We start from the raw sequence: 57,671 nt of genomic DNA on the forward strand, positions 1-57,671 counted from the left end.
TCAAGCCCGTGCTCCCGGAGTTGTCTTGGGTAACGGTCTTTGAGACCGCTTCATGCGGGGCGAACTTTGATGGTGAACGCTATCGGATCTGGAAGGAATTCACGCTGGATAGTGCGGTGCGTTTCGCGCGCGCGCCAGCGAACTCGCCTCGGACGCGAATCCACGGTCATACCTACACGCTGCGCCTGCATCTCGACGCACCATTGGACAGAATAATGGGATGGACGCTGGATTTTGGCGACGTGAAGGAGATATTCAATCCGATCTTCAAGTCGATCGATCATCAACCGCTCCACGAACTGCCCGGTCTCTCCGACGGCGACCCCGCCAGCCTAACTCGATGGATTCTCGAGCGCGTTCGACCACAACTTCCATCCCTTTATCGAATCGATCTCCATGAGACGCCTGGCACGGGCTGCATGGTGGCGGAATCGATTGACGTCCCAGCCATGCCAGTCTGAGCATGACTTACTCAGTCAAGGAAATTTTTTATACCTTGCAGGGCGAAGGCTGCAGGACCGGTCGTCCGGCTGTCTTTTGTCGCTTTTCCGGCTGCAACCTCTGGAGTGGAAGAGAGGATGATCGATCCCAAGCGATCTGCAAATTTTGCGACACGGATTTCATCGGAGTGGACGGCACTCTGGGCGGAAAGTTCAGATCGGCAGACGCGCTTGCCGAGATGATTGCAGCGCAATGGCCAGCGGAGCGCGGCTACAAGTATGTTGTGCTTACGGGGGGCGAGCCGCTTTTACAAGTTGACACTCCATTGTTGGACGCACTACATGCACAGGGCTTTGAAGTGGCGGTGGAGACCAACGGATCGATTGCAGCGCCGCAGGGTATTGATTGGATATGTGTTAGCCCAAAGGCCGGGGCTCCATGGATACAAGTACACGGTAACGAATTAAAGCTTGCCTACCCGCAGGCGACTCTCTTGCCCGATTCAATCCCGGAGGTGCAGTTTGAGGCCTTCTTCCTCCAGCCCATCGATGGGATTAATCTTTCAGACAACACCCGCGCAGCGATTGAGTATTGCCAGCAGAATCCCAAGTGGTGTTTATCGCTTCAGACGCACAAAATCCTGAATATCAGATAGTCGTTGCTGGCGACGCGCAAAATCACACAGGTCTTGCTGCCTAAGAGCTTCCTACTGCCCTGACCTCAGCCGTTTCAGGATTTCGGGCGACGTTGGGTATCTACCATGAACCGTATAGTAGGCTTCTGGTAGTCATCTGCCTACTTGGCATCCTTGAGGATGTTTTGTACGCCAGCCAGGATTGCGTGTGGGGATGATGCTATGTCTGTTATCAGAACTTGAGTGGTTGTTGCCGAGGCCTTTCGCCCGGGTCTAGGCGCCGGCCCAGCAATGGTCTATAGGGAGGCTCCCTCAGGCGTCCTTTCCAATTGGTCACCCGGTGCTGCTTCTGGTAGCGGAGGTTTGGTGGGCGTCGAGTTAAAAGCCTTCTTTGCCCAATAACCGACAGGAGGGCGCGGTACCCGTAGCGCGGTGCAGACCCTGGGCATGTAACTCGACGACACCTTGTAACGCTCGGAGACTTTGAGCACGGGTTCTGCCAAACCTGTTCGTATAGTGCTTCCCGGCTCGATCCTCAAAAAGTCCGGCTAAATTGCGACTTCTGACCTTGACACTCGTCCAATTGGCTGTTGCCTGTCGGAAGGTCGACTGTTGTATTTGGTTGCCCCCTCGCGTCACGAGGAAATGGTGGCAATGATGGACGTTTTGTCATATAAATCAGACAGTCACAAGATTCCTAGTGTGCGTCAGAGGTGATCTAAGCAGTTCGAGGCCGCAAAGACTTAAAGGGGGCGCGGTGCGAGATTGGGATGACTAACACCACGGAAGTTGAGGGACTTCTCGGCTCTTTCGTCAGAGTAAAGAATTCGCCCTATCAAGAGGATGGGATCGGAAAGCTCATTCGGCTTGAGCCCGGGTATGGGGTTGTCGCCTATTTCGATGTGCCCGACGAAGTCGAGCCAACGGAGATTCGAGTCCCTCTTACAGTCATCAAAGAGGTAGCTCTGCCGCAACAGACCCGCGTTTTCTGGCTGGATGGACCCTCCGGTCATTGGCAGGTCGGACGTGTATTGGAGGGTGAAGGTTCCCAAGTCTTGGTCCAGTTTCCCAACGGTCGGCATGCGAATGTCCCACGGACGGAGTTGCAGGTCCGTTGGGGGCATCCCATTTCCGATCCTGTGGCCTTCCTAGCTCGTCGAGTAGTGGAGACCCCCCTCTTTGCAGAGGCTCGTTCGCTGTTCATGCAGGCGGTTATCGGGCAGCGAGCAGCGAGCCTCGGTATGGGAGCCGTACTTTCCTCGAACATCCAACTCGCCGACTACCAGTTCAATGTCATCCGGCGCGTCCTGCAGGATCCGGTGCAGCGATACCTATTGGCCGATGAAGTCGGTTTGGGGAAGACGATCGAAGCCGGGGTCCTTATTCGCCAATACATGCTGGACCAACCCCGGACTGCCAGGATTCTGATTATCGTTCCAGTTCCGCTCGTGGCGCAGTGGAGGCAGGAACTGGCAGACCGCTTCAATCTCGCGGCTTGGTTGGACGACTATCTCCTGGTCGTTGGGTCAGACGATCTGGACTTAGTCGAGAAATACCTCCCAACCACAGGCCTGCTCGTAGTAGACGAGGCACATCACCTGTCTCGGTTAGGCGCGGATGGTAGGAACGATCTCTACGACCGACTGCGGGCACATGCTCCAAAGGTGCCGCGACTTCTGCTGCTGTCAGCCACACCTGTGCTTTCTGATACCCCGGGATTCCTGAGGGTGCTCCACTTGCTCGATCCGGTCGTTTTCCCTCTAGACGATCTTTCAGGCTTCGAGAGACGCCTGCAATCTCGGCAGGTGGTTGCTGAGATCGCGGCAGCGCTGGTCCCGGAAAACCTGCTGTCGATGGAGGATGAGCTCGACCGACTACAGGGTGCGTTCCAAGACGACAATACACTGCACAACCTGATTGACGCACTGCGTCCCATCGTCCAGCGCTTGCCAGAAGAAGACGACGAAAGCTTTATCGAGTCCCTTGCGGCGCTACGATCCTATTTGACAGAAACTTACAAACTGCATCGCCGCATTCTGCGCAACCGTCGCAAGTCAGTGCCTTGGGCAACGCCAAGGCGCAGCGGCCTCGATATCGTGGAATACGACTGCACTCTCACGGGAGAGCGGCATCGTGTCCTGAACGACCTGCGGGTCCACCTGATCAACTTGGACGCTCCGCCTAGCCTGCTACAAGCGCTGTTCAGAATGGCGGTGCAAACCACCGTCTCGCATGACATGCCAGGCCTTCTGCAGGAGCACGGTATCAACGATGTCGATGCTCTCGCTATTGCCCGGCGCCTTGATGCGATCGTCAGGAAGGTACGCGCCGATGCAGCGCGTGTCTCGGTTCTCGTGCGCACCGTCACTCGACTCCTGAAGGCGCCGGGGCAGCAGGTTGTCGTTTTTTGCGACCAGGAGGTCGATGCCGACTTGGTGGCCACGGAACTCATCAAGGCGCTGCCGGGAGATGTTGTGCAGCGGCACAAGGTGGTAAGTCGAGATGAGGCTGATCTGAATGAAGAGGCATGGCGCGCATTCCTGCGAAATCCCTCTCGTTGTCGCGTCCTCGTATGTGACTTTCGTGCCGAAGAAGGCCTCAATCTTCACGGCGGTCGGAAGATCGCGCTGCATTACGACATGCCGCCGGCGCCGAACCGGATCGAGCAGCGCCTGGGGCGCTTGGATCGCTTCGGGGCTGGCGATGCTATCGGCTCGGTGGCGTTTGCCTGCCGTGATGACCAAGATGAAATGTACTGGCTCAAATGTCTGGACGAAGGCCTGGGAGTATTCAAGGAATCGATCGCCAGCCTGCAGTACCTACTGGAAGAAACGCTACGCGCCGCAAAGAGCGCATGGGCGGGAGAGGGCACAGAGGCTCTCCGGCGGTGGCGCGACCAGTTGGCCGGGCAAGACGGCTGGGTTGTCCGAGAGCGGCGCCGCATCGATCAGCAGGATGCCCTCGACGCACTCAGCGAGATGCAGGGCGGAGCCTTCGAGGAACTCGAAGCGGCTGACGATGATTGGAAAAGTTGGCGGGAGGCTTTCGACGGGTTCGCCGTTAAAGCACTTCAGTTTCAGAAGCGCCAGGAGCCTTGGGCCGACGCGTTGCCTCAGGGCGAGCAGGTCTTCCGTCTCGCCTACAGAAGGGAAGGCAAGTCCCAAACCTTAGTGACGCTTAGCTCTTTCGTCACGGAATTTCTTGGGACGATCGATAGGGATGCCCCCGAAAGTTCATGGCGAACCCCAACGACATTCCCCTACTCGTTCAGGCGCAATACGGCCCTCACTAGGACGGGTACGGCACGGAACGTCAGGCCGCTGCGTTTCGGGGATGCACTGGTCGAATCGCTTATGGCCTTCTGCGAATCCGACGACCGCGGCCGCGCCTTCGCCATGTGGCGCCACTTGCCGGGCTACGAAGCCGGCGATGCTTGCGGCGCGGATCTTTATTTCCGCTTCGACTTTCTCGTGGAAGCCGATATTTCCGCCGCAGGGCGCCACATGGAGGATGAGGCGTGCCTAGCACTAAGGCGGCGTGTCGACGGCCATTTTCCTCCTCGGTTCCATAGTGTCTGGGTCACCACAGATGGACAGTGCAGCACCGAAGCGCCGGAGGTCATGCGCTCGCCCTACAACAAGGCTGCGCCGAAGCCCGGTGAGGGCCGCGACTACAACCTAAATGCGGAGAGATGGGCCATGCTGGGTAGGCAGTCGCGCATCCCTTGGATTCTGGACTGGAGCAAGCACTGCGATGAAGCTCGCGCCAAGGCACTGAACTTTCTGGCGCGACTCGGAGAGGTCGAGAGCCGTATTGAGCAGGGCGTCAAAGGGCTGCGCGCGCAGCACAATGCCCGCGTCGCACAGTTGAGCGCGCGAGCGGCGCGCCTGACGGATGGGCTACGCGACGCGGAGTTGGTAGAACTTGAAGCCGAGAATGCGCTGAATCAAAAGCTGCTCGCCGCCGTGAGGGCTCCATCCTTTCGGCTGGATGTGGCGGGGGCCAGCTTCGTATCCCCCGAAACACCATTCATCATCAGAACGTGAGCGAAAACTTCGACTATCCGGCGCTGATATCCATCCTGTCCGAGTGGCCCCGTGAGGCCATTTCGGAGGGCAAGGCCGAGAATCCCCTCATGGAGCGCCTGCGGCAAATCCTGCTCGGGCTGCAACGTGGCGCAAAGGTGGGACGGCGCGATCTGCCGCCCTTGCTGCGGCAAGTACAACTCCTACGCGCGGCGCATTCCGGGCAAGTCTCGTGGGTTCGCGCACCGCTCGGTCTGAACTGGCCCTCGGCGTCCGACTGGCGGGACGCTCAGTTCGACGTCATCGATGAAGGCACGATGATCAGGGTCTGCGCGAGATGGCCGCGCCTGGCCTTCCTTGAAGGCCAGGAGGACCTGTTCGACGACTCGTTTCGCGGCCTGCAGGCGCGCAGCGACCATCGCGTCCCCGGCGATCCGTTGCTGCTGCGCAGTCTGGGATTGTCTACCTATACCGGCGAGGGTCAGCGAGAGGCGGTGCGCGCCCTGCTTCATCTGCCATCCTCTGACACGCTTATCGTTAACCTTCCCACAGGCAGTGGGAAAAGCATAATTGCGCAACTGCCACCACTACTCGAGCAGGAAGGAGCCATGACGCTCGCTATCGTGCCGACTGTGGCGCTGGCAATCGACCAGGCTACGCGCGTGAGCAAATTGCTTGCCGCGCGATTTCCTCATCGCGAACTGCCTCCGCTGGCCTATCACGGTGGCCTAACGCCAGAGGAGCGGCAGACTGTATGGCGGGCAATCAGTAGCGGCGCACAGCCCATCATCTTTACCTCGCCAGAGAACGCCGCAGGCTCCCTGAGGCGAGTGCTGGAAGACGCCGCAGCCGCAGGGCGTCTCGGCCATGTGGTCGTGGACGAGGCACACCTAGTCATCGGCTGGGGAAATGGCTTCCGGCCAGCCTTCCAACTCCTGCCGGCCCTAGTGCGAAGCTTCAAAGAGAAGGCTGGCTTGCGGTCCTTTCGCGTAGTGTTGGCATCCGCCACGCTTACCGCATCTACGACCGAGACGCTGCGCCAGCTTTTTGGCCCCCGAGAAAGGACCTATGTTGTCGCTGCTGTGCACCTGCGGCCGGAGCCACGGTATGCATTTCGGCGCTGTGACGGATCCCAGCCGCGGGCCGCACAGGTTCTTGAGGCTCTGCTTCTGGCTCCCCGCCCATTCATTCTTTATGTGACGCGGCCCGACGAAGCCGATTCCTGGATGCAGGCGCTGCGTGCCCAAGGGTATTCACGCGTGGACCAGTTCACGGGGCAGACTCCCCCGGGCCAGCGCGAAAAACTGCTGCAGGCTTGGTCCTTGAACGAGTTGGACGGCATGGTTGCCACCTCGGCCTTTGGCCTGGGCGTCGACAAGAGCGATGTGCGGACTGTGATCCATGCCACTCTCCCCGAGTCGTTGGATCGCTTCTATCAGGAGGTTGGACGCACAGGTCGCGACGGAAAGGCCAGTGCCAGCCTGTTGCTCTACACCGCCGAGGACATGGAGCAGGCGCGAGGCATGGCGGGTGAGACGCTTATCCGCGACGACTCCGGGTTCGAGCGCTGGACGCTGATGATCGACCACGCAGAGGCCGATTCTCGCCTAGAGAACACCTACTGGGTGGACCTTACTCGGTTACCGATCCACCTCCATATCGAATCCCGAGCGAACGTAGCCTGGAACGTCCGCACGCTGACCCTGATGGCGCGCGCGGGGATGATCCAGTTGGTGTCGCTGATGGGCGCATCCAACGATAACGGTGAAACGCCGACAGACACGGCGTCGGCTACGAGGGCGGCCGTGCGCATTCTGGATCATGGGCACCGCAACTCTGCCAACTTCGCGTTCCGCATGCGGGAGGCGCGCGATGAAATATGGCGCGCATCGGGCAGAGGTATCGACACCATGGAAGCGGTCGCCGGGATGCGGACGGAGGTATCCAAAGCCCTAGTGGACACGTACTCCTCTACAGGTGCGAACTGGTCGCCAGTGACCCAGTGCTGCGGCGGATGCCCATCCGATTGGAATCGTCGCGAAGAGAGCGCGCGGTATCGCTCTCCCAGGGCTATCAGGCTCGAACGGTTTGCCCCGAGAGGGATGACGCAGTTCCGGCGGCTAGGATTTGCCATGGCCAGCCCGCATCTGCTGGTCGTCGACATCCCCGGGGATAGTCGCTTCGATGACCACTGCAAGGCGATTGCAAGGATTCTGGCAAGCCAGTGGCGGCCTCATACCTGGGCACTGGAATCGAAATTTCACGAGGGTTTCGCCAGGCCCCTGTGTAAGATTCTCGAAGACATTCCGGGAGACACATCCTTCATTGATGTGCTATCGACGGAAAGGCCCCATGAGTGGCGGGGCAGCGAAGGAGAAGCGCGGGTTCTCTTCTTAGGCGCCGGGTGCGGCGTTTCCCTGCCGGACGACCTGTGGCTTTCTCGCTCCGAGTTGGATGTCCTGGTGATCCCATCCGACACAATTAATCCGCATCACCCGGGGCGCCGGTTCATTGACACGACGCGGCATGTCCACGCCTCTGATTTCCTGGAACGCATCACGCTATGAGCCTGCTCAATTTGACAAACGATGGATTGCCCAACGTCTTGGTCGTCCTGTACGCCGCCGTGGCGCGCTCTCGGTCGACGATGAGCCGCGACGAACTCCTGGAGAGCGTTTCGCCGGCGGGCGTGGTGGACGACGATGGAAAAATGGCCCGTCAGACACTGAATCGCTGGACCGAACTTGGTCTCTTTCGGGATGACGGATCGGCCATCTCACTCGCCCAGCCTCCCTCACGCGAGTGGCGCGACGAGCGGGAGTTTTTAGCCTCGGTCCGGAGCGCTGCCCGCCGATGCGCCCTTTCGGAGGCCAATAACGGCGATCTCTGGGCGCACGAGAATGCTAAGGCTGCCGACTTGACGAGGTCGCTGGCGTGGCTTCTGGCCCAGGACGTCTACCGCACAACATTCTCCTCGCTTGAGGATCTCGAGTTGAAGCAGATCGCCGATCCCGAGGCACGCCTCATGCGGAACGACACCCGGCGCAACGGTCTACAGGTCTGGGGCCATTTCCTTGGCTTCGTCCATCAACCGGGCGGCGGCGACATCGATCCGACGACCGCGGTTCGCGAGGTCCTGAACGACTGCATCCAGCCTGGCGAGGATATGCCGGCGGTAACCTTGATCGAGCGACTGGCGGAATCTCTGCCGGTGCTCGACGGCGGAGGGTGGCGGCGTGCCGTGGAGGCTCGTCTTTCGTCGCAGGCCCTGCCGACGATGGCGGAAGGACAGTTGTCGACTTCTCTGTCGAGAGCGCTCATCGGTCTGCTGCTGGAGGAAGAACTACGCTTCGAAAATCGTGCCGACGTTGGTAGCAGCATCGTCTTCACAGGCAGGGACGGATTGCGTTCGGACTACCGGTACAGTTGGGTAAGGCGCGCCAAACCCATCCTTGGGGGGAAGGGACGATGAGCCTCGACCAATACTGGCCATCGCTGGCAAACATAGACAGTTGCATTCGTACGGAAGCCGAGACGATTGATCCGGCTGTGCTCCTCGCTGTCCATGAGCCTGGCCCCCTCAGGCTCCGCTCTGCCCTCGGTGCGTCCGAGGAAGCGAAGACCGAGAAGGACCTGCTCGATGCCCTACTGCGGCCCGCTGACGATGGAAGCACGGTGGTGGTGGCCATCACGGGAGACTCGGGCGTCGGAAAATCGCACATGATCCGATGGCTGCATGCGCACTTGGAGCGGCATCCGCGACGTGAGCATCTGGTCGTGGTTCTCGTACCCAAGACGGCAAGCCTACGACAGGTCGTGGAATTGATACTCGAGCCGCTCGAGGTCGGTCGTTACCAGAAGCTAAAAGGAGAACTTTCGAAGGCTGTAGAGACTCTGGGGCTCAACGATGCCAGCGAGATGCTGGCCGCAGCTCTTGGGAACGAGTTGGAACGGAAGTATCGGGAGGGTATGCAATCCCTGCGAGAAAACCAGAACACTGCGGACCGGGTAGCCCGCGAGAGAGTTGATGCAGCTCGTGGATTGCGACATGTTCTAAGGGACCCCGGCGTCCGCGACAGGTGGTTCGGTGAGGTTCTCAAGCGGATCGTCAGGCAGGCGATTGAGGGAGGAAGCGAAGCCGACACGGGCAAGCTGCGTCGGTTTACGCCCGAGGACCTACAGGCTCCGGATGACTGGGCGGCAGATTCGGCCACGGAAGACGCCAGGCGATACCTGCAGCAATTGCAGGCGAACGATGGATCCCGCCGCCCCACAGCTGCAGCCGTGCTGCAGGATGTGCTGGATCCTGCTCTGCGCGGCGTGTTCCGCTTTTCCGAGGCTCTAGGGCAGCGCACCATCGAGGAAATTGTTTCTGATATTCGCCAGGAACTTCTGACCGAGGGCAAGGAACTGGTTCTGCTGATTGAGGACTTCGCCGCCCTAGCAGGAATACAGCAGCCCCTGCTGAATCTGATGATCGCCGAGAGCGATCACCAGGGGCGTCGCATCCGTGCCCCGCTGCGCACCGCGCTGGCTGTGACCGATGGCTTCCTCCCGAGCCGGCAGACCATTCTGACCCGTGCGAAGCACGAATGGATCATTCCGAATACGGCGGCGTCGGAGGAGGAAATCGTCCTCCGTTACATCGATATGGCCGGGCGCTACCTCAATTCTGCGCGCTGGGGCGCACAAGCATTGCAGGAACAGTATGCCGAAGGGGCAAATTCCGGGCTGAATAGCTGGGTGAAGGCTTACAGGGAGCCTCTGTCAGCAGACGAGGCCGAGATGCTCGAGGCCTTTGGCAGGAGCCGTCATGGCCACTCTCTTTTCCCACTGTCTCGGGAGTCGATCGAGGCGTTGTGCCGGAAGGAGTTGCGGCAAGGAAACAGGCTCCTGTTCAAGCCCCGAGATTTCATCAACAGCGTTCTGCGCGACACGTTACAACTGCGTCCAGAGTACGTACGGCGGGCTTTCCCGCCATCCTCGTTTAAGAACGCCGTACCCGCAGCAGCAGTCGAGTACAGCCTGAGGGCGCAGGCCCTGTCCCAGTCGGTGAAGGACCGCATGGCGCCGGTGATTGTGTACTGGGCAGGCAACCCGCAGGATCTGTCCGGACCCGCCCGCGTTCCCAAAGGCATATTCCAGGCCTTTGGGCTGCCATGGCCCTACCAGGGCGAGCGCGTCGTATCCGCCCCGCTACCACCGGTCGCCCCCCCGTTGCGCGACAAGCCGGTGGTGGTTCAAGAAGGAACACAGGCTCCGGTCTCGCCAGTGCCGGAGGAGAAACCTGGCACGCCAGGCTTGCTTGAGCAGATCGAGGCTTGGGCGGGCGGTGAAAGACTCCCGCAGGTCCAGGCGAGGCAGATTCGTCAGTTGCTTGTCCTCGCGCTCAAAGATCGCTTCGATTGGAACGCCCACCATATGAGGGCAGCCTCGATCGAGATGGGGCAGATTTGGCTTCCATTCGTCGCCGCTGGCAATCCCACCGCTGACCCGAAGTTCATCGCGGGGGAGGAGACTCGTCCGCTATCGGCGACGCTGCGCGCCGGCGTCTTGGCGCTGGATCGCTGGTCTGCCAATGCTCGTAGCTGGGACTACCCGGGTTCTGAGGATGACTACGCGCCGGCGCAGCAACTGCTGGACCATCTGGAAAAGCAGGTCTCGATATGGTTTGCGAAACAGGCGCAACGACAGGCGGCCGTTGCCCTGCGGACCTTGCATCGCCGGGCCCTGATGTTGCGCCTGTCCAAGGCAGCAGAGCCGGCTTTGCCCCGGCTTGTCGACTACTGTGGCTCGCCCGAAACGGCCCCGCCGCAGCCCGAAGATGGAGATCAATCGCCGGCTGGCATGATCATGGCGGCAAGCGCGAGGGCGGCCAAGGCTCTCCCGGAACTCCGGCGTGTGCTCTTCGATTCTGTGGGATGCTTTCAGGGCACTGGTAGCCAACTCTTCGCAATCGATTCGTATCGACTGCGCCTGGCATGGAAGGCGGAAGAGGTACTGGACGATCCGCTGCAGATCAAGGCAGAACTGCAACTGGCCCGCGAAACGGCGAATGAACTCTGCGGCGCTCGGGCGCCGGCCCTGGTCAACCGCTATCGGATGGCGGTGGAAGCGATGGTGCCAAAGATCGCCAGCTTTATCGGGTCGGATGCCGAGGAGGGCATCGTCCAGTCGCTGCGAGATCTCGTAGGCAAAGGCCACAAGATGGGCGTTTTCCCAGGAGACTTTACATTGGCCAGGGCAAAGCGCGAACTGGATTTTCTCAGCGAGGACGCTGCCAAGGCGATCCTGCGTCGGGTTGCGGCGTTCACCCCGCCGACAGAGGACGCCTCGCTTCACAAGCGGCTCGCTTCCTGGGCGGAGTGGGACATTCCGGTACTGCGTAAGGTGCTGGAGGCACTGGGGTATCTGAACGACCTGCTGCAGGCCCTCGAACGTGCGGCCAAAGCGGAACTCAGGAACCTGGGAGGGGGCGACGTGGCGGCTGCCGTGGCGAAGCTGAAGTCCGACCTTGAGGTTCTCGCCAAGGAGGCCGGAACATGACGACTATGTTGCAGCGCGCCCAAGCCGTCGGCTCGATGCTGAGCGACTTGGAAAACGAACGCCGCAACATTCATGTGCGCGGCAAACTCGAGTTGAGGACCCAGGAGTGGAAGGTGCGGCGGGACAAGTTAGCCGCCGCACAGCTAAAAGCCGAGTGGGTTGAGTTTGCGCCCGAGCAGGCGCCTCCAATTGCGGAAAGCTGGAATCAACTACGCCGGAATGCTGGGGAAGCGCTGTCCCGGCTGGAATCCGGCGATGATGTATCGAAGCTAACCGAGGATCCTCTCTGGACCCGGCTCCTGGGGTCCGCCGAGAATGCGACCGGACTTTTGAATGCTGCCGTGAGCGAGGAGTGGCGCAGGTTCGTCGACGAACTGGGAGCCTTGGAATCCCCAGAAAAGCTCGAGGCTACTCTGCCGAAGACACCAGCGAATCGGCGCGTGCTCCAGGCCTATGCACCTGGGTACGCGGAGTTTAGAAAACTGGCCGGGCAGGAGATGCCTCGAAGCCCAGGCGACAAGGAGAGCTTGCGCCAAGCGATTTCGGGTAGCAGGGAAGTGCTTTCCGGTCTGGAGCGGAACGTACCCGAGGAGGTGGAAAATTTCTTCCGCGCGATCGATGCGGGTAGCGCAACTCTTTCGCTCATCACTCCCAGCCTGCTTCGTTGGCTCGAAGCCAACGGCCAACTCGACAATTATCAGGTCAGGGTGCCCACTCGATGACTCTTTCGACAGACTTGATGTTTGTCGAGAAGGGTCTCGACGCGCTGGAGCGAAAGGAAGTTCGAGTGCTCGTGTGGGGGCTGGTCGACTGTGCTCTTAGCGAGTCCGAGGTTGATGAGGCTCTCAATGCGGTTCTAAGCGATCCTGTGAACCAGCCTCTGCTTATGGCGGCGGACTGTAGCATTTCCACCGCCGGCGATCTGCGCGCGCGTCTGTTATCGCTCGCGCTGCTCATGGAAGTGCCCAGCAATGTTTTGCCGCGCCGGTTCCGCACGCGCATGGCCGAGGGCGTTCGGCTCTTTGCGAGGCTGCGGCAACTGTTTCCTGGCCGACACCAAGGCCGGGATGGCTGGATTGGCGCGCCTACGCTGGTGGCGGACTACCGACTGCTCTGGAGACCCAGGCGCTATCCCAAGCGGAACCTCTCGGTTTCAGCGGCTATGGAGAAGATCGGGCGCGTCGTACAGACTCCCGAACAGATGGCGGCCATCGAGCACTGGTTCGGTAAGGCTAAATCGAATTGGCAGCCGGCGAGGTTTCAGATCGATGCCACGGCACGGATACTGTCCGGCCTAGAGCAGCAGAGCCCACGCGGCACCCTGGTTTCGGCAGGTACCGGCAGTGGTAAGACACTGTCGTTCTACCTCCCAGCGCTGTCCTGGTTGGCGGTACAGAAGAAGACCCATCCCAGATCCAGGGGGGTGCGGATCCTGGCGCTCTATCCCCGGAACGAACTCCTGAAGGACCAACTCGGCGAGGTCTTCGACCAAGCGCGAAAGTTTGATGACTACCTGGGCCGCTCCGGGGTAGAGGCCATCAGTGTCGGCGTCTTCTTCGGTGGTACGCCGAGAACCCTGCGAAGCGCAGTTAGGGACTGGAAGTCGCCGAGGGGTGTCTGTCCTTTCTTTCGTTGCCCGCAATGCGATCGGGAGATGCGTCTACTGGGAGAGGATCGTGAAGCCCTCGCCTGTGTGGGTTGCAATGAGATCGTTGAAAGTAGCCAGTTGCGCTTCACCCGTGATTCCATGCAATCGGAGCCGCCGGACGTTCTGTTCACGACGGTCGAGATGCTCAATCAGCACCTGTCGAACTCCGAGGCGCGTCATCTGTTCGGTGTCGGCCCACGCGCGGCTTTTGTGCCACCGTTGATGTTACTGGACGAGGTCCACGTGTACTCCGGCACCTACGGCGCGCAGGTGGCGCACTTGCTAAGGCGCTGGTCCCATCTTACCCGGCGCCGCACCAGTTTCGTTGGACTTTCCGCAACCATAGCCGAAGGCGCGGAGTACATGTTGGCGCTGCGCGGCGATCCGGTCTCTCAAGCCTCGCTGCTGTCTACTTCGATCCAGGCGTTGATGCTGTCCTCCAGGCTCGCCGATCGGCGTCAGGACTTCCACAGGGATGAGAGACCGTTCGCGGGTTGGCGCGTCTTTGCCTTCACGGATCAATTGGACGCGACCAATCGGCTCTTCTACGACTTACGGGACGCGGAGGGCTTTACCCAGGGCGGATTCCCGGCCACCAACAAGCATCCCAACGGGGGACTGGCGCACATGCGTGCCCCGCTCGGCAGTCGGCGGCGATACGAGGGTGGGCAGGACTGGCGTATCGTAAGTGCCGTTGGCCATGATTTCTCGGCGAGACACTCGGTAAACCGCACCACGGCCTACGATGCGGGAGTGGACCATAACGCGCAGATCATTATTGCGACCGCCGCGTTAGAGGTGGGGTACGACGATCCGGCCGTCGGCGTTGTGCTGCAGCACAAGGCGCCGCGCGACATGGCGCAGTTCCTCCAGAGAAAGGGACGTGCAGGCCGCACCCGCCACATGCGGCCGTGGACGGTGATGGTTTTGTCCGACTACGGCCGCGACCGATTGGCCTACCAGGCCTATGAGCAGTTCTTCGATCCTGAGTTGCCCTCCCGCGAACTGCCTTTGGCAAATCGATACATCCGACGCATGCAGGCGGTCTATGCGCTGATCGACTACCTAGGCGTCAAGACCCAGATTGGGGAGCCACGCGGGTCGGTCTGGCGCGATCTCACCGGGAAGGGCTCTCCGGTCTTTGACGGTTGGGATAAGAACGTCAGGGGGAGCATTGAGAGACTGGCAAGGGAAGCGCAGTTTCCACTGCGGCCAGAAGAATGGAAAAGTCTTTCTAAGCGGGCCCGGGCGCTTGCGCCGGCGCAGTTAGCGCCCAGTCATAAAGACAGATGGGAGGCCTCATCCAGGGTCTCCACCTACCTGCGGCGGATCTACCTCCTAAAGTTGCTGGACAGCATGCTGAGCGGCGCTGAGGAGACCGAGGCCTTCATCGATTTCGTCGCAGCGTCCCTCTGCCTGTCACGGGAGGAGATGTTGCCGCTGCTTTGGGACCATCCCCGTCCCCTGTTGTTAGGGGTGGTCCCGACAGCATCGCGAAGGCTGAGGACGAATTGGAAGTCCCATGGCCAGGTGGGAGCGGACCAACTCGCCAAGCATCCGCTGCCGGAATTTGCGCCGGCGACGCTTTTCAGTGATCTGAGCTTGCCTGAAGTCGGACTGCTTGAGCCCGGTAAGTCCGAAACGTTCAGATACCTACCGGTGCTTCAAGCGCTGTCGGAGTTTGCTCCCGGTAAAGTTTCGCGGCGGCTGGACATCCCGTACTGGCTAGGGCCTTCGCAGGAGCGGCTGGCATCGATGCTCGACAATCCACAAGTGGAAGAGGTCGTGGATATCGATGACTGGTTTATGTTGGAGCCGCAGTTGCCGTTCCACTTCCTCGAAAACGGCAGCGTGCAGTCCTGCAGGACCTACCGTCCCATCCATATGAAGCTGTCGGCGACGCCGCAGCGGGCAGCAGGAAACCGGCCCGGGGTTTTGGACAAATCGAATGCGAGGCTCTGCTGGCATTCGCAGATATTCGGAGAGCAACCCGGCGCCGTGTTCCGTGCGCCGGGGGAGAAGGTGGGCATTGCCCAACTTGTGGACTCCGTTGCGGTCCACACCCACGCGAGCCAGTCCCCCGCCACCGTGCGGCGCTACGCCATCGGCTCCAGCGCCGAACTCAAGATTCACCGCGGCCAAATCCGGAGTGAGCATAGCGCGGCGTGGAGATTCCAGCACCAGGGCTCTCCTTGCGGCATCGGCTTTGAGATTGAGGTGGATGCTCTGTGCTTCCGCCTTCGACTGCCGACCTCACCGGGAGGTGATCTCCGAGATGCCGATCCCGTAGTCCAGCGCGCTGCGCGAACAGCGCGTTTCGCCTGGGAGGCGCAGCACGGCAAGGCCCTGCGTCCAGTGGAAGAGAACGCCTTCCTACGGGCCTGGATGGCACAGATCATCCAGGTCGCGGCTGTGAAGATTGCCGAGGAACGCCAGTGCCGGCTGGACGAAGCCTTCGATGCCATCCAAAAAGGGGGCGAGGCCGAATGTCTGTCCGACGTCCTCACCACCATCTTCCAGTCGCCGGAAACGGCGGAAAGCTGGGACGGCGACGACGACGCGCCGGCGGACGAGGAAACAGAGCCGCGACTGCGCAAGCACCTCACGGAGCGACTCGGGCGGGCGGAGATACTGACGGCGCTGCGCGACTTGGCGGCGAAGACGTTGATCGGCCCTTTCGACGCAGACTGGGATGAATGGGCCAGCCGCGCGACTGTCCACACATTGGGGGCGGCGTTACTTGAGGCGATACAGCAGGCTTGTCCCCAAATCAATTCAGAAGACCTGATCGTCGATGTCGATCCCGGCCCGCTGGATGGGGGCGCGCGCCGAGACGGGTTGGAACTTTGGATCTCTGAAGTGAACCCCGGAGGTAATGGGCTAATCGAGCAAATCGTGGCCGCTTTGGCCACCGATGTCGCCCAGTTCTACAGGCGCATTGAGGCAGCGTTGGGACCATCGGAGTTCGAGGTCATCGATGCCCAATTGACGGCTTTCCAGCGATGGATCGGAGGACAGTCGAGGGACGGGGAAGTGGAAGCCGTGGTCCAGTCCGTCCGTACTGCACAGTCCTCGCAAGAGGCCAAGGAGGCTCTTTCGACCCTGAGAAAGCGGCTCATTGAGCGTGGCCAGGCCGTCTTTCATGGCTACGTGGCGGCACTGAGCAGTCGCATGCTGAGGAACGGCACGCCATTCGCTCTCGATGAGTTGATGGCTGAACTGCTGCAGCGCTGGGATGCGATCGAGGAACGTCTCGGGGTGGAAGTCGATGCGCGGCTGATCTGCGCGCTCTTCAGCACCGACCCGCGGATCGATCAGGCATTCCAGGCGGCAGGATTCGAGTTACCCGAGGTGAACCGGGAGCCGTGGCGTTTCAGCGTACTGGGTAGCGTTGTCTGGGCCCGGGGACATGCACTGCGCGCTCACGCACTCCCGTTGGCGACCCGCTTCAGCGATACGCCCGCGGTCACCGAAAGGCTGTTGTTGCAGGGCGTTTTGACCCCCGCCGAGCCTGCCATTCTCGGCAGCGACGCTGATTGGCTTACACAACTTCACACCCGACTCATCGAGCGTGGACGCGCCACGCTATCGGTTGATCCCGGTTCCGACGCATTAAATGCCGCCATGGCAGCCATCGTCACGGTGCCAGTGCAACTCGAGTATCTCAACGTCTACTCCAAGCTTGTATCAACTATCCGCAGCGAGGGGAGAATCCACCTGCTTCTCGAACTGGAGGCAGCAATATGACGAGCTACAAGCGTGAGGTTTTCAAGAACGCCAGCGTCTCGCAATCAGCAGTCCGGGAGGTCCTAACCTTCCTCTTTGCGCAGGAACTGCTGGCGCCGAGCCGACATGTTTATTTTGTTGCCCCGTGGATCAGCAACATTGTGATCTTCGACAACCGGTTGGGACAATTCGATAGCATCAACCCAGAGTGGGGTAAGCGAGAGGTGAGGCTGGCCGAGGTAATGGTCGCGATGGCTGCGGCTGGAGCACAACTCCATGTCCATACCCGACCCGACAACCACAACAGGGTTTTCTGCTGGAAGTTGAAAGAAGCCATGAGCGATGCTGGTCTCGGTGATCGTCTGGCCTGGAAGGACGACGACCCCCACCTGCACACGAAGGGTCTGTTGACTGACCGGGTCGTGATCTTAGGCTCGATGAACTTGACCGAGAAGGGCGTTGGGATCAACGACGAGGCGATCACCGTGTCTTACGATCCTGAAGACGTGGCGAAATCACGGGTCCACTTCGATACCTACGAACATGGCTGAAAACACCGATCGCGAGGTCCGCAGCGCCCGAGCGGTAGCCTTCCAAGCGGACTTCTTCTCGTCACCGAACCTGATTCGACCAGAAGCCTACGGTGGCGCCCTGAACGACGCCCTGCGTTGGCAATTGAAGGGAAATGTGGACAGGCCGATGCTACTTCCGCTGCAGTTGGCCGCGGGAGAACCCGTCATATGGTACGCATGTGCGCACGGTCCCGTGATGTTGCGGGCTCTGCAGCACGAGGTCACAGCTTTCCTGGGCCCAAGCTTCGTCAAAATGGCTCCGTCTGACCGGGCCCCGGACGCGGCGGACGTCCACATGATTCCACTGGCCGAGAAAGCCGAGTTGCAGACCATCCGCTTTGTCTCGACGGGCTCCGACGACAAGCCCGTGCTCGCACGGTGGCACACCTATTGGCAGCTCATCGGCCGCCGGCCAGCGACTGCCATTCATCTTCCGCAAACCCTGGGCCAGGCGCGTGCGGCATTTGACCGAGCGCTGGCGGCGCGCAGCCAATCCGCCTCCGTCGCAGCCCTTGCTGCTCTCCGGGAGCGATTTGGCCTTTCCGCCGAGAATCGCCTGTACCTGGAGATTCGCCATGCCGCCGCGTTCGGGCGTTGGGAGGAGATTGCACGACACAGGCTGCTGCACTCGATTACGAATCTGCCATTACCAACGGAGACGTATGGCGACGTGATGGAGGCGGTCTATGAATCTGAAGTCCGATCTTACGAGCAAGCGCCGCAGGTTGACGACCTTCTAATTCGCTTCCGCGAAAGGATGCTGGATGTCTTAAAGCCGTTGTTCCGTACACGCCGGACATCGACACGCGGTTCGGTACTTAAAGCGTTCGTATTGCACGAATTAGCTCAGGATAGACCCCAAGCGAAGGTGTGCAAGCGGTTGTTGAAAGACCTGCCCAATGGTGCATTTGGCGGCTTGGATGCAGTTGTACGAGATCGCATCTCCAGCTTGGACGTTGCGGATGCGGCTTGGTTGGCGCAACAGGCTCTGGAGCTTGAGCAGTTCGACCGTGCCTATGAATTGCTTTGGTCCCAGCCGGACGATGCCTCAGTGCTGCAGGGATTGATTATCTGCGCTCGTGAGGCCGAAAACTCCGACAAGGCCTGCGCCGTCCTCGAACGCCTTGACGGCGCGCCGTCCGAAATCCGCACGGTTGTGGAGAGGGCGGCGCCCACTCGCCTCCAGCGCTTAAGGCTATTGGCTGCAAAACATGTGAGAGCGACGGCTTCGCTGGCCGACCGAATCCGCCGAGGCCAGGATGAGTCGGCCGAGGACTATATCGAGCGCTGGCGCGAATGGTCCCGTAGCAGCCTGGAAGAGGCGGACCTGTCCAATTCTGCCGACATGATTACTGTTGCCGGCTATCTTACGCACTTGGTGGTGGAGGAGCCCGACCTTTTCGAGAGCGTATGTCCGCTTTGGCACGAACTGTTCGTTGATCGCTTTGATCCTGACAGACGTTTGATTCCAGTCTACGTCGCCCTGCTGGAGGGGTTACGCGTTCGTGGAAGCTTCGCGGAGGCTGATCTCGAGTTGGTCAAGCAAACGCTGACAGCATTAATTTTGGCAGGTCCCGACGCCAAAACGTATGCGCGGGCAGTGGATGAGGTGCACGAAATATTTAAGGAGGAACGTTCGCCCTACGTAATGGGATGGATACTAGACGTTTGTGATGGTCTGGCGATTGCGCCAGCGCGCGATCCGGACTCGCGCTTGCGATTGCTTACCTCAGTTGTCCAGGCGGGGATCGAATACCGGAAACGAATGACGTCGATTCAGCACGGTCTCCTGAAGTTATTAGCCGGAGAGGCAAACTTATCGCTGCCGGAGGCTCCGAAAGAAGGATTGTCCACTGAGACTAGTTTGAGTGCAGATCCCCTCTCGGGCGGCATTTTGGCACTCTACAGCCTCGACGAGATGGCCACGCAACGTGCGGCCCTGTTGCTTCGCGAGCAACATCCGGAGCTTAGGATCGAAGTAAACGCTGACCATGTCTGTACTCCGCGTTTAAGGTCGTTGGCCCAGCGAGCGAGCGTGTTCGTTTTTGCTTGGAAGAGCAGCAAGCACGCTGCTTACGATTGCGTGAAGGCCTCAATTAAGTGCAAGGAAGCTTTAGTAATGGTTCCCGGTGCAGGGACGACAAGTCTCATCGTCGCTGCAACTCAACGAATGCAACAAGTCGACTAAATAGTAACTGGCGAGAACCCTGCTATTTCGGTCGCGCTATCTCAGTGTTTCTTGGCCGCCGCCTTAACCGCCTTAGCCTTTTTTACCTTCTTGGCTGCTTTAGGCTTCGGGGCGGCCGCCTCGTACTTCTGTCCCTTAAGTAAGGTAGGGTCGATAAGCGGGACATTGTCGTACCACGACTTTCCGTTTCTACTGTTCGAGACAATTACCTTTAATGCGTCGACCAGTTGCTGACGCCCGACCGCAGTGTCAAGTTCCTTTAATTTCCAGTCTGCAGTCCAAAATGCCTCCGGAATTCGATCTGTTGTGCGCTTAACTACGGCCTCAATTTCACCCTGATCGGTAAAGTCGGTTGGCGCACTGTCCTCAGATAGAAGCTTTGCATGCATGGTCTCGAGCACAAAAATAGTCAAAGCGAAGATGGAGACCTTTATAAGCAACCTGCTGTCGCCGGGATTCTTGAATTCACTCCAAAGAGAGCTGTACTCGTTACGAATCTTGGCCCAAATTGCCAGGAAAACTTCCAGTTCCAAGTCTTCAATTGCAAGAAGACTGGAGCGATCTCGCGTCTCCGCCATCGCGCCTTCGATTGCATTGGGAGCTATGAATCCGTTGGCGTTCGTAGGAATCTTTAGGAGTCCCTTGAAGGGCTCTACGCCATTTATAGCTTGAAGATCGTCATATTTCTGATCATTCATCGCAAGGGCGAGGCCTGCGCTTTCGATGAGTCGCTTGTTAAGTTTTTGCTTGTCGTAGCTAAGGTTCAGTGCCTTGATGTGGTCCTTCTTCACGCGTGATGCAGTGTTATTGATGACGACAAACTGAAAAGCACGCTCAGCGTCGGACTTATTTTTTTCTCCAAGGAATGCGACAACATTCAGATGGATGTCGCCAGAGTATTGCGCGGCCCCGAATGCTCGGTGTTGTCCATCAATGATCAGTCCTGGCTTCTCTTGTCCATTCTGCGAGATAGTAAGAGTCCCTTGTTCTCCAACTCCACTGGGGTCTTTTGCCCCGGTGAACTTTACGGCCGCTTCGTCTAGGGCGATCACAATGGACGTTGGGATCGTGTTTTTGGGATCCTTAAAGTATTTTCCGACCTTGCGTACCTTTAGTAGCTGTAACGGACGTTGAGCGCCCGTATGATTGTCGGGGGACAATCTATCGACATCCGCCCAATTGGTGATGTCGTCAGCTGACGCGTGGAATATGAGAAACGCTGGTGCACCTGCATTGTTATCTCGCTGCGAATAGCGAAGTGCGCTGTACTTGTATTGCGCAACGGCAGATTTTTTGCTCACAGTGGCACCTCAGTGTGGCGTAGCAGTTCAAAGTACAGATAGCGATGTTCATCATTGAGCTTCAGCGGCAAGGCGAGCGGGCTCGCCAACTGAGCTGCTTGCTTTAATGTCATTCGGGGGCCTTTTGTGAGCTTCCCGCTGGCTACGAGCATAAGTCGCGACATGGCGAGGGAAACCCGCAGGGTCCATCGAAGTTCTTTGCCAGTCTCTTTCTTGTGAGAAGAATGCGCTGCCTCGAATGTCCAGAGACATATATGTCCGCGCTCATTGTTGCAGTTTGCGCATGCAGACAGGAGATTCTCTTCCATTGTTTCTCCGCCAAGGGAAAGGGGCCAGAGATGGTCGGCTGAGAGCTTCAACGGCGCTCCCGTAGCCGGTGCTTCCCCGCAAAGGTAGCATTGCCTAGGCTCCTTCTGGGTCACGCTCTTCATGAGCCCGGCGGGGCGGCTTTTCTCATAGGCGATTGCCCCTGCGCGCTTTGCAACGGCGCAGAATTGTGCGTCGCCATACAGTTCGGCTGGGAGATCGAGTTCAGATCGAAGGGCCTGTCCCAACGCTTCCGGTTTCCGATGGCCCTCGTTCGCGGCAAACTCTTTGGCGCGACGGATGCATCGTTGAAATACTTCCATGCTCGCCGAGAGCCGAGCGTATTCCTTGAATCTTTCAGGGGAGACTAGGTATTCAAAGGTGCCGTCACCCTTATTTTCGACAATATCAATGTTGTGGCCGACTTGTTCGTGGAGCATCAGGAACATCTGCTCTCCTGGAGTCGTCGGCTTCCAAAGCATTTGGTCTTAAATTCTGTCTGAGTGAGATGGACGGTTTCGTGGCTTCGAATTGCAGCTGACCGAAAGGTTTTCCGGAGCGAGAGAGCGTCGCTTTAGGGTAGGTCTTGCTCACAGCAGTCATCTCGGGCCCGACCGTCCTTGCCGCCTTCCACGTTCTGCATGCTCGGTCGGTTAGACGGCAGTTCAGCCACCACGCTAGGCGTCGTCGATCTAAAAGTGACTCCCCCGCGGTGAAGAGGGCTCGATTGCCGGAGTTTGTGGTCGGGAAATCCCAAGATAGCTTATTGTGGTCCGGCCATTTTGGATGGCAAATCCAACTTTAGCCTGCGTTCCATGGGAAATCTCACTATTCCTGTTTTTCATCTGAAAATGGCCCAGAAAAATCTGGGCCATTTGCTTTCCCTACGTCCGACAGCAGTTGATCCTCAATCCCAGCTCAACGCCCCACCCGTCTGATACTCCGTCACGCGCGTCTCGAAGAAGTTCTTTTCCTTCTTGAGATCCAGCACCTCGCTCATCCACGGGAACGGGTTCTCCGTGGCGGTGGGGTAGAGCGGCTTGAGGCCGATCTGGCTGCAGCGGCGGTTGGCGATGAACTTCATGTACTCGTTGAACATGCTGGCGTTGAGGCCGAGCACGCCGCGGGGCATGGTGTCATGCGCGTAGCGGATTTCCAGCTCGGTCGCTTCGCGGATCATCTCCAGGGCTTCTGCCTGGAACTCGGCGGTCCAAAGGTGCGGGTTCTCGACCTTGATCTGGTTGATCACGTCGATGCCGAAGTTCATGTGCATGGCTTCGTCGCGCATGATGTACTGGATCTGCTCGGAGACGCCCACCATCTTGTTGCGGCGGCCGAAGCTGAGCAGCTGCACGAAGCCCACGTAGAAGAAGATGCCTTCAAACACCACGTAGAAGGCGATCATGTCGCGCAGGAAGCGCTGGTCGGTCTCCGGGGTGCCGGTGTGGAATTCCTGGTCGGCCAGGGACTGGGTGTACGGCAGGGCCCAGGCGGCCTTGTCGTGGATGCTGGGCACCTCACGGTACATGTTGAAGACCTCGGCCTCGTCCAGGCCCAGGCTCTCGATGCAGTACTGGTAGGCGTGGGTGTGGATCGCCTCTTCAAACGCCTGGCGCAGCAGGTACTGGCGGCACTCAGGATTCGTGAGGTGGCGGTACACGGCCAGCACAAGGTTGTTGGCCACCAGGGAGTCGGCGGTGCTGAAGAAGCCGAGCGAGCGCTTGATGATCATGCGCTCGTCTTCCGTCAGGCCGTTGGGATCCTGCCAGAGCGCGATGTCGGCGCTCATGTTGATCTCTTGCGGCATCCAGTGGTTGTTGCAGGCGTCCAGGTACTTCTTCCAGGCCCATTCGTACTTGAAGGGGACGAGCTGGTTGAGGTCGGCGCGGCAGTTGATGATCTTCTTGTCGTCCACCTGGATGCGGCGGGCGCCCATCTGCAGGTCTTCAAGACCGGTGGCGCCGGCTTCGACATGAGCCTGGGTGGTGGTCAGCTTGAAGTCGCCGGCGGCCGGAATCGGCGGCACCGGGCTGGGGTGCGTGTCGGCCACGGTGCCCATGACGATGGCGGCGTGGGCGGCGGAGCGCGGCGCCTGCGGGGCGGCGGGCTTCGGGGTGGGGATGGTCGGTTCGTCGTCCCAGGTCAGCATGATGGATTCGCTCCTTGAGTCTCCGGGTGCCTGGCCCGGGTGCGTGTTTATTCGTCGCGCGTGGCTGCGTTCTTTGGGCCGCTGGTGGCCTCTCCCCCGGGGGCTGCCGACGGCATGGCGGTGGCCACGCGGTTTTGACAGCGCCCGGAGGGGAAGATTGCTCCCGCTGGGGGGCGACGTCAAGTGAAAAATACTACAGCTTGTGGCTGTTTTGTGGGCGCGTGCCCATATCTAGTGGAGCCTGGGACGCTTATGCGCCGGTTATGAGCGGTTTGCTGACGGCTTATGCACAGCTTTTGGGCGGGGTTGTGCAATGTTGAGGCGGATTGGGCGGGTGGGGCGGGCAGGCTGCCCGGATGCGGTGCCGGATGGGGCGGGCGGGCCGTTGGTCGGGCTTTATAATGTTTAAGCTTTTGTCACAGGGCCGGCGGGCCTGGGGCGGAGCCCTTCATGCTTCGGCAGGCTCGGCACGAACGGCTGGCGGGGCGGGGTGGCCTGCCCGGGTTGCCCGGGTGGGGTGGGCGGTTTGTCGGGGCGCGGGGCTAGTCGGCGTCGGTGCTGTTGCCGGCATCCCCCCGGCCGGACTGGAAGAAGGGTCGGTGCGGGATGCTTCGGGCGGGGGCGCCGGGTTGCTGGCGGGGGTCGCGGGCTTCCCTGGCCTGGGCGGCCTGGGCCTGCCGCTGCTGCTGGTGGGGGCAGGGCTCGCGGGCGAGGGGATCGCTGCAGCAGTGGCATTCGCCGCAGATGAGGCGGCCGCAGGCGCAGCTTTCTTCCCGGCCGTAGACCAGGGGCCATTTGCCGCAGTCCACCAGGAGGTCCTGGAGCTTGCCGCCGCAATGGGCGAGCAGGGTGCGCCGCTGCCCGTCGGGGAAGATGCCGCTGAAGATGCCGTTGCCCAGCAGGGTGAACTGGCGGATGCCGACGAATGTCCCGGGTGGCAGGTGCTGGTCGAGGGCGGCGAGGGTCTTGAGCAGCGGGGCGATGACCTGGGCGGGGTCGGCGATGCCGGCGCCGTGGGCGAGGCTGGCCAGGGCTTGATGGCGCTCGGGGCGGGTGCCGACGCGGTCGCTGCGGACCGCTGGCCTGGGCGGGGCGGCGGGGTGGAAGAGGGTTTCCAGGCTTTGCGCGTCGGAGGCCTTGCCGGCGAGGCGGCGGCGCAGCCAGCTGTGCAGGATGAAGAGGTAGAGCCAGGGCAGGCGCGGCACGGGGGCGGGGCTGGTTTCGCTGGCGCGGGTGTGGCGCCACTGCCGGCGCAGCTCCTGCAGGAATTCCTGCTGCTGTTCGTCGAGTGGGCGGGCGCCTTCGGGCGGGGCCTGGTCCAGCAGGCTCCAGAGGACGGGCGGGAGATCGCGGCGCAGGCGCAGCTCAAGCCAGGAGGGATCGGCGGTGGCCAGCGCCTGGCGCAGGGCGTCGAGGGCCTGATTGCGGGGGCGGTAGTGGGCGTCGGGGTAGTCCCAGGCCCAGACGGGCATTTCGGTGAGGGCCTGGGGGGTGTGCAGGCGGATCTCGGAAATCTCGTGGAAGCGTCGGTTGAGGTTGTGCAGCTCCACGGCGCGGACCACGCCGAGCACGAACATGGGGACGGTGTCCGGTGTTTCGGATGCGAGGAAGACGGGACCCTTGCGGCGTGGCTGGGCGGTGAGGATGCCGTCCTCGAACCGGGTGTGGGGGCTGCTGACGCCGCAGAGGGTGACGGCGCGGCCGGCGGCGTCGGCCTTGAAGGCCTTGACCTTCCAGCGGCCGGAGCGCATGCCGCCGTTGACGGTGCGCCGGCAGTTCTTGACGTCCACGCCGTGCGCGCCGTTGATCTGCAGGTCCATCTGCGGCCAGCCGTTGTCTTCGCCGCTGAGCTGGCCGATGGAGATGTCGCGCACGTGGAGCCCGAGCGACCGGAAGTAGCGCAGGGCGCCTTTCTCGGCGGCGCGCGCGGTCTGCATCTGTGCGAGCACGGCACGCTGCGCGTCGGGGTTCTGTGCCGGGGTGCCGATCCACTGGCTGGCGAGGGCCTTGTCCTGTTCGTCCAGGGCGAGGAGGAGCTCGTTGGCGTCGAACTGCGCGTGGCGCGCGGTCCAGTCGGCGAGGGTTTGCAGGGCCTGGGTGGCGGCGGCGAAGACGGGGTGGCGGTGGGGCGCGAGCGCGTGGATCAGCGCGGCGGGGGCGTTGGCGAGGGCGGGCCAGTGGTCCCAGTCCGCCGGCCAGCTGGCGGGATCGCTGGATATGGCCTGTGCCAGCGTGTCCCAGGCGGAGTCGTCCGGATCGCTGTGCTGCTCGATGCGGCGCCGGGCCCAGGTGAGTTTTTCCGTGGCGCTGCCGTAGCGGCGCAGGCGCCGCGCCTGGTCGAGGATCGCGGGGCGTTGTGGTGGGAGCTTGCTCCAGAGTTCTTCGAGCCAGGCGGCTTCCGGCTCGAGAGCGGGCTGGCCGGGTGTGCCGCGCAGCAGGGCGAGCGCTGCCTCCGGGGCCTGCAGCAGTTGCTGCTGCATGATGCCGCGGCGCGCCGCGGCGGGCGCCAGGTGCAGCAGCGGGTGCAAGGCCGGCTCCTGCCACGCGTGGGCGGGCCACTGCGCCGCCAGTGATTGCAGCAGGGCGAGGTTGCCGAGTTGATCGGCGACCAGTACGAGGAGCAGTGGCAGCAGCGCCGGGCGCTCGGGCAGCAGGGCCTGCAGCCTGTGGAGCTCCGGCGATGCACGGTCTTGGCCTGCGCGCTCCCAGAGGCGCTGCGCGGCCAGGCTGTCGTTCAGCTCCAGCAGGCGGACCTCGGTGGCGGCGCGCTTGCCGTCTGCCTTGTCCACGACGCGCATGCGGACCAGCGCGCCTTCGGGTTGCGGCTGCTGAGCGCGGAGCGCGGCGATGCGGCTCTCGTTGAGGAAGACGGTGGTGCGCGGGTCACCGGTGAGCGGCTGCGCAAAGCCGAAGCCCTTGGCGTGCAACTGCTGCAGCAGGCCGATCTCCACGGTGGGAGCGGCGGGCCGGGGTGGACGCGGTGCGCCGTGGGTGTGTGAGGGGACGCTTTTCATGCACGGCGCTGGAGTAGGCTGTGATTGTATGGCAAGCCGGTGCCTGCTCTCAGGGTGGGCCGGTCCCCGTTCGACAGGCTCAGGGCGGACGGGGGCGTGGATGGATGAATTCTCAGCCGACCTTCATCCCGCTGAACGGCCGGCCACGGATGTGCGCCCCGGGGTAGGATCGGGCCGCGGAGTAGACGCCACGGATGGCAGAGGGTCGAGGGGCTGGCATCCTGCGTTGCTACAGGAGGGCTCGCGCCCCTCACCCCGGCCTTTTCCACGCAGGCGGGAGAGGGGGCAGATAGAACCACGAGGAGAATCCGGTGCAGGACAACCATTACGACGTGCTGATCATCGGCGCCGGCCTTTCGGGCATTGGCGCGGCTTGCCACCTGGCGCGGGAGCTGCCGCAGAAGCGGGTGGGCATCCTGGAACGGCGCCAGGCCATCGGCGGCACCTGGGATCTGTTCCGCTATCCGGGCATCCGCTCGGACACGGACATGCTGAGCTTCGGCTATGACTTCCGCCCCCGGAACAAGCTGCAGGTGATGGGCGACGGTCCGGCGATCCGCGGCTACGTCAACGAGACGGCGCGCGAATACGGCGTGGACAGGAAGGTGCGCTTCGGCGTGCAGACCACGCGCGCCGAATGGTCCAGTGCCGACGGCCTGTGGAAGATCACGGGCAGGGAGGAGGGCAGCGGGCGTCCGCTGACCTTCACCACCAAGGTCTTGCTGAGTTGCACCGGTTACTACAACTACGACCAGGGCTACCTGCCGCAGTTTGCCGGCTTGGAGAACTTCCGCGGGCAATGCATCCATCCGCAGCACTGGCCGGAGGGCCTGGACTACCGCGGCAAGCGGGTGGTGGTGATCGGCAGCGGCGCGACGGCGGTGACGCTGGTGCCGGCGATGGCGGCGGAAGCCGGGCACGTGACCATGCTGCAGCGCTCGCCGAGCTATATCTTCTCACTGCCGGCGCATGACACGCTCACCGAGATGCTGGTGAAGCTGCTGCCGGAGCGCTGGGCCTTCGGGATCGCGCGCAGGCGCAACATCTTCCTGCAACGCCTGATCTACAAGGCGGCGAAACGCTGGCCGGACAAGGTGCGCGGCTGGCTGCTGGATGGCGTGCGCAAGAACCTGGGGCCGGATGCGGACATGCGCCACTTCACGCCCAGCTACGAGCCCTGGGACGAGCGTCTCTGCGCGGTGCCGGATGCGGACCTGTTCAAGGCGATCCGCGCGGGCAAGGCGAGCGTGGTGACGGACCATATCGAGACCTTCACGGAGAAGGGCATCCGCCTGAAGTCCGGGCAGGAGCTGGAGGCGGACATCGTCATCACGGCCACGGGCCTGCAGATGCAGGTGGGTGGCGGCATGGAGTTCCTGATGGACGGCAAGCCCCTGCTGATCAACCAGCAGCTCACCTACAAGGGCGTGCTGGTGGAGGGGGTGCCGAACCTGGCCTGGATCTTCGGCTACACCAATGCGCCGTGGACGCTGAAGGCGGACATTGCGGCGGCCTATGTCTGCCGCCTGCTCAAGCACATGGAGGCGCAGGGCGTGGACGTGGTGACGCCGCAGGCGCCGGCCGGGCAGAAGCTGGACGAGTCCATCATGGGCGCGCTGCAGTCCGGCTATGTGCAGCGTGGCAACGGGGTGCTGCCGCGCCAGGGTCGCGATCTGCCCTGGCGCGTGCTGAACCACTATGAGCGTGACCGCGTGATGCTGCTGCAGGACCCGGTGGCGGACACCGCGCTGGCATTCCGCAAGATCGCGCCCGTGGCGCGTGCGGCCTGATACCCTTTTCATCCCCCTTTTCTGGAACTGCGTCCATGCCCTCCGTCGATTCTTCCTTCTACAGCCATGGCCTGCGTTGCGCGGGCACCCTGGAGTTGCCGGCGCGTGCCAAGCGGCCGCCGGTGATCGTGATGGCGCATGGCTTCGGCGCGATCCGCGCGGCGGGGCTCTACGAGTTCGCCAAGCGTTTCGTGAAGGCGGGCTATGCGGTGTTCCTGTTCGATTACCGCAGCTTCGGCGACAGCGAGGGTGAGCCGCGGCACTGGGTGAGCCCGCGCCGCCACCTGCAGGACTGGAGCGCGGCACTGGCGCATGTGCGCAAGCTGCCGCAGGTGGATTCCTCGCGTGTGATCCTGTGGGGCAGTTCGTTCTCGGGCGGGCATGTGCTGCAGACGGCGGCGGAGGACGGCAACGTGGCGGCGGTGATCGCGCAGGTGCCGCATGTGAGCGGGCTGGCGAGCGTGTCGAAGGTGCCGCTGTCGTCGCTGGTGAAGCTGTCGGTGGCGGCGCTGCGCGACGTGGCGGGGAGCCTGGTGGGCAAGCCGTACTACAGCCGGATCGTGGGCCGGCCTGGTGAGCTGGCGGCGATGAGCACGCCGGAGGCCTGGGATGGCTACATGGCGCTGTTCCCGGAGGGCGTGCGCTGGGAGAACAAGGTGCTGTCGCGCATCTTCCTGGAGTTGCCGCTGTACAGCCCGGGCCGCTACGCGAGCCGGGTGAAGGCGCCGACGCTGGTGGTGGCGGGGCGGCAGGATTCGGTGACGCCACCCAAGGCGGCGCAGCGTGCGGCGGCGAAATTGCCGAACGGGGAGTTCGAGCTGCTGGAGAGCAATCACTTCCAGCCGTACGTGGAGGAGATGTTCGAGAAGAACATCGGGCTGCAGTTGGGGTTCCTGAAGCGGAAGGTGCCGGCTGATTCGTCGCGCCTTGGCAATGCCTAAATGGCATTGCCTGCGACGGATCAGGGGCGGCCATGGAAGGCCGCCCGGGGGATCAATCAGGTAGCTGAGGTCTCGCCATGGATGGCGTCACCGTTGGTTGATGCGCTCCGTCTTTAGTAGCCCTTGCATGAGCCCCCTCACCCTCAGTCCCTCTCCCGCAAGGGGAGAGGGAGGAAAAGAAAAAGTTGACGCTTGCTGCATTGCAGTTGCGACTTGAACAGCAGGCATCTCTTGCCCTCTCGTGTGCATGAACACGCGCCACTGAACACACGCCGCGCGTGTCGCACTGCACATCTCTCGCGTTATCCCTTGATGCGATACGTGCTGTCCGTCGCGTCCTACAAAGCACGCAGTGCAGCAAAAATTCGCGAGTCGAACATGACGCTTGCTGCATTGCGGTATGTCGTTGATTCGCCGAAAGCTTGAGGCGTTGCGCGAGGCGACTACCCATCGGGTATAGAGAAAACTACCCATTCGTGTAGTGCGGCACTTTCGGCGCGAGCCGTACTTTGCTCTCCGTTGCAAGAAGGACTTCGCGCGCCGTGCTCGGTCGACGTGGGGCCTATGAACATAAGAACGAGGAGAGACATGGTGAACGACACCGACCACGGTGCCTGCGCCCCGGGACTTCACACCCCCACCTTCTGCCTGGCGTCTGACGCCGGCCGTAATCCGCACAACTAGAGACGGTGCCACCGGCGTTGGCCGGTGAGCCCGTCCGTGGAGCCTTCATGGACAACCTGCGCTACCGCATCGCCAAGGCTGTGATCCGTCACAGCCGGATCTCATGGGCGATCTTCATCGCGATCACGGTGTTCTTCGCCATCGGTATCAAGGACGTCGAGCTGAAGACCATCTTCTCGGACCTGCTGCCGAAGGACGATCCCTTCGTTCAGGTCTACAAGGACCACCCGAACTTCGGCAATCCGCTCACCGTCACCCTGATGGTCCAGCGCAAGAGTGGCGACATCTACAACCACGAGACCTTGCAGAAGGTCTGGGACCTGACGCGGGACATCGACCTGACGCCGGGCGTCGACCACGACCAGATCCTGTCGATCTCCACCGAAAAGGCCCGCTACGCCGAAGCCACCCCCTATGGCATCGACGTCAAGCCCCTGATGGAAGACCGGGTGCCCAAGACGGCCGAAGAGATCGCCGACTTCCGCGCTCGCGTGGACAAGAGCCCGGCGGCGCGCAACTTCCTGATCTCCGCCGACCAGTCCGCCACCCTGATCAACGCCACCTTCATCGAACAGCGCCTGGACTACGGCGTGGTGTTCAAGCACGTGCAGGACCTGGTGGAGAAGGCCCGTGACGCCGATCACGAGGTCTACATGGCCGGCCAGCCCGCCCTCACCGGCTGGGTCTACCAGTACCAGAAGCAGATGATCTGGATCGCCGCCATGACCATTGGCGCGCTGATCCTGTCGCTGGTGCTGTACATGCGCAACGTCGTGGGCGTCGTCACCCCCATCGTCACCAGCGCCGTGGCCGCCATCTGGGGTTTCGGCTTCGTCGGCTGGCTCAAGTCCCCGATCGAACCCCTGCTGATGGTCGTGCCGCTGCTGCTGGTGGCCCGATCCTTCTCCCACTGCGTCCAGTTCACCGAGCGCTATTACGAGATCTACGCCCACATCAAGGACCGCAAGAAGGCCGCCGAAATCACCATGAGCGTGATGATGGCACCGTCGGTCCTGGGCATCTTCACCGACATCGTCGGCATCTTCCTGATCGCCATCGCCCCCATCCCCGCGATGGAGCGCTTCGCTCTGTTCTGCGGCTTCTGGGCCATCTGGCTGATCCCCACCGGCGTCATCCTGATCTCCCTGCTGCTGGCCGCCCTGCCGCCGCCCAAGAACGTCGAGTCCATGGTCTCGCACGGCCAGTCCAGCGGCGTGCACAAGGCCTTCCAGTCCTCCCTGGGGGGCATTGCCAAGCTCACCCACGGCAAGGCCGCGCGCATGACCACGATCATCGTCGTGATCGGCAGCATCGCCGCGATCTACACCTCCTTGCAGATCAAGATCGGCAACCCCGTGGAGGGCAGCAACCTGCTCTGGCCGGTGTCCGAGTACAACCAGGCCGTCTCCAACATCAACAAGAACTTCCCCGGCGTGAACACCCTGGAGATCGTGTTCGAGGCCAAGGACCAGAAGAACCCCAATCGCACGATGCACCACGCCGACACCATGCTGACCATGCAGCGGGTGCAGGCCCTGATCGAGCGTGGCGACGCCCCGCCCCGGGCCACCCTGTCCTTCGCCGACTACCTGATGGAGGGCAACCGCCTGTTCAGCGGCGGCAACCCCAAGTGGCTGCCGCTGGACCCGGTCGACTCCGCCGTCAGCGCCGCCGCCGGCGCCGTCATGGTCGGCAGCAGCCCCAAGGCCTATTCCAACGTGGTGGACTTCGAGCAGCAGAACGGCACCGTCTCGCTCTGGTACAAGGACAACAAGCAGGCCACGGTGGACGCCGCACTGGCTTCTGCCAAGAAGGCGTTGGAAGAAGTGGGCGTGGACCACAAGACCTTCCTGGTCCGCCTGGGCACCGGCACCATCGCCCTGCAGCAGGCCATGAACGACGTGGTGCACCGCTACCACTGGCTGATCCTGGGCTGCCTCAACCTGGTGATCTTCATCGGCACCAGCCTGGCCTACCGCTCGCCGGTGGCCGGCATCATCCTGCTGATCCCGGTGAACCTGTCCAATTTCGTGATGAGCGCCGCGATGCACCTGATGGGCATCGGCCTGGACATCAACTCGCTGCTGGTGGCCTGCGTCGGTGTCGGTGTCGGTATCGACTATGGCATCTACCTGTTGTCCCGCATCTGCGAGGAATACCACGCGCAGAAGGGTGACTGGGGCCAGGCCAATGTGGCGGCACTGACCACCACCGGCAAGGCGATCATGTTCACCGCCTCGATCATGGTGATCGGCATCCTGCCCTGGTACTTCCTGTCGGGCCTGAAGTTCATGGCCGACATGGGCCTGCTGCTGGTGCTGATCATGCTCATCAACATGGTCCTGGCCCTGGTGGTGCTGCCGCTGATCGTCTGGCTGATCAAGCCCACCTTCGTCACCCGTGACGATCTGCTCGTCGGCGAGGGGGCGGACCTGTCGGCCTACACGCTGCAGGACGAGAAGAGCGGCCCGGCCCCGGCGGGTGCGCACGCATGAAATCCGCCGACATCACGATCCGATTGATCCCTTCCCTGGAGGCGGCGCCGCGGGCGGCCGCCGCCATCCACAGCATGCCGCGAGAACCGCGGCAGGCCATCCGTCAGCAGTAACGAGGAGACTTGAAGATGACTTTCCGCATCAAGAAATACGACTTCGACTACGGCCGCCGCATGCTGTTGCAGAAGTCCGCCGTGGGTGCCGCCGCCGGTGTGCTCGCGCCGCTGTGGCCGACCATCGCCGACTCCGCCGACAACACGGCCAAGGCGTATCCGGAAGAGCTGCTGCACATCGAGGCCTACACCAAGGGCAAGATCAAGCCGGGCGACGTGGTCACCAAGGACAACGTCGAGGCGGTGAAGGACCTGCTGGATCCTGTGGCCTACATGCACGTCAAGACCATGGGCCGCCGTATCCATATCGTGGAGTCCACCAAGGACGTCACCAAGCTGTATCCCGCGCCGTACCTGGCAGGCACGCTGCGCAACAAGGGCAAGGCCAAGATGGGCGCCGATGGCAACGTCTACGACCAGGCCGGCAATCCCTGGGGCGCGGGCATGCCGTTCCCGGATCCGAAGAACGGTGTGGAGGCCACCGCCAACCTGACGCTGAGCTGGGGCCGCCACGACTACTCGCAGTACGCGGTACGTGACTGGGATATCGCCCCGGATGGCAGCCTGGCCTACCAGTACGACTTCGTCTGGGCCGAGCTGAACACCACCGCCCGCAACGACGACAAGGTGTGGAACGGCAAGAAGGACCTGCTGCGCTACCAGTCGGTATGGTTCACGGCGCCCAACGATACGGCCGGCAGCTCCTTCCTCAACATCTGGAGCTACGACCAGCGCAAGTTCCCGGAATTGTACGGCTACCTGCCGGCCTTCCGCCGCGTGCGCCAGTTCCCCACCAACCAGCGCTTCGAGCCGCTGGTGCCGGGCATCACGCTGTTCCTGTCCGACGCCTGGGCGGCCGGCGATCCGATGGGTACCTGGGGCAACTACAAGATCGTGGAGCGCAAGCCGATGCTCGGCGCAATCGGCAGCCGCAACTTCATGGGTGGCCGTGGCGGTGCGATGAACAACTACGAGCGTCCGGTCCACGGCGGCCCCAAGGGCCAGACCTTCCATGACGTGTACATGGAACTGGTGCCGGAGTGCCTGGTGGTGGACGCGGAGCCCACGGGCTATCCGCGTGCGCCGGTCGGCAAGAAGCGCACCTGGATCGACGTCCGCAACGGTATGTACGTGGCCTACAACACCTACGACCGCCGTGGCGAGATCTGGAAGACCTTCGAGCCGCACTACGCGCAGTACTCGAACGAGAAGCTGACGATCAAGGACGACAGCGGCCAACCGGCGTGGTCGTGGGTCAGCGTGCTCAGCCACGACCTGCAGGCCAACCGCATGAGCCGCTTCGTGCAGGCGCGCGAGGTGACCGGCGGCTACAAGAGCGGCTACGACAACTCGATCATGAAGGGCGAGGACGTCTACAACAAGTACCTCACGGTGCAGGCGATCACGCGCCTGGGCACGGTCTGAGGAAGACATGAAGCGCGCGCTCTCCCTCGCCGCGATCCTGAAGCCTCTCGCCCGCTGGCGCGAGGACGTCAGGGCGAGGGTGGAGCGCGACGCTGCCTTCGAGGCCTGGTTGGTGAAGTCAGGCCTCCAATTCAATCAAACCCCTTCTGCCGAGCAGCAGGAGCGGGAACCCCGACAGGAAAGGTCATCGGCATGACTCGTCTCATTGCATTGGCCGCAGCCGGTCTGCTGGTTGCGGGCGCCGTTTCGGCTTCCGCGCCTCCGGCGGACGCGAAGAGCCCGCTGCAGCCGGTGCTGACCGGCACGGTCCACCAGGCGCTGTTCGCCATCGACTTCAGCGACACGCTGGGCGTGGCGGTGGGTGCGGGCGGCGAGGTGCAGGAGTCCAGCGACAAGGGCTCCAGCTGGAAGATGGTGCAGGCGCCGACGCAGCTGTCGCTGCTCGGGGTCGGCGTGGCCGGCGGCAAGGCGGTGGCCGTGGGCCAGAGTGGCCTTGTGGTGACGCGCGGTGCCGACGGCAAGTGGGCGGAAAGCAAGAGTGGCAGCAAGCAGCGCCTACTAGCGGTGGAGCTCAATGCGGCGGGCCGTGCGGTGGCGGTGGGCGCCTTCGGCACGGTGCTGCTGTCGGACGATGCCGGCCAGACCTGGCGGCCTGCGGCGCCGGTCTGGACCGAGCACGCTCCCGATGGCATGGAGCCGCACATGTACGCGGCGCACGTGGCGGCCGACGGCACGGTGACGATCGCCGGTGAGTTCGGCCTGATCCTGCGCAGCAGCGATGCCGGGGCTACCTGGACGAGCCTGCACAAGGGCGATGCTTCGCTGTTCGCGCTGCAGCTGCGCGAGGACGGCGTGGGCTACGCGGTGGGTCAGAGCGGGGCGATCCTGCGCAGTGCCGATGGCGGTGCCACCTGGGAGACGCGTCCTTCCGATACCGAAGCGCTGCTGCTGGGCGTGCATGCGACGACCGATGGCCGGGTCCTGGTGACGGGCATGCGCGACATGCTGGTCAGCCGTGACGGCGGCGAGAGCTTCAGCCACGTGCGGGGCGGTGGTGTGAACAGCCTGTGGTTCGTGGGAGTGGCGCAGGCTTCGGCCGGCGCACCGGTGCTGGCCGTGGGCCAGTCCGGACAGATCGTGAGCCTGCAGCCCTGATGAGGCGTCAAGTGGGGCTGCGGTGCCAACAGAACAGCGTCTGAGGAGAGAGAAAATGCGGAAGACGGGCGTGACGGGAGTGGTGGCGGGGATGAGCTTGCTGCTGGCGGCGCCGGCGCAAGCCAGCATCTTCGACGAGATGGGCTTCACCATCGGCGGCTTCATCCGCCCGGAGTTCAGCTACTCGACGAGCAGCAAGGACAACCCAGCCAACCAGCTGGGCAACTACTACAACGGCGTTTCGGTGCCGCGCCAGGCGTATTCTCCGCCGTCGCTGGTGCCGACGATCCTGGGCAACCTCGGCCTGCCGCCGCTGCTGCCCGGCCAGGTGGGCACCTGGACGACGCTGCCGCTGCCGCCGGTGCCACTGGTCTTCTCGGACACGGCCTCTCCGGGCCTGCGTGGCGTCAACAATGCCACCGGCGGCGGTACGCCGATGGAGCGCGTGGACAACGACATCAACTACGCCATCGTGCGCTCGGAAGTGGAGCTGGGCGTGCGCTTCACGCAGAACCTGAACCTGGTGGCGCGCCTGCGTGCCATCTGGGATCCGAAGCTGTATGACGAGTTCGACGCGGCCCGCTATCGCGACGTGCAGGGCGGCATCTCCGGCGGCGACCAGGCGCTGTACGGCGGCAAGCCGAACTACTTCCAGTATCGCGTGGAGGGGGACAGCAGCCCGAACCCGCTGGAATGGGCCGGTGACGACTACCTGATCTACTTCCCCACCCTGGTGCTGGAGTACAACAACGGCCCGCTGACGGCGCGCGTGGGCAACCAGCAGATCGCCTGGGGCCAGGCGCTGTTCTTCCGCGTGTTCGACGTGGTGGATGGCCTGGACCTGCGTCGCCACTCGGTGCTGGACTACGCGCAGGAAGAGTATTCCGACAAGCGCGTGCCGGCCCTGGGCGCACGCCTGGGCTACCAGCTCAACGAGGAGTTGCTGTTCGACGGCTACGTGCAGAAGTTCCAGCCGACGATCTACGGCAACCCGAACACGCAGTACAACGTCATTCCCTCGCAGTTCACGGTGCATGACCGCTACGTGGAAGGTGGATGGGACGACAAGCTCAGCTACGGCATGCGCGTGAAGGGCAACTACGGCCAGTGGGGCTTCCAGGCCATGGCGGTGCAGCGCTACAACCCGGATGGCGTGTTCCGCTGGACGGCGTCGAACCACAACAAGGACCTGCCGACCAACATGGGATCGCTGGGCGGCCTGGTGCATACCACGCTGGCACTGCAGGGCCTGGATTCGGGCGCGCTGCTGGCGCAGAGCGCCTTCGAGGCCTCGCCCGGCGGCGTGTACTCGGCGCAGGAGTGGTTCCGCTACGCCGGCTTTGCCCGCCTGAACGCGATGAGCGGCCTCAACGCCTCGATCACCGAGTTCCCGTCGACCACCGACCTGTTCGCCACGCCGGTGAGCACGGTGGAGCAGGCCTATAACGAGCTGAACACCTTCTTCATCGCCGGCGGCGGCAGCCTGCGTGGCCACATTGCCCGTGAGTACGCACAGGAAGAGGTGTTCGGCCTCGGCGCGAGCTACGTGACGGAGGGTGATCCTGGCAGCCTGCTGGACCAGTTGATCATCAACTTCGAGGTCAGCTATACGCCGGACCGCACCTTCACCAACACCTCGCTGAGCCGCAACTACATCACCGAGGATTCGGTGACCACGGCCCTGGTGCTGGAGAAGTACCACCGCTTCAGTCAGGCCTTCCCGGCGACCTACCTGGTATTCCAGCACATGTACCGCAGCGTGGATGACCTGTTCGGCCGCCACCTGTCGGGCTACGGCGGCACGGAGAACAAGGCGGCAGATGGTGTCAACGGCGCCCACTACTTCGCCTTTGCCTTCCAGCAGCCGTTCCCGCAGGACATCTACCGCATCGGCTTCGCCACGCTGTACGACCCGCGCGGCAGCATCCTGGTGCAGCCGGGCATCAAGTGGAAGCCGCGCGGTGCGCTGACGGTGGAGGCTTTCTACAGCTACATCGACGGTTCGCTGGGTGGCGCCAATCCGAACGACACGCTGCTGTCCACGGTGGATTATGCCGACGAGGTCACGGTGCGCCTGACGTATCAGTTCTGAGTCTGTTGCGGAATCCGCTGCCTCCCCACCTCCTCCTATGGGCAGCGAGGATGCCGACGGTGACGAGCCGTCGGCGATTTTTAAACCTGTAGTAGCGGAGAAGGAGAGAGATGAGGGTCATCCGTTACGACCGTGAATACAGCCGGCGCCAGTTCCTCGGGGGGCTGGCGCGCGGTGCCGCAACTGCCGGCGTGCTGATGCCGCTGTGGGATGCGGTGGCCAAGGACGGGGATGTGACCCGTGCCTATCCCGAGGAACTGCTGTCGATCGAGAACTGGTCCAAGGGCAAGTTGAAAGCAGGTGACGAGATCACCGCGGCCAACGTGGAGCTGGTCAAGGACCTGCTGGAGCCGATCAAGTATTACCAGGTGGCCAAGATGGGCCGGCGCCTGCGGATCGCACCTACCACTACCGACATCATGCGGCTGAGCCCCTGGGAATACCTGGAGGCCTCGCTGAAGAACCGTGGCCAGGCCCAGTTCGACAAGACGGGCAACGTGGTGACCGCGCAGGGCAAGCCCTGGATAGGGGGAAACCCCTTCCCCGACGCCAAGACCGGCCTGGAGCTGTTCGCCAGCCTGACGCTGAGCTGGGGGCGGCACGACGCCTCGATGTACGCGATCAAGGAATACGATATAGGCCTATCCGGCGAGATCGACTTCCGCTACGAACTGGGCTGGGCGGAGCTGTCGCCGGTGGCACGCGTCAGCCTGGAGCCGAAGCCGTACTGGACGGGCAAGGAAGACAAGCTGCGCTACCAGTCGGTGTTCTTCGTCAAGCCCGATGCGGTCAACGGCACCTCTTATCTCAACATCTGGCCCTATGACCAGAACCGCTTTCCGGAACTCTACGGCTATCTGCCGGAGTTCAAGCGCATCCGCCAGTTCCCCACCGATCAGCGCTTCGAGCCGCTGATCCCGGGTTCGACGCTGTATCTGTCGGACGCCTGGGCGGCGGGCGATCCGCTGCATACCTGGGGCAACTACAAGGTCGTGGGACGCGGGCCGCTGCTGGCCGGCGTGTCTGGCGGCTGGAGCGCGGCGCATCCCAACTGGGAGCACCGCACGCATGGCGGCCCCAAAGGGTTGAGCTTCTGGGACACCACGGTGGAACTGGTGCCGGAGGCCATCATCGTGGAGGCGGAGCCGGTGAAGTTCCCGCGCGCGCCGGTGAGCAAGAAGCGCGTGTGGTTCGATGCGCGAACCGGCCTGCCGGTGGGCATGGTGACCTACGACCGCCGCGGTGAGCCCTATCACTCCTTCGACGCGGCCTTCTCGCTGTACGAGGCGGGCGGCAAGTCGGTGATGGACGGCAAGCATCCGTACTGGTCCTGGAGCCACGTGCACGCCTTCAACATCCAGACCAGCCAGATGACGCGGCTGGAGCAGGTTCGTGAGATCGCTGGCGGGCATCGCAGCTCGGCCAATGATCCTGGCTTGTACGAGCGCTACCTCACCAATGCGGCGCTGATGAGATTGGGCAGGGCCTGATCGTGCGCCGCCTCGCCTCCCGCGATCTGCATGTCGCCGACGATATCCCCTCCTGCGGGATGGGCGCAGCGGAGAGCGAGAGGGAGAAGTGGGAGGCCTTCGCGCGCTACTACTCTTCAAAACTACCCGACAGGGTGGCGAGCACGGCCGGAGTGGCGAATAGGGTTGCAGACATCGCGATAGGTATCGCGCAAGCACCGGAAAAGAGTGCCGCGGAGGAGCCCACGACATGAGAAAAAACGCAACGACGCATCGCCGTCGCATGTGCATCCAGGAGAACGGTTCATGAACGCAGCAACTGAGGCGGACAGCCTCGTCCGCAGCCGCGGCGCGGCGAGCGCCGCGAAGGCGGGCAGCGGCAAGCTGATCAACATCGACAACGGCGGCACGCTCACCGATTTCTGCGTGATCGATGGCGGCAAGGTCTACCGTACCAAGAGCGTGACCACGCCCTACGACCTGTCGAAGTGCTTCTTCGACGGCCTGCGCAAGGCCAGCGCGGCGATCTACGGCCAGGAAGACCTGCTGCAGCTGCTGCTGAGCACGGATCACATCCGTTACTCCACGACGCAGGGCACCAATGCGCTGGTGGAGCGCAAGGGCCAGCGCCTGGGCCTGCTGCTCTGCGGCCTGGATGCGGCGACGCTGCAGACGGACGCGCAGCAGAAGGACGTGTTCGCCGGCCTGGTCGGCACACGCGTGGCGACGCTGGATGCCAAGGCCGATGAAGCGGCCCTGGAAGTGGCGGCGACGCAGGCCATCAACAAGCTGGCCTCCGAGGGCGCCAACCGCATCGTGATCGGCTTTGGTGGCGCGCAGCGGGAGGCCGGAGAAGTCCGGTTGAAGAAGATCCTGCTGAAGAAATTCCCGCCGCACCTGCTGGGCGCGATCCCGCTGCTGTACTCCCACGAGGTGGTGCAGGACGAGGATGACGCCCGCCGCGTCTGGACGGCGCTGTTCAACGCCTTCCTGCATCCGGCCATGGAGCGTTTCCTCTACAATGCCGAGCATCGCCTGCGCGAGTACAAGACCAAGAACCCGCTGCTGATCTTCCGCAACGACGGCGCCTCGGCGCGTATCTCTCGCACCGCCGCGGTCAAGACCTACTCCTCCGGCCCGCGTGGCGGTGCCGAAGGCGCCCGCGCCCTGGCAGCCCATTACGGCTTCGGCCGCCTGCTGGGCATGGATATCGGCGGTACCACCACCGACATCAGCCTGGTGGAGCAGGGCAATGTCACCACTGAGCGCCGTGGTCACATCGAGGGTGTCTCGACCTCGCTGCCGCTGTGCAAGGTGGTCAGCGCGGGTGTCGGCGGCTCCTCGATCATCTCGGTGGTGGACGGACGCATCAAGGTGGGCCCGGAGTCCGTCGGTGGCGCGCCGGGGCCGGCCTGCTTCGGCCTGGGCGGCACGCTGGCGACGATCACGGATGCCTTCCTGGTGCTGGGCCTGCTGGACCCGGCCAGCTTCTTCGGCGGCGAGCTGAAGATCGACGTGGAGCGCGCACGCGCCGCGATCGAGGCCAACGTGGCCAAGCCGCTGAATCTGAGCGTGGAGGCGGCTGCGGATGCGATGCAGCAGGCCTGGGCGCAGAAGGTGGCGGATTCGCTGAAGGCCTATACGAAAGTCACGCCGGATACCACGCTGGCGGCCTTCGGCGGTGCCGGCCCCTTCATTGCCTGCAAGGTGGCGGAGGCGGCGGGCATTTCGCAGATCATCATTCCGGGCCTGGCGGCGGTGTTCTCCGCCTTCGGCATCGGCTTCTCCGATATCGCGCACGAGTACGAGGCGCCGCTGGCCAGCGCCGATGCGGCTGGCCTGAAGGCCACGCGCGAACTGCTGCTGGAGCGTGCCCGCCGCGGCATGTTCGCAGAGGGCTTCGAGCTGGCGGACTGCCGCATCGAGACCTGGCTGCAGGCAGGTGACGAACTGGTTCCCGTGGAAGGCGACAAGCTGCCGGCGCTGCCCAAGGGCGTGCAGGCGGCGATGGTGCTGAAGGCGACGCGGGTGATTGCCCGCGCCAGCCTGGCCGGCAAGTTCGGCGGCCAGGGTAAGGCCGCGGTGGCGGCGGGCAAGCGCAGCGTCAACACCGGCGGCAAGGCGGCAGAGTTGCCGCTGTATCGCGTGGAGGACCAGGCGGGCGGTGCCCAGGCGCAGGGACCCTGCGTGCTGGAAGAGGCCTTCTTCACCTCCCGCATCGACGCCGGCTGGCGTTTCGAGATCAACGAGTCCGGCGACATCCTGCTGAGCCGCGCCTGAGACCAGAACAAGGAACCAGATCATGAAAGTCCTGATCACCGAATACCTGCGCATCAACCTCGATAGCGAGAAGTGGGAGTGCCGCCGCTGCGGTCACGTCCACGGCGATGCCCGAGACACCTACAAGCGTGGCCTGCTGGTGTATGACCGCGACCCGCGCGAGATCCACAAGCCGCTGCTGGACACCAAGCTGTATTCCCGCACCTATTCGCCGGACCCGCAGTGGTGCCGGATCCTCGAGTACTACTGCTCCTCCTGCGGCACGATGGTGGAAGTGGAATACCTGCCGCCGGGCCACCCGCCGGTGTACGACATCGAGCTGGACCTGGACGCGCTGAAGCTGCAGTGGAAGGACCGCGAAGAGGTGGTGGACGCCGTGGTCGGCCCCGACCTGGCAGCCGAGAAGGTCAAGCATGGCCGGGCGCTGCATGCCCAGGCGCATGGGCATGACCACGACCACGGCCACCACGGCCACAAGCACTAAGGGAGACGACGAACATGAAACGCGTTTCCGTGGATATCGGCGGCACCTTCACCGATTGCTTCGTGGTCTGGGACAACCAGTACGTGGAGGGCAAGGCCCTGACCACGCACCACAACCTGGCGCTGGGCTTCAACGAGTCGCTGGGTGACGCCTGCAAGCAGCTGGGCCTGGAGTCGTCCAAGCTGCTGTCGGAAGTGGATTCGGTGCGCTATTCGACCACGCTGGGCACCAATGCGCTGATCGAGCGCAAGGGCCCGCGCATTGGCGTGCTGGTGACCACCGGCTTCAAGAGCACCATCCCGCTGTCCCGTGCCCGTGGCTACGGTGAGGGTTTGTCCGAGCACGAGCAGATGGACATCCCCAATGCCTCGCGCCCGGAGCCCATCGTCCCCATCCCGATGATCCGAGAGGTCCGCGAGCGCATCGACTATCTGGGCGACGTGTTCTGGAAGCTGGACGAGGATGACGTGCGCCTGCGCATCCGCGAGCTGGTGGATTCCGGCGCCGAGGCGTTGGTGGTGATGTTCACCAACAGCGTCGTCAACCCGGTGAACGAGCTTCGCGTGCGCGAAATCTTCCTGGAGGAGTACCCGGCGCATCTGCTGGGCGCCATCCCGATGCTGTTGTCGCACCAGGTGGCTGGCCGCAAGGGCGAGTACGCCCGTGGCACGTCCACCATCATGGACGCCTTCCTGCACCAGACCATGTACCACGGCCTGGGTACGCTGGAGCTGAACCTGCGTGCGCAGGGCTACAACAAGCCGATGCTGGTCAGCCACAACTCCGGCGGCATGGCGCAGCTGAACTCCACGGATGCGCTGCAGACGGTGCATTCCGGCCCGGTGTCGGGCATCGCGGCCAGCGAGCACCTGGCGGCGGCGGCCGAACTGGGCAACGTGGTGGCCACCGACATGGGCGGCACCAGCTTCGACATCGGCATCGTCGACCAGGGTGGCGTGAAGCACTATGACTTCAATCCGGTGATCGACCGCTGGATGGTGTCGATCCCGATGGTGCACCTGGTAACCCTGGGCGCCGGCGGCGGATCGATCGCGCGCTATGACCGCATGTTCGGCTCGGTGGAACTGGGCCCGCAGTCGGCCGGCTCCGACCCCGGCCCGGCCTGCTACGACCGCGGCGGCCTCAAGCCGACCGTGACCGATGCCGACCTGGTACTGGGCTACCTGGACCCCAAGAACTACGCCAACGGCCGCATCCCGCTGAACCCGCGCCGCGCCAAGCAGGCCATCGAGGACGAGCTTTGCGATGACCTGGACATGGACGTCACCGAGACGGCCAAGCTGATCAAGCGCAACGTCGACGCGGGCATGGCCAATGGCATTGCCACCGAGCTGCGCACCCGCGGCTACGAGCCCAAGGACTTCACGATCCTGGCCTATGGCGGCAACGGGCCGCTGCATGCCTGCGGCATCGCCAACGCGCTGGGCGTCAGCAAGATCCTGGCTCCACCGTTCTCGTCCACCTTCTCGGCCTGTGGTGCCGGCAATGTCAACCAGATGCACATCCACGAGATGAGCACCTGGACGGTGTTGTTCAACCCGGCCACGAAGAGCTTCTTCAACCAGTACGACAGCTTCAACAAGAGCGTCGAGGAACTGGAGCGCCGGGGCCGCGAGGACCTGATCCGCCAGGGCATGCCGACCGACCAGATCCGTTATCGCCTGGAGCTCGACATGCGCTACGGCAACCAGCGCGTGCAGACCGCGGTGGTGACAGAGATGGGCCGCCTGCATTCGCAGCGCGAGGTGCTGGCGCTGATGGACCAGTTCCACAAGAGCTACGGCGCGCGCTTCGGTGAGGGCAGCCAGTCGCCGGAGACTGGTGTGCGCATCAACACCATCCGCGTCTGTTCCTACGTGGAACAGCCCAAGGTGGCCTTCGCCAAGCTCAAGCTCAGCGGCAAGACCCTGCCGCCGCCGGAAGCCGTGTCGAAGCGGCCCTGCCACTACGTGGGCCAGGACCAGGCGCTGGACACCCCCATCTACGACGACAAGGCGCTGGCCGAGGGTACCCGCATCCCGGGGCCGGCCATCGTCACGACCCGTGCGACCACCTACCTGGTGGAGCCGGGCTGGACCTTCCACGCCGCGGCACAGGGCGGTGTCTGGTTCATCAAGGAATAAGAGGAGCGAGACATGCACGACAAGATTTCCGCCGAAGACCAGGCACTGCTGGACAAGTTCCTCGCCGACAACAAGATGTTTCTCGGGCCGGATCCCGAGATCATGCGCAACCACGGCGTGGCGCCGCGCTCCGAGGCGGAGGACGCGATCCTCTCCAAGGGCTTCGACGCTCACCGCGCGCACCACATCCGCGGCCTGGTGAACGCGGCGCTGTCCGAGTCCTTCCAGATGGTGAACCAGATGGGCGCGGCGCCGGGTGCCAAGTGGGGCGACCTGGTGACGGCCATCTACACCGCCAACGGCAACCTGGCGATGATCGCGCCGCATGGCATCATCACCTTCGCCGCCTGCGCCTTCTACCCGATCCGCTTCATCATCAAGAACTGGATGGAAGACCCCACCGTCGGCGTCAAGGACGGCGACGGCTTCATCCACAACGACGCGCGCTACGGCGGTGTGCACAACACTGACCAGTCGATGATGATGCCGCTGTACTACAAGGGCGAGCTGATCTGCTGGCTGTCCTCGACCATCCACGAGGGCGAGAACGGCGCCTGCGAGCCGGGCGGCCTGCCGGCGGCGGCCGAGAGCAAGTACGACGAGGGCATCAAGATGTCGCCCTTCAAGGTCGTGGAGAACTTCCAGCTCAAGCGCGACCTGGTGACCTTCCTGCAGAACTCGGTGCGTGACCCGAAGCTGCAGCTGGAGGACATGAAGGTCAAGCTGCACGCGGTGATGCGGCTGCGCGAGCGTATCGTGGCGATCCTGGACCAGTTCGGCCGCGAGGCGCTGATCGGCACCATGCGCATGCACCTGGAGGACACCGAGGTGGAGGTGCGCCGCCGCATCCGCGAGCTGCCGGACGGCACCACCCGCGTGCTGCAGTTCATGGACTCGTCGCTGCGCGAGAACATCATGCAGAAGATCAGTGTGGCGATCACCGTCAAGGGTGACCGCATGCTGATGGACTTCCGCGGTACGGCGCCGCAGTTCCTGAACCGCTCGGTGAACACCAACCTGGCGTCGTTCAAGGCGGCTCTGGCCACCGGCCTGCTGCAGAATATCTGGCCGGACCTGCCGCACACCATGGCGGTTCTCTCGCCGATCGAGGTCATCACTGACCGCAATTCGATCGTGGATGCCGAGGGCGAGATGCCGCAGGCCATGAGCCTGATGCCGCTGTTCAAGGCCTGCGTGGCCTGGACCATCCCGATGGCCAAGTTCAACTATAGCCTGCCGAAAAAGTACTCGGCGATCATCGCCTCGCAGTACGACCAGGCCGCCACCTTCATCTACGGCGGCCTGACCCAGCACGGCGACGTCACCGGCAACTTCTGCGGTGACATCAACGGCATGGGGCAGGGCGCGCGCAGCCACGCGGACGGCGAGCACTCGGTGTCGCCGGTGTTCGGCTTCATGGCCGACTCGGGCGAGCACGAGATCAACGAAGAGGACACCCCGATCATCCGCCTGGGCGCCCAGCGCCTGGCCAAGGACCGCATCGGTTTCGGCAAGTATCGCGGCGGCATGGGCTACGAGCAGATCGCCACGGCGCGCGGTTCGGGCCTGTGGGGCTTCATGACGGGCTGCGAGGGCTCCAAGTTCCCCTCGGCGCAAGGCCTGTTCGGCGGCTACTCCTGCCCCAGCTACCAGCTGATGAAGATCAAGGGCATCAACATCTTCGAGGAGCTGAAGAAGAATCCGAACGTGGTCGAGGTGTTCGACATCGTCAAGCTGATGAACGAGCGCCCGATCCCTGGCGGCAAGTACAGCAGCAACGACATGGGCATGACTTTCGAGCTCTGCAGCGATGGCGAGATCTACATGATCTGCCAGGGCTCCGGTGGCGGCTACGGCGACGTGCTGGAGCGCGACCCGGCGCTGGTGATGAAGGACGTGCGCGAGGACCTGCTGTCGCCCGACCTGGCCCGCGAGATCTACCAGGTGGTGTTCGACGACAAGACCCTGGTGGTGGACGAGGACGCCACCGCGAAGCTGCGTGCCGATGTGCGCCGCCAGCGTCTGGCCCGCGGCAAGCCCTTCGACCAGTTCTGCAAGGAATGGGTCACCCCCGAGCCGCCGGCACACCTGCCATACCTGGGCTCCTGGGACAACCCGAAGGAGATCTACGCCACGACCCCGATGGGCCAGCGCGTGAAGATGCCGGCGGACCAGATCCAGGGCGTGTTCATGCCCAACCCCAAGGACCTCGCGATCATGCAGTTGGAGGGCGAGGTCGAGAAGCTGAAGGCGCAACTGGCGGAGTGCCAGAGCGGCAAGTAAAAGGGGGAGCGGCGCCTCACCAGACGGTAGGGCGCCGCAAATCCCAAGGATCGACAGGAGGAGAACAATGACCGATTACAACAAGATGTTCCGGCTCGACGGCAAGGTGGCCCTGGTTACCGGCGGCGCGCGCGGTATCGGTGCCGAGGTGGCGGAGGCGCTGGCGCAGGCCGGCGCGGCGGTGATGGTGACCGACATCCTCGACAGCGTCGGGCAGCAGACCGTGGAGAAGATCCGCAAGGCTGGTGGCAAGGCGGCCTTCACGCATCACAACGTCACCGTGGAAGCCGAGTGGGAAGCGGCCATCGCGGCGACGCAGAACGAGTTGGGCGGCTTTGACATCCTGGTGAACAACGCCGGCATCGAGACCGCCGCGCTGCTGGCGCAGTGCGAGCTGGAAGATTTCCGCAAGCTGATGGACGTCAACGTCAATGGCGTCTTCCTGGGCCTGAAGCACGCGGTGCGCACGCTCAAGCCGGGCAGCTCCATCGTCAACCTTTCCTCGGTGGCGGGCCTGATCGGCACGACCGGCCACATCGCCTATCACGCCTCCAAGGGCGCGGTGCGCCTGATGGCCAAGGCGGCGGCGGTGGAATGCGCGCAGCTGGGCCTGGGCATCCGCATCAACTCGGTACACCCGGCCATCGTCGACACCGAGATGGGCACCAACTTCATCAAGCACTTCGTGGACCTGAAGCTGGCGCCGGACTACGCCACCGCTGAGGGCGCCTTTAAGGCGGCGCATCCGCTGGGCGGCTTCGGCAAGCCGGCCGACGTGGCCAGCGCCGTGATCTATCTCAGCTCCGAGGCCGGCCGCTGGATCACCGGCACCGAGCTGGTGCTCGACGGCGGCTACACGGCGGTCTGATGGCCTCCCTGTCCGCGATGCTGTCCGCCGGCAAGCGGCCGCTGTGGCTGGACTACGGCGACTATGCCGGCGCCCTGCTGGCCGGAGGCGCCGTGCCCTGGCTGGACGTGGCCGGCACCATCGCGCTTCAGCGCAAGGCGCAGGGCCTGCTGCGTTCCGACGTGCTGCAGCTGCCGGTGGCCGCGGTGACCGAGGCCTGGGTGGCGGCGCATCCGGCGCTGCGCGAGGCCATGGCGGCCAAGCGCCGCGCCGTGGTGCCGCTCAAGACGCTGCTGGCCGACGAGTCGCTGCGCGCGCACCTGGTGGAACTCGCCAAGGGCCTGCGCTCCTGTTTCGCCGAGGCGCCGCTGGCGCTGGCCTGCCCTTCGCCGCGCGCCTGGGTGGCGGCGGCCTACCGGCTCGCGCATGGCGAGACGGTGGAAGTGGGCGAGGACGAGGCCGACAGCGCGGCGGTGTACATGGCCGACTTCCTGCGCTGCTTCGGCGAGGCCGGCATCGACATCCTGCTGCTGCAGGAAGGCGAGGAGCCGCCGCTGCCGGAGCTGTACACGCCGGTGCTGAACGTGGCGGCGCACTATCGCTGGGAGGCAGGCCTGCAAGGGCCGGCCGGTACCCCCGCGGCGGGCCTGGCCTTCGTCATCGCGCCGGATTCGACCAGTGGCCGTCCGCTGGCGCCGGCCTACTGGGGCGGCGCGGCGGCGGAAGATTGCCCGCCGCAGGGATTCCGCCATGCAGCGATCCCGGCCGACGCGCAGCCTGAGTCGGTGCTGCAGCGCCTGGCGGAGCTGCGCCAATGACCGACCTGTCCCTGCGCGGGGATCACCTGTTCACCATGGACGCGACGCTGCAGGCGCCGCCCGAGGTGATCGGGCCCGTGCCGGAGGGCATTCGCGTGAACTTCCACGTCACCGGCGGCCTCTTCGAGGGTGCGCGGTTGCGCGGCAAGCTGCGTGCGGTGGGGCAAGACGCCTTCCTGCTGCGCCGTGACGGCATGGGCTTGCTCGAGGTGCTGCTGACGCTGGAGACCGACGACGGCGCGCTGATCGAGGCGCGCTATGAGGGCCTGGGCGATTTTGGCGTGGGAGCCTACGAGGGGTTCCTGCGCGGCGAGGTTCCGCCCAGCGCCGAGCTGCACACCTTTCCGCGTCTGCGTACGGCGCACCCGGATTACCAGTGGTTGCAGCGCCTGGCCTGCGTCGGGCGGGGGCACGTGGACATGCAGCGCCACGAGGTGCGCTACGAAGTCTACGCACTGGGCTGACACAAGAAATATAAGGAGAAACAGCGATGGTCATGGAAGGAGAAAAGCTCTGGGCGCCGCGCAAGGAATTCGCGGATGCGTCCAACATCGCCCGCTACCAGCGCTGGCTGAAGGCCGAGCGCGGCATCGACACCGCGGACTACCACGCCCTGTGGCAGTGGTCGGTGAAGGATACGGCCGGCTTCTGGGCCTCGATCTGGGATTACTTCGAGGTGCAGTCCGACCAGCCCTACCGCAGCGTGCTGGAACGCCCGGCCGACGGCGGCATGATGGGCACGCAGTGGTTCCCCGGCTCGCGCGTGAACTATGCCGAGCACCTGCTGCGCCATGAGGTGGAGGGTGCGGACCGCCCGGTGTTCCACCACCTGTCCGAGACGCGCCCGCTGGCCACCATGAACTGGCGTGAGCTGGGCCGGCAGGTGCGCATCCTGGCCACGCGCCTGCGCGCCATGGGCCTGCAGCCCGGCGACCGCGTGGTGTCCTACATGCCCAACGTGCCGGAGACCGCCATCGCGATGATGGCCACGGCCGCCATCGGATGCATCTGGTCCTCGGCGGCGCCGGAGTTCGGCGTCAAGACGGTGATCGAGCGCTTCTCGCAGATCGAGCCTAAGCTGATCTTCGCCGCCGACGGCTACCGCTTTGGCGGCAAGGACTTCAAGCGCGAAGAGGAAGTGCGCCGTATCGCCGGCTCGCTGCCGAGCCTGAAGAAGATCGTCTGGCTGCCCTACCTGGACCCGCAGGCCGCACCGCCGGCCATGCCGGACCTGGTCGCCTGGTCCTCGCTGCTGGACCACCCGGACGTGCCGCGCGAGGGCTTCCAGTTCACCCGGGTCGAATACGACCATCCGCTCTGGGTGGTGTTCTCCTCGGGCACCACCGGCCTGCCCAAGGCCATCGTGCACAGCCATGTCGGCGTGCTACTGGAACACTACAAGTTGCTCAGCTTCCACCTGAACCTGGGCCCCAAGTCGGTGATGTTCTTCTACAGCACCACCGGCTGGATGATGTGGAACCTGGTGATCGCCTCGCTGCTGACCGGCAGCGCGGCGGTGCTCTACGACGGCAACCCGGCCTTCCCCACGCCGGACTTCCTGTGGAAGCTCGCCGCCGAGACGCGCGCCACCAGCTACGGCGCTAGCCCCACCTTCGTGCAGATGATGGAGAAGGCAGGCCTCAAGCCCGGCGAGCAGTACGACCTGTCGGCCCTGGAAGGCATCGTAGTGGCCGGCGCGCCGTCCACGCCGGAGACCTTCGCCTGGTTCTACAAGGCGGTGAAGCAGGACCTGTGGGTCACCTCGCAGAGCGGCGGCACCGAGATCTGCAGCGGCTTCGTCGGCGCCTCGCCGACCCTGCCGGTCCACGCCGGCGAGATCCAGACGCGCATGTTGGGTATGGACGTGCACGCCTGGACCGACGACGGCAAGGAACTGATCGACGAGGTCGGTGAACTGGTGGTGACCAGCCCGTTCCCATCCATGCCGATCCACTTCTGGAACGACACCGGCGGCAAGCGCTACCGCGAGTCCTACTTCGATGTCTTCCCCGGCATCTGGCGCCACGGCGACTTCATCAAGATCAAAGGGCGCGGCGGTTGCTACATCTACGGCCGCTCGGATTCCACGCTCAACCGCTTCGGCGTGCGTATCGGCACCGCCGAGATCTACCGCGCGGTGGAGCAGGTGGAGGAAGTGGCCGACAGCCTGATCGTCTGCGTGGAACTGCCGGGCGGCAACTTCTTCATGCCGCTGTACCTGCGCCTGAAGCCGGGCGCGGTGCTGGACGACGCGCTGCGCAAGAAGATCAACACGCGCCTGCGCGATGACTGCAGCCCGCGCCACGTGCCGGACAAGATCTATGGCGTGGATGCCATTCCCTACACCCTGACCGGCAAGAAGATGGAGGTGCCGGTGCGCAAGCTGCTGATGGGCTGGCCGCTGGACAAGGCCGCCAGCCGCGACGCGATGATGAACCCGGAGTCGATCGACTGGTTCGTGACGTTTGCGCAGGAATCCACCGACTACGACTGGCGCGGCACGGCCGCGGCCAAGGCCTGAGGAGCAGCCGATGAGCAAGCGGGTAGAGGGTAAGGTCTGCGTCGTCACCGGCGGTGCCCGCGGCCTGGGCTTGGCCGCCGCCGAGGCGCTGCTGGCCGAGGGCGCCAAGGTGCTGCTGACCGACGTGGACCGCGCCGCGGGCGAGGCCGAGGCCAAGCGCCTGGGGCCGAACGCAAAGTTCCGCGTGCAGGACGTCACCGACGTGGCCCAGTGGAACGAGGTTCTGGACGGCGTGGTCGCCGACTGGGGCCGTCTGGACGTGCTGGTGAACAATGCCGGCGTCGCCGGCATCGCGGACGTGGAGGCCATCTCGCAGAAGGACTGGCAGCGCACCATCGACATCAACCTGACCGCCGTCTTCAACGGCACCCAGGCGGCGATCGCGCGCATGAAGTCCAGCGGCGGTTCGATCATCAACATCGCCAGCATCGAGGGCATCATGGGCGAGCCCCTGATCCCGGCCTACAACGCCAGCAAGGGTGGCGTGCGCATCTTCAGCCGCTCGGCGGCGATCCACTGCGCGCGCAGCGGCTACCGGGTGCGCGTCAACAACGTCTGCCCGGGCTTCGCCGAGACCCAGATGGTGGCCGGCGCCCTGGCCGGCATGACCCCCGAGAAAGCCCAGGAGTTCGCCACCCGCACGCTGGCGCGCATCCCCATGGGCCGTTTTGCAAAACCTTCCGAAATCGCGGCGGCGGTGCTGTTCCTGGCCTCCGACGAATCCAGCTACGTCACCGGCTCCGACCTCGTGGTCGACGGCGGCATGACGGCTTAACACTGAAAATCCAGAGGAGACAAAAATGAGCAGCAAGAAGCCTGTCGTGATCTACGGTGTCACCGGCTACACCGGCCGCCTGGTGGCGGAATACCTGCGCGAATATCGCCTGCCCTTCATCGCCGCTGGCCGTGATGCCAAGCGCATCAAGGAAGTGATGGACAAGGTGCCCGGCATCGAGAACGCCGACTACGAGATCGCCGAGGTGGAGCACACCACCGAGGCGCTGACCAAGCTGTTCAAGGGCGCCAAGGTCGTGCTGAACATGGTCGGCCCGTTCATGAAGTACGGCCCCGAGGCGGTGGAGGCGGCGCTGGCCACCGGCTGCCACTACACCGACACCAACGGCGAACAGAACTGGATGATGCACGCCGAGGAGACCTGGGGCGAGAAGTTCAAGGAGAAGAACCTGGTGCTGGCGCCCGGCATCGCTCAGATGTACACCACCGGCGAGATCGCCGCGAACATCTGCCTGGAGACCCCGGGCCTGGACAAGCTGGACATCCTGGTGCTGTGGAAGGGCTTCCCGACCTACGCCTCGACCCAGACCATCTTCAGCATCCTCACGGCCGACTTCTACTACCTGGAGCAGAAGCAGTACGTGAAGTGGCCCTTCGGCGCCAAGGCCGAGGTCGGCGTGCCGGGCCAGCACACCACCGCGCTAGCCCTGCCCTGGGGCGGCACCGCGCACCCGGTGTGGTTCAAGAACGACCCGCGCGTGTCCGACTGCAAGGTCATGGGTGGCGTGTTCGAGCGCACGGTGATGGAGAGCGTGATCCAGCTCAACGCCGTGATCGAGGAGAAGATCAAGCCGCTGCCCAAGGCCGAGCAGGAAAAGGCGCTGTCCGACATGGCGGCCTCGCTGCAGGCCGGCATGCCGCCGCGCGAGAACCCGCGCATCAACATCTCGGTGGACTCGGTGCATGCCAGCGGCGCGCTGGGCCGCGCCCACTGCGTGATCCACGGCAACTGCAACTACAAGCAGACCGGCCTGATGCAGGCCTACTTCGCCTACCACCTGCTGCAGGCCCCGTCCAAGCGCTACGGCTTTGCCTCCGGCTGCCAGGCATTGGGCCATCGCGAGCTGCTGGGCGTGCTGCAGCAGTTCGGCCTGGTCAGCGAGCCGATCCTCACGGTGCATGCACCGGGCGTGCGCCGGGTCTGAGCACCAGCCGAGCCATGGCCGCATTGGCTGAAACGCCGCGCGGGGTCGTCGAGGGCGATCTGCTCTGGACGCCCCCTGCGGCCTACTGCGCGTTGTCTGGCGTCGAGCGCTTCCGCCACTGGGTCAATGCCCGCAACGGACTGGACCTGGAGGACTACGAAGCGCTGCGACGCTGGTCGGTGGACGAGCTGGAGCAGTTCTGGGCAGCCTGCTGGGACTACTTCGACATCCGCTCGGAGACACCGTACCTGCGCGTGCTGGACCGGCAGACCCTGCCCGGCGCGCGCTGGTTCGAGGGTGCGCGGCTGAACTATGCCGAGCATCTGCTGCGGCGCGAGGCCGATCATCCCGAGGCGGTGGTGTTCCACCACTCCTCGGAGCTGCGCGCACCGGCGACGATGCGCTGGGACGAGCTGGGCGGCCAGGTGCGGATCCTGGCCGAGCAGATGCGCAAGCTGGGCGTGGGCCCCGGCGACCGTGTGGCGAGCTACATGCCCAACGTGCCCGAGACCGCCATCGCCATGCTGGCAACCACGGCCATCGGCGCGATCTGGGCGGCGGCCTCGCCGGAGTTCGGTGCGCGCGCGGTGATCGACCGTTTCGCGCAGATCAAGCCCAAGCTGCTGTTCGCGGTGGACGGCTACCGCTTCGCCGGGCAGGAGTTTCCGCGCGAGGGCGAGGTGCAGCAGATCCTGGGCAGCCTCGACAGCCTGCAGCACACGGTCTGGCTTACCTATCTTCACCCGGACCGCCCGCCGCCGGCGGGCACGATCCCCTGGGAAAAGCTGCTGGACCAGCCCGAGGTGCCGCGCAGCGGCTTCCGCTACGAGCGCGTCGGCTACGATCATCCGCTGTGGATCCTGTTCAGCTCCGGCACCACCGGCCTGCCCAAGGCGGTGGTGCACAGCCACGTCGGCGTGCTGCTGGAGCACTGCAAGGTCGGCGCCTTCCACCTCGGCCTGCGCGCCGGATCGAGGCCGTTCTTCTATTCGACCACCGGCTGGATGATGTGGAACATCCTGCTGGCCAGCCTGCTGCAGGATGCCGCGCCGGTGCTGTACGACGGCTCGCCGATCGCACCGGACTCCGGCGTGCTGTGGCGCATCGCCGAGCAGGCGCGGGTCACGCACCTGGGCATCAGCCCCGGCTTCGTGCAGGTGATGCAGAAGGATCGGTTGCGACCGCGGCTGCAATACCCGCTCAAGGACCTGGAGATGATCCTGCTGGCGGGGTCGCCCTCCACGCCGGAGACCTTCTCCTGGCTGTATGAGGAGGTGAAACCCGATCTCTGGGTGACCTCGCAGAGCGGCGGCACCGAGATCGCCTCCGCCTTCGTCGGCGCCAGCCCCACGCTGCCGGTGCATGCCGGCGAGATCCAGGCGCGCTCGCTGGGCATGGACGTACACGTCTGGGATGAGCAGGGCCAGGAGCTGGACGGGCAGGTGGGCGAGCTGGTGGTGACCAAACCCTTCCCGTCGATGCCGCTACGTTTCTGGAACGACGAGGGGGACAAGCGCTACCGCGAGTCCTACTTCTCCACCTGGCCCGGTGTCTGGCGCCACGGTGATTTCATCCGCATCAATGAGCGTGGCGGCTGCTACATCCTGGGTCGCTCCGACTCCATGCTGAATCGCTATGGTGTCTGCATTGGCACGGCGGAGGTCTACCGCAGCGTCGAGCGCATGGAAGAGGTGCTGGACAGCCTGATTGTCTGCTGCGAGCTGGCCGGCGGGCGCTTCTTCATGCCGATGTTCATCAAGCTGCGCCCGGGCGCCGTGCTGGACGAGGAACTGCGCAACCGCATCGCCCGCCGCCTGCGTGTCGATTGCAGCCCGCGTCACGTGCCGGACCAGATGTATCGGGTCGATGACATCCCTTACACGCTGACCGGCAAGAAGATGGAAGTGCCGGTGCGCAAGATCTTGGTCGGCTGGCCGCTGGAAAAGGCCGCGAGCCGCGATGCGATGCTGAACCCGGCGGCGATCGACTGGTTCGTGTGGTTCAGGGAGAAGAATCGGGTGATGTTGAGTAGCTAGCTCGTTCCCACGCCGACAGGGATTCTTCGTAGGAGCGGCCGTTGGCCGCGAGATCGCTGCGCTACGATGAGCTATGGATCGCGGCTAACGGCCGCTCCTACGAGTCTGTCATCTGCCTGTGGGAGCCGGAATCCCTACAGCAACCCCATCTGCCTTGCGGCATTGATCGCCTGCAGGCGACTGGCCACGGCGAGCTTCGAGTAGATGTTCTTCAGGTGGAACTTCACCGTGTTCTCGGACACGAAGATGCGCCGCGCCATCTCCTTGTTGGACACGCCGTTGGCGAGGTAGACCAGGATCTGCTTCTCGCGATCGGTCAACGGCTCCAGGGGCTGGAAGCCGCTGTCGGCGGGGCGGGAGACGACGTCGGCATGCTGGCCGGCGGCATCCAGCAGGCGTACCACGAAGGCGCGCAGCGCCGCGGCTTCCGGGGCGCTGTTGCCGGCGAGCGCGGTATGTTCGTCGCGCAGCAGGGGCAGGATCTTCTCGCCCTCGTCCAGGAACAGGCGCAGGAAGCCGCCGGGCTCGGCCAGCTGCAGGGCGCGGTGCAGGCTGCGATGGGCGTGGTTCTCGTTGCCCTTGATGCGCTGGGCCAGGGCGTCCAGTACCAGAAGCTTGATCTGTCGGTAGCTGCGGCCCTGGCGCTGGGCCACGGCCAGCTCGGTGGCGAGCTGGGCCAGCGCGGTGTCCACGTTGCCGCTGTGGAGGGCCACGCGGATGGCGCCGATGGCGTCGCCCTCGGTGGCCTCGGTATAGATCATCGAGCCTTCCGGCAGGGCGAATTCCGGCTGGCGCGGGATGCGGCTGGCGATGGCCTGGGCGCGGTCGATCTCGCCGGCCAGCAGCAGGCGCCGCACGCGCTCCCAGCTGACGATGCGCATCAGGCGCGGCCAGCCGGCGGTGTGGGCGATCTGCTCGGCCTCGGCCAGGATTTCCTCGGTGCGGTTGGGGCGGCCGCGCACCTCCTGGATGCGTGCCATGGCGATGTAGCCCGGCACCATGAAGTCCAGCAGCACGCCGTCGGCGATCACGTCGTGGAACTGCGTGAACATGGACTCCGCGGTGTCCAGGTCGTTGCTCTCGTAGAGCGCGCTGATGAAGCAGGACACCAGCGAGCCGGTGGCGAAGGGCTTCTCCAGGTCCAGGTGGTGGGCCGACATGCCGCTGCGGTAGCGCGCCAGGGCCTCGGCCAGTCGGCCCTGCATCACCAGGTTCATGCCGCCCACGGCCACGGTGTAGCCGCCGCTGAAGGCGGCCTCGCCGCGCTCACCGTAGCTGCGGGCGATGTTGAGCAACTCGCTGGCCTTGTCGAAGTCGCCGGCGCAGAGCGCGCGGTAGCCGGCGACGTTGGCTGCGGCGCCGAGCTCGAAGGCGCGGAAGCCCACCGGCTGCTGGCCTGTGATGGGGATCTGGTCCACCTGGGCGAAGGCGCGCGGCATGTCGTCCAGCACCAGCGCCAGCATCGAGCGCGCCACCAGGGTGTCGGCTTCCTGCGAGACCTCTTCCAGCGTGCTGAGGATCGGCCGCAGCTTGTGGTGGCGGCGCAGGAAGATCAGCGCCCAGGCGATCTTGATGGCCAGTTCCGGGCGACTGGCGATCTGGTCCAGGGGCAGGTTGTCGGACCAGCGCTCCATGGTCACCAGGTTGGCGTCGGCGATCAGCCGGTCCGCCCAGACGTTCATGATGTCGGTGGCGAAGGCGTAGTTGCGCGCAGCGATGGCGTGGTGCAGCGCGTCCTCGTGCAGCCGTGGCCGTGGAACCAGTCGGCGGCACGCTGATGCACCTCCAGTACGGCCTCGGGTTCCTCGCTGCGCACCTGCTCAGCCAGGAAGGACGAGAACAGGGTGTGGTACTTGAACCAGCAGAGGTCGGAATCCAGGCTGCGCAGGAACAGTCCGGAGCGTTCCAGGAACAGCAGGATGCTCTGCGAGTCCTGCCAGCCGGTGACGTGATCGCAGAGGTCGGCCGACAGGCGCGTCAGCACCGAGCTGCGCCGCAGGAACTCCTGCACGCGGGGGGTCTGCAGGGTCAGCACGTTGTCGGCCAGGTACTCGGCCAGCTCGCGCGGCTTGTAGCCGGACATACCGGTCAGGCTGCGGCGGACCGAGGGGCTGGCCAGGGACAGTCGGAACAGCTGTAGCGCCGCCGGCCAGCCTTCGGTTTGCCGGTAGATGGCATCGAGTTCCTGCGGGTTCACGCCAAGATCGCGGGCCTGCGAGAAGAACTGATGGGCCTCGTCATGGGTGAAGCGCAGGTCGTCGGCGCGCAGCACCAGGGCCTGGTTGTTGACCATCAGCCGTGCCAGGCCGATCTCCGGCAGGGCGCGGGAGCCGATGAAGATGGTGACGTTCTCCGGGATGCGCTCCAGCAGGTCGCGGAAGGCGGTCAGCACGCCGCGGCTGTTGAGCACCTGGAATTCGTCGAAGAACAGGCGCACCGGCCGGTCGAACTGCACCAACTGGGTGGACATCCAGTCGGACAGGCGGCGGCGCGTGCCAGGCGTGGTGTCGGCGGCATCCTGGCTGCCCAGGCTTTCCACCAGGGCCTGCATGTGCACCGTGAAACGGCGCATGTCGTTGTCGGCTTCGTCGAAGGCCAGCCACCCGGTCAGGGCACCCTGTTGATCGGCCAGGCTCTTGGCCTGCTGCAGCAGTGTGGACTTGCCGTGCCCGGCCGGTGCCTGCACCACCACCACGCCGTAACCCGGCTGACGGAACAGGCGCTCCAGCAGCTCCCGGCGGTGGATCGCACCGGGATACGAGGGAGGGGCGAAGAACTTGTGGGTGAAGACTTCGGCCGGGGGCGTGACAGCGTCCATGTCGCCGTTCTATGCCTTGTCGCGTCGGGGTAATTGAATGCTGCGACTATAGCCTAGCGGAGCCCCCGAAGAACCTTGCAGTGCACAAAAAATCGGGGCGCGACTCGCGTCGCGCCCCAGGTGCCAAAATGTCAGTGAAATGCCTTAGCGCGTGCCCTTGCTGCGCAGGGCGTCCGGCGTGAAGTCGGCCGGGGTACGGTTGACCGGCTTGTAGAGGACGTTCTCCTCGTTGAACAGCTGCATGGCGATGTAGCGGCCCGACTGCAGGTCGTGGTGCACCTCGGGGCCGGGGCCCAGGAACGGCACGTCGTAGTACTGGATGCGGTGCATCTCACTCACGCGCCACAGCTGGTCACGGTTGTCGTACTTGTCGGACACGGCCACGGTCCAGCTGTCCTCGTCCAGGTACATGGTGCGGCGCTTGTACACGTGCGAGGTGCCGGGCTTGAGCGTGGCTTCCACCACCCAGACGCGGTGCAGCTCATAGCGTGCATGGTCACCGTTGATGTGGCCGGGCTTCAGGACTTCCTTCAGCTTGAGCGAGGGACCGTTGAGCTTGTAGCCGTTGTAGGGGATGAACATCTCCTTCTTGCCCACCAGCTTCCAGTCGTAGCGATCCGTCGCACCGTTGAACATGTTGAAGTCGTCGTTGGTGCGCAGGCCGTCCGAGGCAGTACCCGGGTTGTCATAGGCCACGCTCGGAGCCAGGCGCACGCGGCGCTGTCCCGGGCTGTAGGTCCATGCCTTGCGCGGCTGGGTCACCTGGTCGGCGTATTCGTGCACCAG

36 protein-coding genes (2 of these 36 only partly in view) are annotated in these 57,671 nt (G+C 63.8%); 29 read left to right on the plus strand and 7 right to left on the minus strand.

Going from position 1 to position 57,671, the window contains the following annotated elements:
• The 10 genes from QT386_RS02575 to dpdD all read left to right on the plus strand — a co-directional run.
• Nucleotides 1–461: the 3' end of a 6-carboxytetrahydropterin synthase gene (locus QT386_RS02575; RefSeq protein WP_289272167.1), read on the plus strand. The gene continues 637 nt to the left of window position 1, outside the view; the window shows 461 of its 1,098 coding nt (coding positions 638–1,098); the start codon falls outside the window, past its left edge; it ends in the stop codon at nucleotides 459–461.
• A 2-nt stretch (nucleotides 462–463) separates the two neighbouring features.
• Complete coding sequence (gene queE, locus QT386_RS02580) at nucleotides 464–1,096, plus strand: 7-carboxy-7-deazaguanine synthase (protein WP_289272168.1); 633 nt, start codon at nucleotides 464–466, stop codon at nucleotides 1,094–1,096.
• 749 nt (nucleotides 1,097–1,845) lie between these two features.
• Nucleotides 1,846–5,121, plus strand: coding sequence for a protein DpdE (gene dpdE, locus QT386_RS02585; RefSeq protein WP_289272169.1), 3,276 nt, complete (start codon nucleotides 1,846–1,848; stop codon nucleotides 5,119–5,121).
• On the plus strand, nucleotides 5,118–7,667 hold the full coding sequence (gene dpdF / locus QT386_RS02590) for a protein DpdF (protein ID WP_289272170.1): 2,550 nt from the start codon (nucleotides 5,118–5,120) through the stop codon (nucleotides 7,665–7,667). Before dpdE ends, dpdF begins: the two co-directional genes overlap by 4 nt.
• Nucleotides 7,664–8,572, plus strand: a complete 909-nt coding sequence (dpdG, locus tag QT386_RS02595; RefSeq protein ID WP_289272171.1) for a protein DpdG — start codon at nucleotides 7,664–7,666, stop codon at nucleotides 8,570–8,572. The genes dpdF and dpdG overlap by 4 nt, the downstream gene beginning before the upstream one ends.
• Nucleotides 8,569–11,646 (plus strand): protein DpdH, encoded by a 3,078-nt coding sequence (gene dpdH / locus QT386_RS02600; protein ID WP_289272172.1) that lies wholly within the window; start codon nucleotides 8,569–8,571, stop codon nucleotides 11,644–11,646. Before dpdG ends, dpdH begins: the two co-directional genes overlap by 4 nt.
• Nucleotides 11,643–12,368 carry a hypothetical protein gene (locus QT386_RS02605; protein ID WP_289272173.1) on the plus strand — a complete coding sequence of 242 codons (726 nt, stop codon included), beginning with the start codon at nucleotides 11,643–11,645 and terminating at the stop codon, nucleotides 12,366–12,368. Before dpdH ends, QT386_RS02605 begins: the two co-directional genes overlap by 4 nt.
• 17 nt (nucleotides 12,369–12,385) lie before the next feature.
• The gene (locus tag QT386_RS02610; protein ID WP_289272174.1) at nucleotides 12,386–17,041 is read left to right on the plus strand and encodes a DEAD/DEAH box helicase; all 4,656 of its coding nucleotides are present in this window, start codon (nucleotides 12,386–12,388) and stop codon (nucleotides 17,039–17,041) included.
• Nucleotides 17,038–17,571, plus strand: a complete 534-nt coding sequence (gene dpdK, locus QT386_RS02615) for a phospholipase D-like domain-containing protein DpdK (protein WP_289272175.1) — start codon at nucleotides 17,038–17,040, stop codon at nucleotides 17,569–17,571. The genes QT386_RS02610 and dpdK overlap by 4 nt, the downstream gene beginning before the upstream one ends.
• On the plus strand, nucleotides 17,564–19,780 hold the full coding sequence (gene dpdD / locus QT386_RS02620) for a protein DpdD (RefSeq protein WP_289272176.1): 2,217 nt from the start codon (nucleotides 17,564–17,566) through the stop codon (nucleotides 19,778–19,780). The genes dpdK and dpdD overlap by 8 nt, the downstream gene beginning before the upstream one ends.
• A 41-nt stretch (nucleotides 19,781–19,821) precedes the next feature.
• Here the strand turns inward: dpdD and QT386_RS02625 are convergent, their stop codons facing one another.
• The 4 genes from QT386_RS02625 to QT386_RS02640 all read right to left on the minus strand — a co-directional run bounded on the left by QT386_RS02625 (nucleotide 19,822) and on the right by QT386_RS02640 (nucleotide 26,550).
• Complete coding sequence (locus tag QT386_RS02625) at nucleotides 19,822–21,081, minus strand: DGQHR domain-containing protein (RefSeq protein ID WP_289272177.1); 1,260 nt, start codon at nucleotides 21,079–21,081, stop codon at nucleotides 19,822–19,824.
• A complete protein-coding gene (locus QT386_RS02630; protein WP_289272178.1) occupies nucleotides 21,078–21,836 on the minus strand; it encodes an HNH endonuclease in 759 nt (252 codons plus the stop codon). The genes QT386_RS02625 and QT386_RS02630 overlap by 4 nt, the downstream gene beginning before the upstream one ends.
• 458 nt (nucleotides 21,837–22,294) lie before the next feature.
• Complete coding sequence (locus tag QT386_RS02635; RefSeq protein WP_289272179.1) at nucleotides 22,295–23,536, minus strand: ribonucleotide-diphosphate reductase subunit beta; 1,242 nt, start codon at nucleotides 23,534–23,536, stop codon at nucleotides 22,295–22,297.
• 542 nt (nucleotides 23,537–24,078) lie between these two features.
• Nucleotides 24,079–26,550, minus strand: a complete 2,472-nt coding sequence (locus QT386_RS02640; protein ID WP_289272180.1) for a hypothetical protein — start codon at nucleotides 26,548–26,550, stop codon at nucleotides 24,079–24,081.
• Between the two features lie 311 nt (nucleotides 26,551–26,861).
• On the opposite strand from QT386_RS02640, the gene QT386_RS02645 reads away from it, so the two are divergent.
• The 19 genes from QT386_RS02645 (at nucleotide 26,862) to QT386_RS02735 (ending at nucleotide 54,067) form a co-directional block, all read left to right on the plus strand.
• On the plus strand, nucleotides 26,862–28,340 hold the full coding sequence (locus QT386_RS02645) for an NAD(P)/FAD-dependent oxidoreductase (RefSeq protein ID WP_289272181.1): 1,479 nt from the start codon (nucleotides 26,862–26,864) through the stop codon (nucleotides 28,338–28,340).
• A gap of 35 nt (nucleotides 28,341–28,375) precedes the next feature.
• On the plus strand, nucleotides 28,376–29,281 hold the full coding sequence (locus tag QT386_RS02650) for an alpha/beta hydrolase (protein WP_289272182.1): 906 nt from the start codon (nucleotides 28,376–28,378) through the stop codon (nucleotides 29,279–29,281).
• 731 nt (nucleotides 29,282–30,012) lie between these two features.
• Nucleotides 30,013–32,460 carry an RND family transporter gene (locus QT386_RS02655; RefSeq protein ID WP_289272183.1) on the plus strand — a complete coding sequence of 816 codons (2,448 nt, stop codon included), beginning with the start codon at nucleotides 30,013–30,015 and terminating at the stop codon, nucleotides 32,458–32,460.
• A gap of 128 nt (nucleotides 32,461–32,588) precedes the next feature.
• Nucleotides 32,589–33,998, plus strand: coding sequence for a DUF1329 domain-containing protein (locus QT386_RS02660; protein ID WP_289272184.1), 1,410 nt, complete (start codon nucleotides 32,589–32,591; stop codon nucleotides 33,996–33,998).
• A gap of 7 nt (nucleotides 33,999–34,005) precedes the next feature.
• Nucleotides 34,006–34,194 (plus strand): hypothetical protein, encoded by a 189-nt coding sequence (locus QT386_RS02665; RefSeq protein ID WP_289272185.1) that lies wholly within the window; start codon nucleotides 34,006–34,008, stop codon nucleotides 34,192–34,194.
• Nucleotides 34,191–35,153 carry a hypothetical protein gene (locus QT386_RS02670; RefSeq protein ID WP_289272186.1) on the plus strand — a complete coding sequence of 321 codons (963 nt, stop codon included), beginning with the start codon at nucleotides 34,191–34,193 and terminating at the stop codon, nucleotides 35,151–35,153. Before QT386_RS02665 ends, QT386_RS02670 begins: the two co-directional genes overlap by 4 nt.
• A 55-nt stretch (nucleotides 35,154–35,208) precedes the next feature.
• Nucleotides 35,209–37,245 (plus strand): DUF1302 family protein, encoded by a 2,037-nt coding sequence (locus QT386_RS02675; protein WP_289272187.1) that lies wholly within the window; start codon nucleotides 35,209–35,211, stop codon nucleotides 37,243–37,245.
• A gap of 110 nt (nucleotides 37,246–37,355) precedes the next feature.
• The gene (locus QT386_RS02680) at nucleotides 37,356–38,735 is read left to right on the plus strand and encodes a DUF1329 domain-containing protein (protein WP_289272188.1); all 1,380 of its coding nucleotides are present in this window, start codon (nucleotides 37,356–37,358) and stop codon (nucleotides 38,733–38,735) included.
• 285 nt (nucleotides 38,736–39,020) lie between these two features.
• A complete protein-coding gene (locus QT386_RS02685) occupies nucleotides 39,021–40,994 on the plus strand; it encodes a hydantoinase/oxoprolinase family protein (RefSeq protein WP_289272189.1) in 1,974 nt (657 codons plus the stop codon).
• 22 nt (nucleotides 40,995–41,016) lie between these two features.
• Nucleotides 41,017–41,478, plus strand: a complete 462-nt coding sequence (locus QT386_RS02690) for an acetone carboxylase subunit gamma (protein ID WP_289272190.1) — start codon at nucleotides 41,017–41,019, stop codon at nucleotides 41,476–41,478.
• Between the two features lie 14 nt (nucleotides 41,479–41,492).
• The gene (locus QT386_RS02695) at nucleotides 41,493–43,622 is read left to right on the plus strand and encodes a hydantoinase/oxoprolinase family protein (protein WP_289272191.1); all 2,130 of its coding nucleotides are present in this window, start codon (nucleotides 41,493–41,495) and stop codon (nucleotides 43,620–43,622) included.
• A gap of 12 nt (nucleotides 43,623–43,634) precedes the next feature.
• A complete protein-coding gene (locus QT386_RS02700) occupies nucleotides 43,635–45,905 on the plus strand; it encodes a hydantoinase B/oxoprolinase family protein (protein WP_289272192.1) in 2,271 nt (756 codons plus the stop codon).
• A gap of 67 nt (nucleotides 45,906–45,972) precedes the next feature.
• Nucleotides 45,973–46,773, plus strand: coding sequence for a glucose 1-dehydrogenase (locus tag QT386_RS02705; protein ID WP_289272193.1), 801 nt, complete (start codon nucleotides 45,973–45,975; stop codon nucleotides 46,771–46,773).
• Nucleotides 46,773–47,570 carry a hypothetical protein gene (locus tag QT386_RS02710; protein WP_289272194.1) on the plus strand — a complete coding sequence of 266 codons (798 nt, stop codon included), beginning with the start codon at nucleotides 46,773–46,775 and terminating at the stop codon, nucleotides 47,568–47,570. The genes QT386_RS02705 and QT386_RS02710 overlap by 1 nt, the downstream gene beginning before the upstream one ends.
• Nucleotides 47,567–48,034: a DUF3237 domain-containing protein gene (locus QT386_RS02715; RefSeq protein ID WP_289272195.1), complete on the plus strand. Its 468-nt coding sequence runs from the start codon at nucleotides 47,567–47,569 to the stop codon at nucleotides 48,032–48,034. Before QT386_RS02710 ends, QT386_RS02715 begins: the two co-directional genes overlap by 4 nt.
• Nucleotides 48,035–48,060: 26 nt before the next feature.
• Nucleotides 48,061–50,091, plus strand: coding sequence for an acetoacetate--CoA ligase (locus QT386_RS02720; RefSeq protein ID WP_367401370.1), 2,031 nt, complete (start codon nucleotides 48,061–48,063; stop codon nucleotides 50,089–50,091).
• 10 nt (nucleotides 50,092–50,101) lie between these two features.
• Nucleotides 50,102–50,866: a glucose 1-dehydrogenase gene (locus QT386_RS02725; RefSeq protein WP_289272197.1), complete on the plus strand. Its 765-nt coding sequence runs from the start codon at nucleotides 50,102–50,104 to the stop codon at nucleotides 50,864–50,866.
• Between the two features lie 25 nt (nucleotides 50,867–50,891).
• A complete protein-coding gene (locus tag QT386_RS02730; protein ID WP_289272198.1) occupies nucleotides 50,892–52,031 on the plus strand; it encodes a DUF5938 domain-containing protein in 1,140 nt (379 codons plus the stop codon).
• A 14-nt stretch (nucleotides 52,032–52,045) separates the two neighbouring features.
• Nucleotides 52,046–54,067, plus strand: a complete 2,022-nt coding sequence (locus QT386_RS02735; protein ID WP_289272199.1) for an acetoacetate--CoA ligase — start codon at nucleotides 52,046–52,048, stop codon at nucleotides 54,065–54,067.
• Between the two features lie 134 nt (nucleotides 54,068–54,201).
• On the opposite strand, the gene QT386_RS02740 is transcribed toward QT386_RS02735, so the two are convergent.
• The 3 genes from QT386_RS02740 to QT386_RS02750 all read right to left on the minus strand — a co-directional run.
• Nucleotides 54,202–55,749, minus strand: a complete 1,548-nt coding sequence (locus QT386_RS02740) for a LuxR C-terminal-related transcriptional regulator (RefSeq protein WP_289272200.1) — start codon at nucleotides 55,747–55,749, stop codon at nucleotides 54,202–54,204.
• Nucleotides 55,746–56,885, minus strand: a complete 1,140-nt coding sequence (locus QT386_RS02745; protein ID WP_289272201.1) for a hypothetical protein — start codon at nucleotides 56,883–56,885, stop codon at nucleotides 55,746–55,748. Before QT386_RS02745 ends, QT386_RS02740 begins: the two co-directional genes overlap by 4 nt.
• Before the next feature lie 144 nt (nucleotides 56,886–57,029).
• Nucleotides 57,030–57,671, minus strand: the 3' end of a protein-coding gene (locus QT386_RS02750) for a DUF1329 domain-containing protein (protein ID WP_289272202.1). 717 nt of this gene lie beyond the right edge of the window; only the last 642 of its 1,359 coding nucleotides appear in the window; its start codon lies off the right edge, out of view; the stop codon is at nucleotides 57,030–57,032.

Source organism: Solimonas sp. SE-A11 (genome assembly GCF_030345715.1).
In the GTDB taxonomy this organism is placed as follows: Bacteria; Pseudomonadota; Gammaproteobacteria; order Nevskiales; family Nevskiaceae; genus Solimonas_A.

Excerpts from the sequence above, each read along its gene's own strand:
- queE (WP_289272168.1), top strand. The coding sequence starts at position 464 with ATGACTTACTCAGTCAAGGAAATTTTTTATACCTTGCAGGGCGAAGGC.
- dpdE (WP_289272169.1), top strand. The coding sequence starts at position 1,846 with ATGACTAACACCACGGAAGTTGAGGGACTTCTCGGCTCTTTCGTCAGA.
- dpdG (WP_289272171.1), top strand. The coding sequence starts at position 7,664 with ATGAGCCTGCTCAATTTGACAAACGATGGATTGCCCAACGTCTTGGTC.
- dpdH (WP_289272172.1), top strand. The coding sequence starts at position 8,569 with ATGAGCCTCGACCAATACTGGCCATCGCTGGCAAACATAGACAGTTGC.
- QT386_RS02605 (WP_289272173.1), top strand. The coding sequence starts at position 11,643 with ATGACGACTATGTTGCAGCGCGCCCAAGCCGTCGGCTCGATGCTGAGC.
- QT386_RS02610 (WP_289272174.1), top strand. The coding sequence starts at position 12,386 with ATGTTTGTCGAGAAGGGTCTCGACGCGCTGGAGCGAAAGGAAGTTCGA.
- dpdK (WP_289272175.1), top strand. The coding sequence starts at position 17,038 with ATGACGAGCTACAAGCGTGAGGTTTTCAAGAACGCCAGCGTCTCGCAA.
- dpdD (WP_289272176.1), top strand. The coding sequence starts at position 17,564 with ATGGCTGAAAACACCGATCGCGAGGTCCGCAGCGCCCGAGCGGTAGCC.
- QT386_RS02630 (WP_289272178.1), bottom strand. The coding sequence starts at position 21,836 with ATGTTCCTGATGCTCCACGAACAAGTCGGCCACAACATTGATATTGTC.
- QT386_RS02635 (WP_289272179.1), bottom strand. The coding sequence starts at position 23,536 with ATGCTGACCTGGGACGACGAACCGACCATCCCCACCCCGAAGCCCGCC.
- QT386_RS02640 (WP_289272180.1), bottom strand. The coding sequence starts at position 26,550 with ATGAAAAGCGTCCCCTCACACACCCACGGCGCACCGCGTCCACCCCGG.
- QT386_RS02650 (WP_289272182.1), top strand. The coding sequence starts at position 28,376 with ATGCCCTCCGTCGATTCTTCCTTCTACAGCCATGGCCTGCGTTGCGCG.
- QT386_RS02655 (WP_289272183.1), top strand. The coding sequence starts at position 30,013 with ATGGACAACCTGCGCTACCGCATCGCCAAGGCTGTGATCCGTCACAGC.
- QT386_RS02660 (WP_289272184.1), top strand. The coding sequence starts at position 32,589 with ATGACTTTCCGCATCAAGAAATACGACTTCGACTACGGCCGCCGCATG.
- QT386_RS02665 (WP_289272185.1), top strand. The coding sequence starts at position 34,006 with ATGAAGCGCGCGCTCTCCCTCGCCGCGATCCTGAAGCCTCTCGCCCGC.
- QT386_RS02670 (WP_289272186.1), top strand. The coding sequence starts at position 34,191 with ATGACTCGTCTCATTGCATTGGCCGCAGCCGGTCTGCTGGTTGCGGGC.
- QT386_RS02675 (WP_289272187.1), top strand. The coding sequence starts at position 35,209 with ATGCGGAAGACGGGCGTGACGGGAGTGGTGGCGGGGATGAGCTTGCTG.
- QT386_RS02680 (WP_289272188.1), top strand. The coding sequence starts at position 37,356 with ATGAGGGTCATCCGTTACGACCGTGAATACAGCCGGCGCCAGTTCCTC.
- QT386_RS02685 (WP_289272189.1), top strand. The coding sequence starts at position 39,021 with ATGAACGCAGCAACTGAGGCGGACAGCCTCGTCCGCAGCCGCGGCGCG.
- QT386_RS02690 (WP_289272190.1), top strand. The coding sequence starts at position 41,017 with ATGAAAGTCCTGATCACCGAATACCTGCGCATCAACCTCGATAGCGAG.
- QT386_RS02695 (WP_289272191.1), top strand. The coding sequence starts at position 41,493 with ATGAAACGCGTTTCCGTGGATATCGGCGGCACCTTCACCGATTGCTTC.
- QT386_RS02700 (WP_289272192.1), top strand. The coding sequence starts at position 43,635 with ATGCACGACAAGATTTCCGCCGAAGACCAGGCACTGCTGGACAAGTTC.
- QT386_RS02705 (WP_289272193.1), top strand. The coding sequence starts at position 45,973 with ATGACCGATTACAACAAGATGTTCCGGCTCGACGGCAAGGTGGCCCTG.
- QT386_RS02710 (WP_289272194.1), top strand. The coding sequence starts at position 46,773 with ATGGCCTCCCTGTCCGCGATGCTGTCCGCCGGCAAGCGGCCGCTGTGG.
- QT386_RS02715 (WP_289272195.1), top strand. The coding sequence starts at position 47,567 with ATGACCGACCTGTCCCTGCGCGGGGATCACCTGTTCACCATGGACGCG.
- QT386_RS02720 (WP_367401370.1), top strand. The coding sequence starts at position 48,061 with ATGGTCATGGAAGGAGAAAAGCTCTGGGCGCCGCGCAAGGAATTCGCG.
- QT386_RS02725 (WP_289272197.1), top strand. The coding sequence starts at position 50,102 with ATGAGCAAGCGGGTAGAGGGTAAGGTCTGCGTCGTCACCGGCGGTGCC.
- QT386_RS02730 (WP_289272198.1), top strand. The coding sequence starts at position 50,892 with ATGAGCAGCAAGAAGCCTGTCGTGATCTACGGTGTCACCGGCTACACC.
- QT386_RS02735 (WP_289272199.1), top strand. The coding sequence starts at position 52,046 with ATGGCCGCATTGGCTGAAACGCCGCGCGGGGTCGTCGAGGGCGATCTG.
- QT386_RS02740 (WP_289272200.1), bottom strand. The coding sequence starts at position 55,749 with ATGAACGTCTGGGCGGACCGGCTGATCGCCGACGCCAACCTGGTGACC.
- QT386_RS02745 (WP_289272201.1), bottom strand. The coding sequence starts at position 56,885 with ATGGACGCTGTCACGCCCCCGGCCGAAGTCTTCACCCACAAGTTCTTC.